This is a genomic window from Paralcaligenes ginsengisoli (assembly GCF_054781135.1).
The window spans coordinates 1-53,417 of the sequence record NZ_BAAGUZ010000022.1 but is presented as its reverse complement, the minus strand read 5'-3'; the positions used below and the strand labels follow the sequence as shown (position 1 = coordinate 53,417).

The window sequence follows — 53,417 nt, the reverse complement described above, 5'->3', positions numbered from 1 at the left end:
CAGCACCACGACCGCTGGACGTGCCGGACTGCACAGCACCGCCCACCCTGCGGCGTCTTTATAGAAAGACCCCCCCAGCCAACACGGCAAACACAACCCAAAGTCATAAGCTCAAGCCAAAACAACTCAAAAATAAAATGACTGAAAAGCGTCCAGTGCAGCAAACACTCGAAGCAAAAATGCGCTAACAGCGTGCTTTACCGCCGATCGGCCCCGGACACAAACCCCCGACGCTACGAAATAGCCTGACGAATTCAAATAGGGGGTTAAAATCCCCCGATGCGCATTGGTCCCTGGTCCCTTCCCAATACTGTTTTTGTTGCCCCCATGGCAGGGGTAACCGATCGCCCCTACCGGCAATTGTGTAAAAAATTGGGTGCCGGCTACGCCGTTTCGGAAATGGCCGCCAGCAACCCGCGCCTGTGGGAAAGCGTCAAAACATCGCGCCGCCTGAATCACGACGGTGAAATCGACCCCATTTCCGTGCAGATCGCCGGCTCCGATCCCGGCATGCTGGCCGAGGCAGCCCTGTTCAATATCGAGAAAGGCGCCTGCATCATCGATATCAATATGGGCTGCCCGGTCAAGAAAGTATGCAATGTCGCCTCCGGCTCGGCACTGCTGCGCGACGAAGATCTGGTCGCCCGCATTCTCGACAGCGTGGTCGGAGCCTGCTCGCCTCTGGGCGTGCCGGTTACGCTCAAGACCCGTACCGGTTGGGACCGCCAGAATCGCAATGCGCTACGCATCGCGGCTCTGGCCGAGCAGGCGGGCATCGCCGCCCTGACCCTGCACGGGCGCACCCGGTCCGATTTGTATCAGGGCCACGCCGAGTACGATACGATCAAGGAAGTGAAAAACGCAATCAAAATTCCCGTCATTGCAAATGGGGATATCGATACTCCCGAAAAAGCGCAATACGTACTACAGTACACCGGTGCCGATGCCGTCATGATCGGCAGAGCCGCACAAGGCCGTCCATGGATTTTCCGCGAAGTGGCGCATTATCTGGCAACCGGGTCGCGCCTGCCGCCCCCCAGTTACGGCGAACTGCGCTCATGCCTGCTGGATCATCTCGACGACCACTACCGGTTCTACGGAGAATTCACCGGCGTGCGTTCCGCGCGCAAGCATATCGGCTGGTATCTTGCCGACCTGCCCGATAGCGAAACACTGTTACGCAGCATTAACCAAATAGACAACACCCGCGATCAAACCTCTGCCCTCAAGCAATGGTTCGATCATCATCTTTCCGACGAGCTCGTTGCGCCCCTGCCGAATCAAGCCCTAGCCGCCTGAACCGCGAATGCCGCAACCTTATTTAATTATCCGCCATGAGTAACAAGAATCCCTTAGAACAATCGGTACGCGACCGCCTCGAACTTTACTTTTCCGACCTCGGCGACTCCGAGCCGCGCGACATACTGGCCATGGTTGTAAATTGCGTAGAAAGGCCTGTCCTGCAAGTCGCCCTCGAAAAATCCAAGGGCAATCAATCGAAAGCCGCCGAGATACTCGGCGTTACCCGCAGCACGCTGCGCAAGAAGCTGCTCGCCCACAATCTGCAACCTTAATTCCCTATTCCCGCCCCACACATGAAGATCCAGACAGCTTTACTCTCGGTTTCGGACAAAACCGGCATTGTTGAATTTGCCCAGACACTTGCCCAGCGCGGCGTGCGGCTGCTCTCGACCGGAGGCACGGCAAAACTGCTGGCGCAGGCCGGACTCGAAGTCACCGAAGTGGCCGCCCACACAGGCTCGCCTGAAATTCTCGACGGCCGGGTCAAGACCCTGCACCCCAAAATCCATGGCGGCCTGCTGGCGCGCCACGACAGCCAGGAACATCTGGATACACTCGCACAGCACAACATAGAGCGTATCGACCTGCTGGTCGTCAATCTGTATCCGTTTCGCGAAACCATCGCCAAACCCGATTGCTCCTTTGCCGATGCCGTCGAAAACATCGATATCGGCGGCCCCGCCATGCTGCGCGCCGCCGCCAAGAATCACGGCACGGCAGTGGGCGGAGTCACGGTAGTCATCGACCCGAGCGACTATGCGCGTGTGCTGTCCGAAATGGACAGCCCCGCGGGGCAAACGTCATACGGCCTGCGCCTCGAGCTCGCCACCAAAGCCTACGCCCATACCGCGGCCTACGATGGCGCGATCGCCGATTACCTGAGCAGCCTGGCCGTGGCCGAGCCCGAGCAGGAGCAGGCTCCCGCCCGCCATCCATGGCCGCGCACCCTTACCTTGCAAATGCAGCAGCAGCAAATCCTGCGCTACGGCGAAAATCCGCATCAGGCCGCCGCCTTCTATATCGACCCGCATCAGGGTGCCGGCCTGCTGGGCGGCTACCGGCAGTTGCAGGGCAAAGAACTGTCCTACAACAACATTGCCGACGCCGATGCGGCCTGGGAGTGCGTGCGCAGCTTCGACACCCCCGCCTGCGTCATAGTCAAGCATGCCAATCCGTGCGGCGTGGCCATTGCCGACGCCCCTCTGGCCGCCTATCAACAAGCCTTCAAGACCGACCCGACCTCGGCGTTCGGCGGCATTATTGCCTTCAACCGCCAGGTCGATGCCGCCACCGCCCAGGCAATCAGCACGCAGTTTGTCGAAGTTCTGCTGGCCCCCGGCTACGATGCCGACGCCCTGGCAATCTTCGCCGCCAAGAAAAATGTGCGGGTCCTGCAAGTGCCGCAAGGGCAGGCTCATAACGCTTTCGACGTCAAACGGATCGGCGGCGGCTGGCTGGTGCAAACTCCCGACAACTACCAGGTGGCCGCGGGCGACTTCAAGGTGGCCACGCGCAAGGCACCGACAGAACAGCAAATGAAAGACCTGATGTTCGCCTGGAAAGTCGCCAAATACGTCAAATCCAACGCCATCGTTTTCGTTGCCAATGGCATGACGGTCGGCGTGGGCGCAGGTCAGATGAGCCGCGTCGATTCGGCCCGTATCGCTTCGATCAAGGCGGCCAATGCCGGCCTGACTCTGGCCGGCTCGGCAGTGGCCTCCGATGCGTTCTTCCCGTTTCGAGACGGGCTGGACGTCGTCATCGATGCCGGTGCCAACTGCGTGATTCAACCGGGCGGCAGCATGCGCGACGATGAAGTCATCGCGGCGGCCAACGAGCGGGGCATCGCCATGGTGCTGACCGGTGCCCGTCACTTCCGCCACTGATGCGCATTCTCGGAATCGACCCGGGTTTGCGCCGCACGGGCTTCGGCGTTATCGAAGCCCAGGGCATGCGCCTGAGCTATATCACCAGCGGCACCATCGTCATTCCTGCCGATCAACCGCTGGCGCAGCGCCTGAAAGTCATACTCGACAATCTGCGCGAAATCGTACAGGCCAATCAGCCGACGGTTTCCGCCATGGAAAAAGTGTTCGTCAACACCAACCCCACATCCACGCTGCTGCTCGGACAGGCCCGCGGCGCCGCCATGTGCGCCCTGGCGGACAGCCAGCTGCTGGTTCACGAATACACTGCGCTACAGATCAAGAAAGCGGTGGTGGGCAACGGTCATGCCGCCAAAGAGCAAGTGCAAAAAATGGTGCAGCATTTGCTGAGCCTCGACGGCCTGCCCGCCGCCGACTCCGCCGATGCCCTGGCCTGCGCCATCTGCCATGCCCACGTCGGACCGCTTGCGCAGCGCCTGAAGCAGGCCGGCGATCTGACCGGCCATCAGGGCAGCCGCCTGCGCGGCGGACGCCTGATCGGTTAACCACTTACTGAGGACGCCCCGATGATCGGACGCATCACCGGCACATTGCTGGAAAAGACCCCCCCCATGGTTTGCATCGACGTGGGCGGCGTAGGCTATGAAATCGACGTGCCCATGAGCACCCTCTACGACCTGCCCGAAACCGGCGCGCGCGTCACGCTCTACACGCATCTGGCCGTGCGCGAAGATGCCCATACCCTGTACGGTTTTTCCACCGCCAGCCAGCGCTCGACATTCCGGGCGCTGATCAAAGTCACGGGCATCGGCGCGCGCACCGCGCTGGCAGTGCTATCGGGCATGACTGTCGAAGAACTGTCCAGCGCCATTACACGCCAGGAAACCACGCACCTTACGCGTGTTCCAGGCATAGGCAAGAAAACCGCCGAACGCCTGTTGCTGGAACTGCGCGGCAAGCTGGGCGCCGATCTGGGCCACGGCGCGGCAAGCATCCCCTCCAGCACGGACGACATCCTGAATGCCCTGCTTTCGCTGGGCTATTCCAATAGCGAATCGCTGGCCGCACTCAAAGGCCTGCCCGAGGGCATCGACGTTTCCGAAGGCATTCGGCAGGCGCTTAAATCGCTCGCCAAAAGGTAAATACGCTCCTGCGATCGAGTAGTGTACGATATCTATACTTGCCTTTCACCAAGACCATGGCCATTCATTCCGACTCGCTATCCAGCACGCCCCCCGCCGAACGCATCGTTGCGCCGCAGAGCACCTCGCCCAATGAAGAATCGGTCGAACGGGCCTTGCGGCCGCGCGCGCTCAGCGAATATGTCGGCCAGCAGCGCGTCTGCGAACAGCTCGATATCTTTATCACGGCCGCGAAAAACCGCGGCGAGGCGCTGGACCATGTCTTGCTGTTCGGGCCGCCCGGGCTGGGCAAGACGACACTGGCCCACATCGTGGCACACGAAATGGGGGTGCAGTTGCGGCAAACCTCCGGCCCGGTACTGGAGCGTGCCGGCGATCTTGCCGCCCTGCTGACCAATCTGGAAAAAAACGATGTGCTGTTCATCGACGAAATTCACCGGCTGTCGCCGGTGGTGGAAGAAATTCTCTATCCGGCCCTCGAAGATTTTCAAATCGACATCCTGATCGGCGAAGGGCCTTCGGCACGCAGCGTCAAGATCGATCTCCAACCCTTTACCCTGGTGGGCGCCACGACACGCGCCGGCATGCTGACCAATCCGCTGCGCGACCGCTTCGGCATCGTATCCCGCCTCGAGTTCTACAACACCGACGACCTGACCCACATCGTCACCCGCAGCGCCCGCCTGCTCAATGCCGGCCTGACCAGCGACGGCGCCATCGAAATCGCCAAACGCGCGCGCGGAACGCCCCGCATCGCCAATCGGCTACTGCGGCGCGTACGCGACTACGCCGAGGTCAAGTCCAATGGCAAGATAGACGCCGCCGTGGCCGGCGCGGCCCTTGCCATGCTCGAAGTCGATCCGCAAGGCCTCGACCTCATGGATCGCAAACTGCTCGAAGCGATCATCCATAAATTCGACGGCGGCCCGGTCGGAGTCGACAGCCTGGCCGCCGCCATAGGCGAAGAGCGCGATACCATCGAAGACGTCATCGAGCCCTACCTGATTCAGCATGGCTATCTGCAGCGCACACCGCGCGGCCGCATGGCCACCAAAACGACCTGGCAGCACCTGGGCCTGGCCCCACCCAAGGCCGCGGACAGCAACGAACTGTTTTCCTGAACAATATTCCCGTTTAGTCACGTGGACCTGCGATCGCACAAAAACCCTTAAACGCGAGCGGGGGTGGCGGCCCAGGCGGGGTGGGCGAGCTTGAGTCCGCCGCGGCCGCAGCCTGGATCGGACGATGCGAGCTCCACCCCGCCTGGGCCGCCACCCCCGCGTCTTAAGAACGAGGATAGTCGCCATAGACAGCCCCCCCAAGCTCCCCCCTACGGCGCCGCGCGCACGTTGCGCAGCAGTTCTTCACCGTACGCCTCGAGCTTGCGCAGGCCCACCCCACTGATATGACTGAGTTCATCCAGAGACGACGGTGACTGCACCGCGATTTCACGCAAAGTCGCATCATGGAAAATGACATAGGCCGGCACGCCATGGCTGCGGGCTACCTCGGCACGCCAGGCCCTCAAAGCCTCGAAACGCTGCTGCGCCTCGGCCGGCAGGACAATTTCCGCTTCTTTGCGGCGCGTACTTGTCGATCGGCCGGAGCGCGCCGTTTTTTCCGGCTCGCGCCTGAGCATGAGGGTCTTTTCCCCCTTAAGCACCTGGCGGCTCGCGTCGGTCAGGGCCAGGGTGCCATAGCCTTCCTGATCCACGGCCAACAGGCTTTGCGCGAGCAATTGACGAAAGACGCCACGCCATGCCTGCTCGGACAAATCCGAGCCAATTCCGAATACGCTCAGGCTTTGATGTTCGTACTGCTTGATGCGCTCAGTCAGCTTGCCGCGCAGAATGTCGATGAGATGCCCCGCGCCGAAGCGCTGGCCTCGCTCGCGCCAGAGACGATACACGGCCGACAGGATTTTCTGGGCGGCAACCGTGCCATCCCAGGCTTGCGGCGGCTCCAGGCAGGTATCGCAGTTCCCGCAAGGCTCGATGCGCTGATCGAAATAGGCCAGCAGGCGCTGGCGCCGGCACGATACGGTTTCGCACAAACCGAGCATCGCATCGAGCTGCGATCCGAGGCGCCGCCGGAACAGGTCCTCGCCCGGCGACTCGTCGATCATGCGGCGCTGCTGCACCACGTCCTGCAAGCCATATGCCAGCCAGGCCGTCGCCGGCAGGCCATCGCGGCCGGCCCGGCCGGTTTCCTGGTAATAGCCCTCGATCGACTTGGGCAGATCGATATGCGCCACAAAGCGTACATCGGGTTTGTCTATGCCCATGCCGAACGCGATCGTGGCCACAATGACCAGGCCGTCTTCGCGCAGGAAGCGCGACTGATTTCCAGCGCGCACGGCGGCGCTCAGGCCGGCATGGTACGGCAAGGCGGGAATGCCATGCTGGCACAGGAACTCGGCGGTATCCTCGACCCTGGCGCGCGACAGGCCGTAAACAATGCCGCAATCACCCTGATGCTCGGTCTGTATGAACTGCAGCAACTGGCGCTTGACCTCGGCCTTTTCGACAATACGATAGCGTATATTGGGCCGGTCGAAGCTGGAAACGAAGTGACGCGCCGCAGTCAGGTCCAGGCGCTGCGCGATCTCCCGGCGGGTCACGGTCGTGGCGGTGGCCGTCAACGCTATGCGCGGCACCGCAGGCCAGCGCTCGGACAAGATCGACAAGCCAAGGTATTCAGGGCGGAAATCGTGCCCCCACTGCGAAACACAGTGGGCCTCGTCAATGGCAAACAGGGCGATCTCCCCTCCGGCCAGCAGCTCCAGGCATCGCTCGGTCAGCAAACGCTCGGGTGCCACGTACAAAAGATCCAGCTCGCCCGTCAGGAAGGCTTGTTCCACCTCGCGAGCCGTGCGCCAGTCCTGCGTGGAGTTCAGGAAGGCGGCCCGCACGCCCAGCTCGGTCAGGGTATCGACCTGGTCCTGCATCAAGGCGATAAGCGGCGATACCACCACCCCTGTGCCGGACCTGACCAAGGCTGGAATCTGATAGCACAGCGATTTGCCGCCGCCGGTGGGCATCAGAACCAGGGCGTCCCCTCCGTCGACGAGATGCTCGATGATGGCCTGCTGATCGCCACGGAAAGACTCATAGCCAAACACGCGTTGCAGGGTATCGAGTATCGTTTTGTGGGAAGCAGACATTCAGCGGCAATAAGAAAGTGGGCGGCTCCGCTCCTTTGCCGGAGCGGATGCCAAAAAGGCATTTTAATCGTCCGGCGGATGGCGTCGACCCCGGCAAATACGCTGGCGACGCCGAAACGGCTATTTAATGGGTATGGAAAAGCGCAGGCCTACATCATAATCGCCACTGAGCCGATCGCGGTCGGCCTTGAGCGAAACCTGCAGATTCGGGCTTAGCCAGAATTGCTGGGCCACCCCGAGATATTCCCTGGACGGGCCAGCCGCCGTATCGATCGCTTCGTAAGAACCCGTCAGATCGCCCCAGCGGCCCAGAGGCAAGGTCGCCGACAAAAGATTGCGGGTGAGCCCCCCCGCGTCGGTGGAAAAGTTTTCGTAACGGCTCAAATCCGAAAAGCCGGCTGTGCGCTGCTCATTGGTCCATGACAGTTTCAGCGTATCCAGAATGCTGGTTTCGTATCCGATCTGGTAGCGCAGGCCCTCATGCATATCCCGGCTGGCCTTGGCCACACCCGCCTTCCATACCCCCCATTGATGCGTATCGTACTGTCCCCCCACACCCATATTCTTCATGTCGGGAGCCCATTCAAGCTGGGACTCCAGCGTCAGGCTGGAAGTCCAGCCATAACGCACGACGGTATTGCCAGCCGCCGGCCCATACAACAAGCCGCCCTCTGTCGCCGCCTTGGGAGAATAATCGAGCGCACCCGCCATGGCGGAGTATTGCCACTGATCGGCGGCAACGTTGCCATTGGACAAGGATTGAGAAAACCGAATGCCACCCATGCGAGCCGCATTGCCCCAGCCCGGCGCCGCCGCCAGGTCATTGCCGAGAGTCAGGCCTGTGCCATTGCCCCTGGTATAGCGCCAGTTATGGGTTCCCAGCGTCCAGCCTTCGCCCGCGGTGCGATCCGGCACCCATGTTCCTTCCTCGGTCAAGACCTCTCCCATGGGCATCCAGCCGCTCGGCGCATAATCCGGTGTGCGCCAGCCTTCTTCCAGCTCGCTTATCGATGGGCCGGCAGCATCGGCCTGCGCATCGGTGGACGGCACGGATTCATCTGCCGCATCGGCGGGTGGCAAACCCTGGGGAGGCTCCACAGAAACCTCCGGCACTGAATACAGGTGTACGGGAGCAAGATCGCCCAGCGAGGGGCCGCTATCGGCGAGGATGTTCCGCGCCAGACCCACTACCGGCAATTCCGCGGCTTGCGCCTGCGCGATAAATTGAGGGCCGGCCCAGTTTCCTGCATCGGCTTTTGCCGGAACGTGGACCTGGACGCATCCGGCATACAGGCCCACCGCCAGCGCCATTCGCAAACCATTCTTCAAACAAAAAACTTTTATTGCCATAACTGCCCACACCACATCGGCACACCATGCCGCGCCACAATCTTCAAACACTCGAATTAATGGTAACGCAGCCTTGGGGCCGGCGTATACCCGGAAGTCATCTGGCGCGCCTGGCACGAACGTCGAGCATGACTTCGCCGCTGGCATCCATGGATTTTTTAAGCGCGCAATATTTTTCAAGCAAAGAAGACTTATACACCACGCCCAACAACCGAGGATGCTGCTCGCGGCTCACAACCGGCAGACGCTCGCCGGTAAAGTTCACAAAATACTCCTGCGCGTCGTCCAGCGTCATATCGGGATGCAGCGGCTTCACAAAATCGAGGCGCAATACCTCGCCAGCCAGTCGGTCCTGGGCATCCCTCTGATTGAGCAGCAAGCTGGTCAGGTCCTGCTGCGCGATCACGCCCTGATATATATTGTTTTCATCGACCACATACAAGTACTTGACGGGATAATCCAGAAACATCTGCAAGGCCGCCTTGACCGGAGCAGTGGTCGCCACGACCGTGACCGCCGGCTTGATCATTTCATTCAGTTCGGTATGGCGCAGCTGGTGGCGCAACAATACGTCGCGCTCGCGCACCAGCGTGACCTCGTACATGGCCACCTCGGCAATGGCCCGCGATACAAAATAGGCGATTACGCAAGCCAGCATCAGGGGCAACACAATCTGATAACTCAAGGTCATTTCAAAAATCATCAAAATGGCCATGAGCGGCGCGCTGGTTGCCGCACCCAGAAAAGCCCCCATCCCCACCAATGTAAACAGATACGGCTCGGCGGACATGCCGGGCCAGAACATGGCCACGATCTGCCCAAACAGGGTGCCAAACACGGCACCCACAAAGATGGAGGGTGTGAATACACCGCCGACCGCCCCGGACCCCACCGTGAGCGCCGTGGCAAGCACCTTGCACACCAGGATGAGCAGGACGGCATACCAGGTCCAGTTCGTATGCAACAGGGAATACACCACGCTATAGCCGTTGCCTGCAACCATGGGCATGAAAATCGACAGAAGTCCCAGCAAGGCCCCCCCCAGGCCCAGGCGGGCCGGCAGCGGCAGTTTGGTGCCTTTGAAGGTTTTCTTTGAAAAATCGAGAAATTTGAGGAATTGAGGGGCGGCCACTCCTGCCAGAACCCCCAGCACAATGAACGGCAGAATCTCGACGCCGCCAATCTGCGGGATATTCGTCATCTGATAGGTGGTCTGGTAATGGCCCGCCATGCGCATGACGATATTTGCCGTGGCCGCGGCAATCAGCAAGGGGCCGAAGCTTTGCATGGCCATGGTGCCCAGAACGATTTCGGCCACGAACAAGGCACCGGCAATCGGCGCCCCATAAGCGGCGGCCACGCCGGCGGCCGCACCGCAAGCCACCAGCAGCCGCAGGCGCGCGGTATTGAAGGAAGTAAAGCGGCCGATGGCCGAAGCGCTCAGGGAGGCCAGATGCACCATTGCGCCCTCGCGCCCTATCGAACCGCCCGAAGCCACCGTGCACAGGGAGGACAGCGATCGCAACAGGCCTTGCCGGATCGACAGGCGGCCGTCGCCTATGGCAACCGCCTCCATGTAGTCCGAATTGGCGCCAGCCTTGATTTTGGCGGCCCACCACAACAGGGCTCCGGCCACCACCCCCCCGGCCATCGGAAAAAGCAGGCGACCATACCAGGGCAGGCCTTGCGTTACCTGGACGATGGAGCCGCTATGCCCGGTCACCCAGTGCTGGACCAGGTGCATACCTTCGTGGAAAGCGATGGTGGTCAGCGCACCCAGAACGCCAACGACCGCGGCCCAACAGAGCATGGCGGGCAAATCGGAAAGCCAGGCATAGCCTTCCAGGCGTTTGCGCATCGAGGAAACCAAATCAGCCATCATGCAGAATCAGTATAAAAAACCGGAAAACAGGCCGGCGACGCCGAGTTACCCGAACGACACTATCGGCCAGGACGGGCCTGGAGTCACGGCAGGCCTGTAATCATAGACGCGAATGGCTTCGTTTGCTGCAAAAGGATGCATCCACGGCACCCGATATTCTTGGGGTGTTCCGCCGACGCGACACGAAAAACACGGCAGCCAGGTATTTCAATTCATTTCCAAGCCTTGCCAGCCGGCCGGCGAATCGGCACACTGCCGGCTATGGATACCCCTTTAGTCAAAATTCTGGTCGTCGACGACGATCCGGCATTGCGCCAGTTGCTGGCCGATTACCTGAATCGCCACGGCTACGATACATTGCTGGCCGCCGACGGCAGCGATCTGGTTCAGCGCATACAACGTTATTCCCCCGACCTCGTCGTACTCGATCGCATGATGCCCGATGGCGACGGCGCCGAAGCCTGTCGCCGACTGCGGCAGCAGGGCGAGGACATTCCCGTCATTCTGCTGACGGGGCGCGACGAAACCGTGGACCGCGTCGTCGGCCTCGAGGCCGGCGCCGACGACTACGTCGGCAAACCCTTCGACCCCCGCGAACTTCTTGCCCGCATCGAAGCCGTTCTGCGCCGGAAGAAAGGCGCTTCGGCACTCACCAAAGAGCAACCCGTCGCATTCGGGCCGTTCGTGTTCGATCCGAGCACACGCCAGCTTTACAAAAACCAGGCCGTGGTCAAGCTGACCGGCGGCGAGGTCAACCTGCTGGAAGCATTGGTCAAGAACCCCGGCAAGCCGCTGTCGCGCGATCGCTTGCTGGCCCTGGCCCGCGACGACGACGAAGGCGAGCGCAACGACCGTGCCATCGACATCGCTGTCCTGCGCCTGCGCCGCTCCATCGAAGACGACCCGAAACAGCCGCGCTGGATACAGACCGTCTGGGGCGTGGGCTACCGTTTTGCCCCCTGAGCAGCCATGAAATGGCACCGGCTCATACCCAGGTCCCTGCGCGTACGCATGATCCTGCTCACGCTGGGTACGGTTTTGCTGGCGCAGGCGGCCACAGTAGCCACCATCACGTATTACCGCAAGAAATTCACCGAAGAGGTGGCGGTTCAATATACCGCGACAACCATCAGCACCTTGCGCGCCGCGCTGGCTAAAATTCCTGCCGACGAACGTGCCGATTTCGTACGCACGGCGTCGCAGAACGAATGGCATTTATGGTCGCGCAGCCTGCCTTCGGAGGCCCGCATCAACGAGCGCCCCAGGCTGCCGCCGGAGCTGCGGCGCGACAGGCGGCACGGCCCTCCCCCCTTGCCCCACGACATGCGGCGCGATCTGCGCCTCTTTGTCCAATCTCTCAACATTCGCCTGAACGACGGCACCCGCGTGGCGCTCTCGAAAGGGCCCCGGCCTCGGCTGTATATCTCGCTTATGCCCAATCTGGGCGACGACGAGGCGCCGCAGAACCGGGAATGGCTGGTCATTCCGCTCGACCATATTTCGCCGCCCGTGACAACGCCGGCGATTTTCTTCTGGCTCGGCGGCATGGGGCTGTTCCTGCTGATTTCCGCGATTTTTTCGTGGCACATCACGCGCCCCCTGACGCGCCTGGCCAGCGCCGCCGACCAGTTGGCGGCCGGACAGCCACAACGCGTCACGCCTTCGGGTCCCACGGAAACACGCATACTGGGCGAGCGCTTCAATGCCATGCTCGACGCCCTGGCGGAGTCGGGAGCCGTCAGACGCACCTTGCTGGCCGGCCTGCCCCACGACCTGAAGGGCCCTTTGTCGCGCATGTGGCTGCGCATTGAAATGGTCGACGATTCGACTTTCAAAGACGGCATGCGCAAAGACATCCAGGACATGCAGCGCATGGTCAACCAGTTTATCGGCTTCGTACGCGGCACCGACCCGGGCACCTACCACTTCACACCGCTGGCGCTCAATGGCTGGCTGGAAGAACAGACCTCGGCCTGGGAGAGCGCCGGCAGCGCCGTGCGCCTGACCGAATTATGGGCAAAGCCCCTTACGCTCAATGCCGATCGCATTGCCTTGGGGCGCCTGCTCGACAATCTGGTTACCAACGCCCTCAATCATGGCAAGCCTCCTGTCGAAGTTGCGCTGACCGCCGACGATCACTGGGCCATCATGACTATTTCAGACTACGGGCCCGGTATCGCACCCGAGCGGCGCGGCGAAGCGCTACGGCCTTTTTCGCGGCTGGACGACGCCCGCACCCTGACCGGATCGGTGGGCCTGGGGCTGGCATTGGCCGACGCCATCGCCAAGGCTCACGGCGGCACCCTGACACTGGGCCAGGCCCCTTCGGGAGGCCTGCGGGTAACCGTAAAACTGCCTTTGCTGGCTACTGCCGACGCCTGAGCGGACGCCACGCATCAGGCCTTGAACACGGGGGGCGTCGGCGCCTTCGACAAACCAAACATGCGCCAATACACCCAAATATTGAAAATGAGCGCAACCGGCAAGGCGATGACCGCTGCGGACAGAATCAGGCGCAGGGACGCCACCGAGGCGGCCGCATCCCAGATCGTGATGTCATCCAGCACCAGATACGGGAAAAAGCTGTAACCCAGGCCACCCAGAGTGACCAGGAAAATCAGCAATGTCATGGTGAAGGGAAAGGCGGTCGTCCGATAGCTGCGATTGATCATGCGTTGCAGGCACATTTCAATCGATACAAAGCCAATCAGCATGAACCCCCACAGGCCAACCACGACAGGCCATTGAGGGCCGTCGCTCCATTTGAGAAAAACACCTGTGTTGGCAAAGGCCAGCACCACCGATACCCCAACCGAGCCGGCTGCCGCCCAGCGCACCGCGCGCCTGCCCCACATGACGGCCCGAACACGCAGTTCGCCGCCTTCGCGCATAATCAGCCAGGCGGCGCCCAATAGGCAGTAGGCCGCCAGCGCGCACAAGCCGACAAACAAGGAAAACCACAAATAGCCCGCTCCGGTCTGATACGTCACCACCAGTTGCCCCAGCAAGAAACCGTGGGCCAACGCCGTAATCAGCGAGCCCAGGCTGAATCCGGCCAGCCAGCGGGACTGCATCTCGATCGGCGCGCGCAAACGGAACTCGAACGATACCGAACGCAGCATGACCCCCAGCGCCAGTACGCACAAGGGCAGATAAAGCTCGCCCATGACACTGCCCCAGGCATTGGGAAATGCCGCCACAAACAGGCCCATGCCCAGGAAAAGCCAGAATTCGTTGGCGTCCCGCCAGGGACTGAGCAGCGACAGCATGCGCGGACGCAAGTCGGGGGGAGCGAACAAGGCCAGGCAGCCGACGCCGATATCGAAGCCATCGAGAATAGTGCCGGCCACAATGACCGTGAACAGAATGCCCATGAAGGCAAGCGGCATCCAGAATGCGGGATCCTGCGGATTCATCCCCAGGGAAAGCGCCAGGGAAACAATCATGCGCGCCCCCGTCTGCGGGCAACCGGCACCACGCCATAGCGGGCGATGTGTCGCAGCAACTGCAGGAAGCCCAGCATCAGCACGCCGTAAAACACCAGATAGGCGACCCCTGCCCCTGCCAGAACATTACTTGGGGTGGAGCTCGCAATTTCACTTAGCGTCACGGTGCCGTTCACGGCATAGGGATAGAGGCCGAACAAGGCATAGCACAGTCCCGCCAGGCTTGCGCCCCATCCGGAAAACATCATGAGACGCAAGAATCGGCGCCATCTCTCAGACAAGACGCTTGGGTCGTACTGCTTCTTGCGCAAACGAAAAAAGGTCACCCAGGCGGCCAGAGCCATTAACAGCCCAATCAGCAGCATAAGCCGGAAAGACCAGAAAACCAGGGCAACCGGAGGGCTCATGCCCGAGAAATGGTCAAGCCCGACAAACTGCCCCTTGTCATCCTGCCCCAGCCAGCGCCCGCCGGCATGATGCCATTCCCAGGCGGCCAGATTGCTGCCGTCGGCCTGATCCGGCCAGGCCGTCAGCACCAGCACCGGCTGCGTGCCGGATTGCCAATACGCCGCTGTGGCCGCCGCCTTGGCCGGCTGATGCTGGGCGATCATCATGCCGGTCCCGGCTCCTGCCGCCGCCTGCAGCACGACGCCGACCATGGCGACGCTCAAGGAAGTCCTGAACACCAGGCGCTCGCTGTCGTCCAGGGGACGCCGCAAAGTCTGGCCCGCCGTGACGCCCAGCATCAGAAAGGCCACGGTCAGGGCGGAACTCAGGACCAGCAAGGCGGCATGCCAGCCTACGGACGGATTGAACAGCACATCGAACCAGTTGACGACATGGTATTGACCGTCGATCAGGTTCGCCCCGGCAGGCGTCTGCATCCAGGACATCAGGACCACCATCCACAACGCGGCCAGAGTCACTCCCAGCGCCGTCATGAATACCATGGCTGTATGCACGGAGTCCGAAAAACGGCGCTGCCCGAAAAGCATTGCACCCAAAAAACAGGATTTGAAGATAAATGTGGTCAAAATGGCCGCGGTCAGCAAAGGGCCGGCAATTTCGCCGATTTTGTCCATCAAACGGGGCCACAGGCTGCCGAACTGGATCAGAACCGGCATGCTGGACGCAAATGTGAGCACAAACGCCAGAGCGAAAACACGCACCCAGAACCGATATGCAACCGTCCAGCCCGCTTCCCCGGACAGGCGGCCGCGAATTTTGAAAAACAGCAACAGCCAGGCAAGGCCAAGCTCTATCGCCAGAAACAGCGATAAAAAACCCAGGCTGATAAAAAACTGGATCTGCGATAGCCAGAGAGCGGAGTTCGTCATAATGTGCGCTAGTGTAGAGCCTCTGCGGCCATCATGACTACCGCCTGCAAGCAAATTGGACGGAACGTGGCAAAATGCTTACTTTGCAAGACACCACACACTGCTTTCCGTATGACCTCCGCTCTGACTCCGCCACCTTCGAATTTCCTGCGCACCATTATCGACAACGATCTGGCGGGCGCCCGCTACGCCGACAAGCTCTGGGCGGGAAAGCCCGGCCCAGCCGCCATCCAGGCGCGGGGAACACACGATCCGGCCAGGATCCGCACCCGCTTTCCGCCCGAGCCCAACGGCTATCTGCACATAGGTCATGCGAAAAGCATCTGCCTGAACTTCGGGCTGGCACGCGACTATAACGGCGCCTGCCATCTGCGATTCGACGACACCAACCCCGAAAAAGAAGAAGACGAGTACGTCAGGACCATTATCGACGCGGTGTCGTGGCTGGGCTTCAGTTGGGAGAACCAGGGCGAGACAAACTGTTACTTCGCCAGCGATTACTTTGGGTATTTATACCAATTCGCCGAAGCGCTGATCGAGGCCGGAGACGCCTATGTCGACGAGCAAAACGCTGAACAAATGCGCGCCAGTCGTGGCACGCTGACCCAAAAAGGCACGAACTCCCCGTGGCGCGACCGGCCCGCCGCCGAGTCCCTGACGCTGCTTCGTGAAATGCGGGACGGCAAACACCCCGATGGCAGTCTGGCCCTGCGCGCCAAGATCGACATGGCCTCGCCCAATATCAATCTGCGCGACCCGGTGCTTTACCGCATCCGGCACGCGGCCCACCACCGAACCGGCAACGATTGGTGCATTTACCCCATGTACGCCTGGGCGCATCCCGTTGAAGACGCGCTGGAAGGCATCACGCACAGCATCTGCACGCTCGAGTTCGAAGATCAGCGGCCCTTTTACGACTGGATACTGAACAGGCTGGCCGATCTGGGGCAGCTCCTGCGCCCCTTGCCGCGCCAGTACGAATTTGCGCGCCTCAATCTCACCTATGTCGTCACCAGCAAGCGCAAGCTCCTGCAACTGGTGCGCGAGGGACACGTCAAGGGCTGGGACGACCCCCGCATGCCGACCCTGGTCGGGCTGCGGCGACGCGGCTATACGCCCAGATCCATACGCCTGTTCTGCGAACGCCTGGGCGTCTCCAAGGCAGACTCGCGTATCGACTACAGCCTGCTCGAGCAGGCCCTGCGCGACGACCTCGACCCGCAAGCCAGCCGCCGGATTGCGGTACTTGATCCAATCAAGCTGATCATTACCAACTACCCGGAAGGCCAGTCCGAACTGTGCCATGCGCCGCACAACCCTCATCAGCCGGAAGCCGGGGTACGCGAATTTCCATTTTCGCGCGAGCTCTGGATTGAACGCGACGACTTCCGCGAAGAGCCTCCAAAGAAATACTTCCGGCTCTTCCCCGGCAATACCGTGCGCTTGAAGTACGGCTATATCGTGACCTGCACGGGTTTCGTCAAAGACGAACACGGCAACATCAGCGAAGTGCATGCCGAATACCTGCCGGACACCAAAAGCGGGACACCGGGCTCGGAATCGGTCAAAGTCAAAGGCACCATCACCTGGGTCAGCGCCAGCCACGCGGTCGCCGCCGAGGTACGCCTCTACGACCGCCTGTTCTCCGACCCGCACCCCGATTCCGGCGACAAGGATTTCCTGCAGGCCATCAACCCGCATTCCTGCCGGATCGTTCAAGGCTGGCTCGAACCGGGCACACGGGCCGAGCCGGGCACCCTCTGGCAGTTCGAACGTTTGGGGTATTTTGTTGCCGACCAGCTTGATTCAACCCCGGAACAGCCCGTCATCAACCGGGCGGTCACGCTGCGGGACTCGTGGGCGTAGCCCGCGTCGAACGCGAGCAGCGCTGAAGCAAATCACGACGCCATTTAAAATAAAGCCATTTCTAATTGCAAAAGACAATCTGTGAACGACTCTTCTTCAAACCGTGAAAGTCAATTGGCACTGGATTTCAAAAGCGCCACCCTCTATGCCGTACGCGTGGTCCTGCACAGCTCCCGCTTGCCTGAGCTGATCTCCGCTCTCGAACAGCGCATGAGCGATGCCGGATCTTTCTTCGAGAACGAGCCTGTCGTCATTGACGCCTCGGCCATCGAAGAAACCATAGACTGGGCCGCCCTGACCGAGGCGCTGCGCAAGCACGACCTGTACCCGATAGGCGTCATGGCGCAGGACGGCAATCTGGAAGCCGCCCGGGCTCAGGGCCTGACCAGCGTCGATCTGGCAAATCCGGTACCCCGCCCGGTCGCCACCCCGGCGCCCGACAAGGAAGTCCCCGTTGTCGCCCCACCCGCGGCAAAAGCGGCCCCGTCCGGCAGCGAATCCGTCGCGCCGGCGGCTGCGCCCTCCGAAACAGCCGCAGCCGCAGCCGCAGCCGCGGCATTGCCGGCCATCGCGCCGGCAGCCATGGTCATCAATCGCCCGCTGCGCTCCGGACAACGCATTTACGCCCGCAACACCGACCTGATCGTCATCGGCGTCGTCAGCCAGGGGGCCGAAGTCATTGCCGACGGCAACATCCACGTTTACGGGCCGCTGCGCGGCAAGGCCATGGCGGGGGCGCGCGGCGACACCAGCGCGCGCATCTTCACGACCCAGCTCGATCCCGAATTGCTCGCGATCGCCGGCGTTTATCGAGTGATCGAAACCAGGCTGGACCCAAGCCTGCACAATCAGCCTACCATTGTGCAACTGGAAGGCGAAGCCTTGCGCATCATCGGGCTGGGAACACCGGGTTAAGTTTTGTTGCCAACAGATTATCAAATAACTTCAAGTTAAGCTCAAAAACTGCATTTTTGCATTACGATTACGTGATTTATCAATAACAAAGGAATTTTATCGTCATGGCGCGAATTGTTGTGGTGACGTCCGGCAAAGGCGGCGTGGGTAAAACTACCACGAGTGCCAGCTTCTCTTCTGGCTTGGCCATGCGCGGTCACAAGACCGCAGTGATCGATTTCGACGTCGGTTTACGCAACCTGGATCTGATCATGGGCTGCGAACGTCGTGTCGTGTACGACTTCGTCAATGTAATTCAAGGCGAAGCCACCCTCAACCAGGCCCTCATCCGCGACAAGCAACTGGAAAACCTGTTCATATTGCCTGCGTCCCAAACGCGCGATAAAGATGCCTTGTCGCAAGATGGCGTCGAAAAAGTGCTCAACGATCTCAAGGACATGGGTTTCGAGTACATAGTCTGCGACTCGCCTGCCGGCATAGAAACCGGGGCGCTGATGGCCTCTTATTTCGCCGACGACGCATTGGTCGTCACCAATCCCGAGGTTTCGTCGGTGCGCGACTCCGACCGGATCCTGGGTATTTTGTCCGCCAAATCGTTTCGCGCCGTCAAAGGCGAAGAACCCATCAAAGAATTCCTGCTGCTGACTCGCTACAATCCGAAGCGTGTGGCCGACGGCGAAATGCTGTCGCTCAAAGACATCGAAGACATCCTGCGCATCAAGTTGATAGGCGTGATTCCCGAGTCCGAATCAGTACTGCAGGCCTCCAACCAGGGGGTTCCGGCCATTCATATCCGCGACAGCGACGTTTCCACCGCCTACCAAGACGTGGTGGCTCGCTATCTGGGAGAAGAAAAAAAGCTGCGCTTTGTCGACTACGAAAAACCCGGCCTGTTCAAGCGCCTGTTCGGAGGGAAATAAAATGTCCTTTCTTTCTTTCCTGCTCGGGCAAAAAAAGACCTCCGCCAGTGTCGCCAAAGATCGCCTGCAACTCATCCTCATCAACGAACGCGGCGGCAGCCGCGCTCCCGACTTCCTGCCCCAGTTGCAGCAGGAACTGGTGGCGGTTATTTCCAAATACGTCAAGATCAACCCGGAAGACATCAAAGTGAATCTTGATCGCCAGGATTCCCTGGAAATTCTTGAAGTCAAGATCGAGATGCCCCAGGCCGAGGCGGCCAGCAGCTGACGCCACAAAGCACATGGCCTGGCAAAGGGGAAAAGTAGCTCCCTTTTGCCAGGCCATGTGCCTGTGCCGCCCGTCAGGCGAAGGTCAGTGTTTGCCGACCTGATCGCCAATAATCCCGCCGATGGCGGCGCCACCAACCGTACCAAGCACGCCTCCGCCGGTAATCACGGCACCCGCCACGCCGCCGATACCGGCACCGGTTACCGTGCTTTTTTGACGACGGCTCATGCTATCCCAGGACGAGCAGCCCGCAGTAGCTGCCACCAGCACCGCTACTACCGCGAATTTGCAGATTGAGTTTAATTTCACTTTTTTTCCTCCAATACTAGATACTATTTAATAGCTTGAATTTACTATACCTGACGAGCCGTCAGCATCGCAAACTTCAGGCCCACACGCTGTGAGTGGACGAAAAATATGTATCAAGGCCCTTCAGGCATCGGCCTTGTATTGCACGACTTGATCAGGGCCAGCACTTCCTTGAAGCGAGGGTGATGCGCCGACTCCAGCCACTCGAACATAGCCATTTCGGCGCTCACCACCTCGATACCATAGTGCGCTGCCCGGGCAAGCGCAATGTGGCGATCGGACTGACGCCTGGACCCAATGCAGTCGGCGACCAATACCGGGCATAAACCCAGGTCCATCAGGCCCAATGCAGTTTGTAACACACATACATGCGCTTCCGTGCCGATTAACAACACACGCGATCGTTTCCCAGGCAATTGTTCAACGAAACCAGGCTCACTAGCCGCATTAAAATGCATTTTATGCACAATATGATGCAGGAATGGACGCAGATCTGTCGCAGTGGGACCGATTTTCGCTGCGCAATGCTCGGTGGCAATCACAGGGATATCCAGCAAGCGCGCCGCGCCGGCCAGAGCCTGGGCCCGGGCCAGCAATTGCATGCAGTCATGTATGGCCGGCAGCAAACGGGTTTGCATGTCGACCACCACCAGAACGGAATCCTCGGCGCGCAATTGCCTCATGGCGACGGCTTATTTCAGGGCCTTGTAGCGCAGGCGTTTGGGCTTGGCCCCTTCCTCGCCCAGGCGACGCCTCTTGTCGGCCTCATACTCCTGGTAGTTGCCGTCGAAAAACACGACTTGCGAATCGCCCTCGAAAGCCAGGATATGCGTGGCGATACGATCCAGGAACCAGCGGTCATGACTGATGACCAGCACGCAGCCCGCAAATTCCAGCAAGGCATCTTCGAGCGCCCGCAGGGTTTCGACGTCCAGATCGTTCGACGGTTCATCCAGCAGCAATACATTGCCGCCCGTGAGTAGCGTCTTGGCCAGATGCAGGCGGCCGCGCTCGCCTCCGGACAGCTTGCCGACGAGCTTGTTCTGATCGGCCCCCTTGAAATTGAAGCGCCCCAGGTAGGCGCGCGAGGCCATTTCGAACTTGCCCACCGTCAGCAGATCGGCCCCATCGGAAACGGCATCAAACACCGTTTTATCGTCGGGCAACGACTCGCGCGACTGATCCACAAAAGCCACCTGCACGGTTTTGCCGATCCTGACCTCGCCCGAATCGGCCTGTTCCTTGCCCGCCATCATGCGAAACAGCGTGGATTTACCCGCACCGTTGGCACCGATAATGCCCACGATCGCTCCGGCCGGAATCCTGAAACTGAGCTTGTCGATCAACAGGCGATCGCCATAGCCCTTGCAGACGTTATCGAATTCGATGACTTCATTGCCCAGGCGCTCGGCAACGGGAATAAAAATCTCTTGTGTCTCGTTACGCTTCTGGTATTCGTGCGACGACAATTCCTCGAAACGCGCCAAGCGCGCCTTGGCCTTGGCCTGGCGTCCCTTGGGACTCTGACGCACCCACTCGAGCTCTTTCTTGATGGTTTTCTGGCGAGACGATTCGGACGCTTCTTCTTTCTCGAGGCGGGCTTCTTTCTGCTCGAGCCAGGAGCTGTAGTTGCCTTTCCAGGGAATGCCATAGCCGCGATCCAGCTCCAGGATCCATTCAGCCGCATTGTCGAGAAAATAGCGATCGTGTGTCACTCCGACCACAGTGCCCGGAAATTTGTGCAGGAACTGTTCCAGCCATTCGACGCTTTCAGCATCCAGGTGGTTGGTCGGCTCATCGAGCAAGAGCATATCGGGCTTGGACAGCAGCAGGCGGCACAAGGCTACCCGGCGTTTTTCGCCGCCCGACAGCTGGCCTATGGTCGCGTCCCACGGAGGCAGCCGCAGCGCGTCGGCCGCAATCTCCATTTGATGCTCGATGTCGTCGGCGCCGCTGGATGCCGCCGCCGCGATGACCGCTTCGAGCTCGGCCTGTTCGCTGGCCAGTTTGTCAAAATCGGCATCGGGCTCGGAGTAAGCGGCATAAACCTCGTCAAGCCGCTTGCGCGCCGTGAAGATCTCGCCCAGGCCCGCTTCAACCGACTCGCGCACGGAATGCTCGGGATCCAGTTGAGGCTCCTGAGGCAGATAGCCAATTTTGATGCCGGGCATGGGAACGGCTTCGCCTTCGATCTCTTGATCGATGCCGGCCATGATTTTAAGCAGCGTGGACTTGCCCGAGCCGTTCAGGCCCAGAACGCCGATTTTCGCGCCGGGAAAAAAAGACAGGGAAATGTCGCGCAGGATCTGCCGCTTGGGCGGCACGATTTTGCCCACCCGATTCATCGTGTATACGTATTGAGCCATGTCTGGAAAATAGGAGGAAATCAGAAAGCTTCGATTGTAGGCTGTATGCGGAAATAAAGCCGCTCGCGGCAACAGCCTGTCAAGGAGGCCATGCGTTCGAACGGCCATGCTTTAAAATACCGGGATTATTTCCCCACCCAGTGCCACCAATGTCGTCCATCCCAGACTCCAAACCCTGTTTTACCGCCGAAGAACTCGACCTCCTCGGCCGCACGGCCGACGCCCTGAGCGCCTATATGGGCAAGCCAGTGCTGGCTGAAGTCATGGACGCCGAGGAAACCGGCTTTGAATGGGTCTTGTTCGCTGTGCCTCTGGGAACAGAAGACACTGTTGGCGACGATCAAACCATTGTGCAGGTCGGAGGGGCCGGCGCCAGGCTTCTGGGCAACAGGGGGGGCCTGGATATCGACGACGGTTTCTTCGATTGCGAATATCTATGGGCTATCCAGCTGTCCACGCTGGAAGGCGTACGCTTCATCAAGATCGACCAAGGCGGCGATGAAATCGCCTGGACCGACAATCTGCGCGAAATACTGCCCTTCAATCTGATTGACGAAGCCTTGCCGGATGATGACGAAGATGACGAAGACGACGATGAAGACGTCGATGACGATGACGACGCCGAGGATCAAGCGCCCGGCTCGCCACGTCACCTGCACTGAATCTGCGGTGCGGGCTTAGCGGCGAAAGCGGTCGCGGCCATACAGCAGTGCGCCCACAGGCCACATGGCCACGACCAGCAGGCGCGAGCCCAGCCCTGCAAGAGGACGATCGGCCGGCAGGGCCTGCCCGGTCCGCCGGATATGCAGGGCGAAGCGTGTGTAGCGGGCCGCCGCAACGAAGAAAGCCTGCGGCTGATAGCGAAACCAGGGCAGGCACTTGACCACCGTATCGTGCGCCAGCAGCCAGAGCCCCAAAGCGTGCTGCTGACTGTTGCGGCCCTGCATCGACAGCGAATCAGGGCTGTCGTAATAAACCCGAAAAACCTGGTTGACAAAACGAGTCTGGAATCCGGCCCGCGCCATCGCGCGCCACACCAGGCTTTCGGGGACAAAGCCGGGAATCTCGTCGGGAAACGGAAACTGGCGCAGCACCTCGGTGCGCATGCAGCCGAACTTTTCACCCCGGACGCGGTACTTGAATGTCATATCGAGCACGCTTGCATCCAACACGTCCTCGGGGAATCTATCGCCCACAATGCCGCCGTCTGGCCTGGCGCACAAACCCGTAACCGCCACAAAGCGGGGACGATCCTGAGGCGATATCCCGGACCAGGCCCGCGCCATGGCATCGAGCGCATCGGCGTCCAGGCTGTCGTCGCTATCCAGGGCGACGATCAATTCGCCCTGGGCTTCGCGCACACCATGATTGAATGCGGTTTTCTTGTGCTGGTTGGGCTGCCAGGCATAGCGAACCGGAAAACGCGCCTCTTGCTGCCACTGCAGAACCCGCGCCCGGGTATTGTCGGTCGAGCCGTCGTCCACGACCAGCCACTCGAAATCCTGAAACGACTGCCCGCACAATGAGGCATACACGCGCCCAAGCGTATCCGCCCGGTTGTAGCTGGGAGTCAAAACGGTAAAAAGATGACGCCAGGTGCTGGGCATGATTATTTTGCCTAATGGTGCATACGCAAAATAATAGGCGAAAAAAAACCACAAACGTGAAAGCTTGCGGTTTCTTTGCCTTGATTACATCAAGACACACACTGCCGAACCGGAATTCAGGCGCGTTTTACTTTTTCGAGCATTTTGAATACGCCCTTGGGAGCCTTGACGAAAAGGCGCTTGAAAGCCTTGCCCAAGCAACGGCGCTCAAGGGTATTGCGACGGGTACGTTTGATTTCTGCCATGATGATCTCCGATCTTTACACGGCGGGGTATGACTAAACACGTGCCCGCCAAAACTGACTAAACGCTCCTAAAATAGAGCGCCAATTGATAATTAACCCACCATTCTACTCCAAAATCAGTTTTTCGCCCAAAAACCCGCTTGCTGGGGTCCCTGGACAAAGAACAGCTACCATATCGGTATGAGCTCACAAATCCGCATTATTGGCGCGCGCCAAAACAACCTGAAAAACCTTGATGTGTCGATCAATACCGGGGAACTTCTGGTTCTGACCGGAGTATCCGGTTCGGGCAAAAGCTCCCTGGCCTTCGACACGCTGTATGCCGAAGGCCAGCGGCGCTACGTAGAGACTTTTTCCCCCTACGCGCGCCAGTTCCTGGACCGCATGGATAAGCCGCAGGTGGAACGCATCGAAGGCATCTTGCCCGCTATTGCCATCGACCAGGTCAACCCGGTGCGCAACTCGCGCAGCACCGTGGGCACCATGACCGAGCTCAACGATCATTTGAAGCTGATGTATGCGCGCATGAGCCGCCTGTACTGCCAGTGTTGCGCGGCCGAGGTTCAGCGCGACAGCGCCGAATCCATCCAGCGCCACCTGGCCCTGCGCAGCGACTTGCACCAGGCACGCATGGTCGTCACCTTCCCCGTCGTTATTCCGGCGAACTTCACCGAAGAAGAAGTACGCGGTTTTCTCGAACAGCAAGGCTATACGCGCATCCATCACGAAGAAACCATTACGCGCACCGTACCTGCCACCGCGAAAGGCAAAGGAAAGGGACGCCGTTCGGACAAGACCGAAAAGCTGCGGGTGCTGCATGTCACGCAGGACCGGTTCCGCTATGCCAACGCCGAAACAGCGCGTGTCATGGAAGCCCTGGATGCAGCACTCAAGCAAGGCGACGGGCATCTGGCAATCCACACCACAAACGACGGCAGCGAGGATGAAACCGTCCTGCGCTTCAGCAACCGCCTGCACTGCGCCCACTGCAATATCGAATACTCCCCTACTTTGCCGAGCACGTTTTCGTTCAACTCGCCGCTGGGCGCCTGCGAATCGTGCCGCGGTTTCGGCCGGGTCATGGGCATAGACTACGGCCTGGTCGTGCCGGACGAAAAAAAGACGCTTAACGAAGGAGCGGTCAAGCCCTGGCAAACCGCCAGCTACAAAGAATGCCAGCTCGAAATGGAGCGTTATGCGCCCGCCGCCGGCGTGCGCCTGAGCGTGCCCTGGAAAGACCTGCGGGAAGACGAAAAAAACTGGGTCATCAACGGCACCGCCGACTGGAAAGGCGGCCAGAATGCCTGGAAAACGCAGTGGTACGGCGCGCAGCGGTTTTTCGACTGGCTGGAGTCGCGCGCCTACAAAATGCATGTGCGCGTGCTGCTCTCGAAATACCGCAGCTACACACCCTGCCCGGCCTGCGGCGGCTCGCGCCTGAAGCCCGATGCGACGCTCTGGCGTCTGGGCGATGCCAAAGGCCGCGCCGACGATCCTTACCCGCGCTTCATGCCGGTGCATGCGCAATGGACCCGCGAACAGCTCAACGCCCTGCCGGGCCTGGGCATCCACGACCTGATGCGCCTGCCCATCGCCCAGGTCCAGCAGTTTTTCGCCGATATTCATTTTGGCACAGCGCTCGACGCTGCCGTCGACCTGCTCCTCGGCGAGGTTCGAACCCGCCTGAAATTCCTGTGCGACGTGGGCCTGGGCTATCTGTCGCTGGATCGCCAGAGCCGAACTCTTTCGGGTGGAGAAGTGCAGCGCATCAACCTGACGACCGCCCTGGGCACTTCACTGGTCAATACCCTGTTCGTGCTGGACGAACCCTCCATCGGCCTGCACCCGCGCGATATGCACAGGGTCGTGGAAGTCATGCATCGCCTGCGCGCCAACGGCAATACCCTGGTGGTCGTCGAACACGATCCGCAAGTCATGATTGCCGCCGACCGCATCCTCGACATAGGCCCAGGGCCCGGCGAACGCGGCGGCCAGATTGTCTTCGACGGCACGCCCGATCAATTGCGCAACGCGGACACGCTCACCGGAAACTATCTGGGAAGCCGCCTGCGTGTCGAAGCGCCTCGCCCCATGCCCGTCGCCGCCAACACGCCCAGGCTGGTGCTCGATGGCGTAAACGCCAACAATCTCAAGCAGGTAACGATCGAAATCCCGCTGGGCCGGCTGGTCTGCGTCACCGGAGTGTCGGGCTCGGGCAAATCGACTCTGATCCAGGATGTGCTGTACCCCGCCATCCTCAAGCACATGGGCAAGCCGACCGAGCCGCCCGGCGCTTACGCCCACCTGCTCGGCGTCGAGCAAATCGCCGACGTCGTCATGGTCAATCAAACACCCATAGGCAAGACGGCACGATCGAATCCGGCCAGCTACGTGGGTGCCTTCGACGCCATACGCAAGCTGTTCGCCCAGGCCGCCGTGTCCAAAGAGCGCGGCTACACGCCCGGCACCTTCAGCTTCAACAGCGGCGACGGGCGCTGCCCCACTTGCGGCGGCACCGGCTTCGAACATGTGGAAATGCAGTTCCTCTCCGACGTCTACCTGCGCTGTCCCGACTGCGACGGCAAGCGGTTTCGCCCGGAAATCCTGGAAGTGCGCGTCGAACACCTCGGCCGCAGCGCTTCCATCGACCAGGTGCTCGAAATGACCGTGCACGAAGCACTGGAGTTTTTCAGCGGCCTGCGCGATGTGCAAACGGGGCTGGCGCCGCTGGCCGATGTGGGCCTGGAATATGTGCGCCTGGGCCAGCCGGTTCCCACCCTGTCGGGCGGAGAGGCCCAACGGCTCAAGCTGGCGGGCCACCTGGCGGCTGCCGCACGCAGTGGAATCTCCTCGGCCAAGGTGGCCAAGAAAGGCAGCCTGTTCCTGTTCGACGAACCCACTACCGGCCTGCACTTCGACGATGTCGCGCGGCTCATGCGGGCGTTCCGCAAGCTCCTGGCGGCCGGGCATTCGCTGCTGGTCATCGAGCACAACCTGGACGTCATCCGGGCCGCGGACTGGCTGATCGACCTGGGTCCCGAAGGCGGCGATGCCGGCGGCCAGGTCGTGGGGTTCGGAACTCCCGGCGATTTGACGGGCAATGCGCTGTCGCACACCGGCCGGGCCCTGCTGGCCTACACCAGCGCCATTGTGTACGAGGAAGAATCGCAGCGCGCCAAGGCGCTTGCCGAGCCGCAAGCCGCCTATGGCGACGGCAAGGGTACTCCGCTGCAAAGCCTGGTCGGCCGGCGCGGACGACGCAGCATCGATATCCTGAACGCGCGCGAACATAATCTGAAAGGAATCAATGTCTCGATCCCGCACGACACCTTCACCGTGATCACGGGCGTATCGGGCTCCGGCAAATCCACATTGGCCTTCGACATTCTGTTCAACGAAGGGCAGCGACGCTATCTGGAATCCCTCAATGCCTATGCCCGGGCCATAGTCCAGCCGGCCGGCAAGCCGGATGTCGACGCCATCTACGGTATTCCGCCCACAGTCGCCATAGAACAGCGCACCAGCCGCGGAGGCCGCAAATCGACCGTGGCGACCATGACGGAAATCCATCATTTCCTGCGCCTGCTCTACGTCAAGCTGGGCACACAGATGTGCCCGACCTGCCACGTTCCGGTCGAACCGCAAAAGCCCGAGCAAATCGTGGCCCAGTTGCTGCGCGACCACAAAGGCCAGCACCTGGGCATACTGGCGCCCCTGGTCGTGGCGCGCAAAGGCTATTACACCGAGTTGGCCAAATGGGCGTCCGGCAAAGGGCATTCCCACTTGCGTGTCGATGGCGAATTCATACCCGTCGCGCCCTGGCCGCGCCTGGACCGCTACAAGGAACACACCATCGAGCTGCCGGTTGCCGACCTGCTGATCGACCCGGCCCAGGAGCCGGCGCTGCGCGAAGCCATACGCAGTGCGCTCGAGCATGGACATGGCAGCCTGAGCGTGCTGCTCGATCTCACCCGGGATACGCCCGCGCCGCTTGCCGACCGCCGCGCGGCGGGCCTGAACGGCGGCGGCAGCCAATTGCATTTTTCGGTCAAGCGCGCCTGCCCGAGCTGCGGCACCAGCTACCCCGAGCCCGACCCCCGCCTGTTCTCCTACAATTCCAAGCACGGATGGTGCACTGGCTGCTTCGGCACCGGGTTGCAACTGAGCGGCTTCGACGCCGAGCAGACGGGCGAGGAAACCGCCTGGAACGCCTGGTACGAAGGCGAAACCGAAACCTGCCAAAGCTGCAATGGCGAGCGCCTCAATCCACTGGCGCGGGCCTTCCGCTGGCACGACCGCTCCATCGCCGAACTGGCCGCGCTGCCGGTCTCCGACGCCCAGACCTTTTTCACCGGCCTGGTCAGTCACGGACGCGAAGCCGAGATCGCACGCGATATCCTTACCGAAATCCGCGGACGGCTCAATTTCATGCAGGAAGTCGGGCTGGGCTATCTGGCGCTGGATCGCGCCGCGCCCACCCTCTCGGGCGGAGAAGCGCAACGCATCCGCCTGGCCGCGCAACTGGGCTCCAATCTGCAGGGCGTATGCTATGTGCTGGACGAGCCGACCATAGGCCTGCATTCGCGCGACAACCAGATCCTGCTGAACGCCCTGGCCAGGCTGGAGGGCAACGGCAATACTCTGGTGGTCGTCGAACATGATGAAGACACCATACGCCGCGCCTCGCACATCATCGACATCGGACCCGGCGCGGGCGTCCGCGGCGGCAGGGTCGTGGCGCAAGGCACCGCACAAGACCTGATCGACAATCCCGATTCGATCACCGGCCGATACCTGAAGCACCCTCTGCATCATCCGCTGCAGGCCCGGCGGGCGGTGGACAGGCAGACACCCATGCTGGAGATCGTCGGCGCCCACCTGCACAATCTGCATAATGTGCGGGCCCGCATCCCGGTGGGCCGTTTGAGTGCAATCACCGGCGTATCCGGGTCAGGCAAATCCACCCTGGCGCGCGAGGTGCTGCTCGAGAATCTTGCCCACGCCGTGTCCCTGCGCAAAGCGCCGACGTGGCAAGGCTGCACCGGCATCACCGGCTGGGAGCAGATCGACCGGGTGCTTGAAGTCGACCAGACTCCTATAGGGAAGACACCGCGCTCGTGCCCGGCCACTTACGTCGGCTTCTGGAACGATGTGCGCAAACTATTTGCCGATACGCGCGAGGCGCGCATACGCGGCTGGAGCACAGCTCGTTTTTCCTTCAATACCGGTGAAGGACGCTGCCCGATCTGCGAGGGTCAAGGCCTGCGGACCCTGGAAATGAGCTTCCTGCCCGATGTCAAGGTACCTTGCGATGCCTGCGGCGGCGAGCGATTCAATCGCGATACGCTCAATGTCACGCTACGCGAGAAAAGCGCCGGAGAAGTCCTCAAGCTCGAAGTCGACGAAGCGATCGGCTATTTTGCGGCTCACCCCAAAATCGCGCGCCCCTTGCAATTGATGCAGGACGTCGGGCTGGGCTACCTGACGCTGGGCCAGCCCTCGCCTACCCTGTCGGGCGGAGAGGCTCAGCGCATCAAGCTGGTGACCGAACTCGTCAAGGCGCATCTTACCGAAGGCGTCATCAAGACCGGGCGCGCCTCGCGGATTCCGCACACGCTGTATGTGCTGGACGAACCGACGGTGGGCCTGTCCATGGCAGATGTGGAAAAGCTCATACACGTGCTGCACCGGCTGGTCGACGCCGGCAACACAGTCGTCGTGATCGAACACAACCTGGATGTAATCGCCGAAGCCGACTGGGTACTGGATATGGGCCCCGAGGGTGGAAACGGCGGAGGCCGTGTCGTGGCGGAAGGCTCGCCGGAACAGGTCATTGCACGCAAACAGACGTCACACACTGGCGCCGTGCTCGACACATTCATGGAAGCCGCCCGCTGATGCTTTGCCGTTTTGAAGACCGCCTGTCTGGGCAGGCAATTGAACTGGCGGGCTTCTGTGAACGCATCACTGCCCGCTCGGCAGCCAGCCTGCATACGGCCTTCGAACGCATTGCGGCGGCCCGGCAAAAGGGATATTGGGTGGCCCTGCTGCTGGACTACGAACTGGGAGAGTGGCTGGAGCCAAGCTTGTCGCCAAGCCTTTCAACCCAGGCCGGCCCGCCAGCGGGCGAAGATTGCGACAAGCCGCGCCTGACCGCGCTGGTCTACCGGCAAGCCAGACACGAGCCTGTATGGGGCAAGCCCGGCCAAGACTTGGCCGGGCTTGATATCCGCCCCCTGACCGCCAGGGCACACTATCTGGATAGCATACGCATCCTGCAAACCGGCATACGGCGCGGCGAGCTTTATCAGGCCAACTACACCTTTCCGATAGAAGTCAAAACCTCTGCCGCACCGCGCGCGGTGTACCAAAGCATTGCCGCCCGGCACCCGGCCGCGCATGCCGCCTACATCGAAGACGGTTCGCGCATCATCCTGTCGTTTTCGCCCGAACTGTTCGTGGCCGGCAAGGGCGCAACCCTGACAGTACGCCCCATGAAAGGGACCGCACCACGCCATGCCGATCCTGTCCTGGATAGGCACGCGGCGCAGGAACTGCTGCAAAGCGAAAAGAATCGCGCCGAAAACCTGATGATCGTCGACCTGTTGAGAAACGACCTGGGGCGGATCGCCACGCCGGGCTCGGTCAAGGTGGAAGCACTTTTTTCCCTTGAAGGCTATCCCTCGGTCTGGACTCTCACCTCGACCATTACCGCGCAGGCCCCTGGAAGAAGCCTGGAAGAACTGCTTCGCGCCCTCTTTCCCTGCGGGTCCATTACCGGCGCTCCAAAAATCGCCGCCATGAAAAAAATAAAAGAGCTCGAAAACACGCCTCGCGGAATTTACTGCGGCAGCCTGGGCTGGCTCGCGCCGGATGGCGATTTTTCCCTGAATGTCGCCATCCGCACCATCGAGATCAATGATGCGGGCGCCGGTACGTTTGGCGTGGGCGGCGGTATCGTCCACGATTCAGAACCCGAGCTCGAATGGGAAGAATGCCTCTGGAAAGCGCGAGTGCTGCAAATCGGCGCACCAGGTGGCGCCATCGCCGACTCGACGTTGCGCAGTGGAATCGAGACCGCCGCAGAGCCAGACGCACGCGGCTGCCAGGCGGCTTTATTGGCCAACGCGCAGCCGCGATCCAGCTTGCCGACCCGCCAATGACCGCGTCCTCCGTCCAGCTTATTGAAACCATGCGCGTTGAGCCCGGGCGCATCATCCCCTTGTTGTCCGGGCATAGCCGGCGCCTGCGGGCATCTTGCGCGGCCCTGGGTCACGCCTGGCCCGGCGAGCCGCTGTTCCAAGCCATAGGACATCATGTGGCGGGGCTCGATGCCGCTCACAGCTACCGTTTGCGCCTGCTGCTGGACCCGAACGGGCATTATTCGCTGGAATCGACCGTTTTGGCCATTACACTCCCGCCGGTTCGGCTGCATCTCAGCCCGATGGCCCTGGAGGCCGACGCATTCTGGCTGCAACACAAAACCACGCACCGCCCCTGGTACGCCGGCGCCCAGGACTGGCTGGCGCAAAACCCGCAGTTTTTCGATGTGGTGTTTTGCAACCGGAATGATGAAGTCTGCGAAGGCAGCCGCAGCAATCTGTACATTCAGAATGCCGCGGGCGCCTGGCTGACGCCGCCGCTGGCGTGCGGGCTGTTGCCCGGAGTGCAGCGTCAGGCGCTACTCGATGACGGCCTTGTCCGGGAGGCCAGGATCACCCGTCGCGACTTGCTTGCTGCCAAGGCGATCCGCATCTCCAACGCACTGCGCGGCTGGCTGGACGCGACGCTGTAATTCACGCCGGAAAGCGTCCCTCGATCACATAGTGCATGGCCTCGCTGGCCGCGGCCAGACCCATGGCAGCCGTCACGGTTACCAGGGAGCCATAACCGGCGCACGACAAACCCTGCAGCCCTTGTCCAGATACCTCGGAGCCTGAGGGCATACCGGCAGTCAACGCCGGCGCGTTTTCTGCCGCCACACTCCGCTCCCGGTCCTGCCATGCGTCGGGCAAGCGCGCGGCCTGATCGAACCATAGAGTCCTGATACCCATTTTCGGCACTCGCTTGCGCGGTTTGCCCGCCTGATCCGACGCCTTGGGATAGCCATGCTGGCGCCGCAGGCTGTTGCGCAGCTTGGACAACAGGGCATCGTTCAGGGATTGCGCCAGGTCGCTCGCGCGCAAACTCAGTGGATTGGTCTTGCCTCCCGCCCCGCCGCACACCACAATCGGCATGCGCCGGGTCCGGGCCTCGAGAATCATGGCGATCTTGGCACTGGCTTGATCGGTGCAGTCGACCAACAGGCTCAGATCCTGCGGCAAGACTCCATGCACGTTCTCCGGGGTCACGAAATCGTCCACCAGATTCACGCGACATCCCGGATTGATCCCGTATACGCGGCGCGCCATGGCCTCGATCTTGGATACCCCCAGGGTTTCGGTCAAGGCATGCAACTGGCGATTGATATTCGATTCGGCGATATGGTCCAGGTCGATCAGAGTCAGTGCCCCCACACCCGAGCGCGCCAGCGCCTCGACGCACCAGGACCCAACTCCACCGATCCCGGCCACGGCAATATGCGTGCCCGCCAGCCTCTCTTGCGCAGGCCGGCCGTACAGTCGTTCAAGGCCGCCAAAGCGGCGGTCTGTGTCGATAAAAGAAGTTTCGGACATTGCGGGCACGTAAAAAAACTGGACGACTCGGGCAGGCAATATCCATGACCGACATTGCCGACAAGCGCCAGTGTACACGCCGGCCGGCGGCGCTCCCGCGCGCCGGGCCCGGAGTGCTTTAAAATAGGGCAACGTCGCTCGCGACCCGTCCGATCATCACAAAGTGAATAGTCCAGCCGTTCTCAATCCCGCTCCTGTACGCAGAAGCTTCCGCCTGCTTACCGACGCCGAGCGCCAGGCCTCGCTGGACCATAGCCTGAGTCATTGGGCGCCCAGCCAGGACATCTGGGTATTCGGCTACGGCTCGCTGGTCTGGCGCCCCGAATTCGACTTTATCGAACGCCGCCTGGCTCTTCTCAATGGCTATCATCGTGCTTTATGCCTATGGTCGCGGGTCAACCGCGGCACGCCCGAGCAGCCGGGGCTGGTGTTCGGCCTGGACAAGGGCGGATCCTGCAAAGGCATGGCATTCCGGATCGCCGCAAACACCGTTCCGGCCACGCTGAAGGAACTCTGGAAGCGAGAAATGCCCAGCGGGGCCTATATTCCGAAATGGCTCAACTGCCGTACCCGGCAAGGCACCATCCAGGCCCTGGCCTTTACCATGGATCGCGCCACCGATGCCTACGTCACCAATCTGTCCAAAGACCAGCTTATCGCCATCGTGCAAAGGGCCCACGGGCATTACGGTCCCTGCACCGAATATGTGCTTGAAACAGCGCAAGCACTCAGGCTTGCGGGCATTCGCGACAAAAAACTCGAGGCGGTCGCCTTGCACCTGCAAAGCAGTGTGGCCCGGAACGGGTAAACTCACACTCTGACCTCCTCTTTTTTACACCTATGTCTGTCGCCGATATACGTCAAAGTTACGAAAAAAATGTGCTGCTCGAAGCGTCGCTGGCATCCACGCCCTTCGACCAGTTTGCCTTGTGGTTCGATGAAGCCCTCAAGGCCAAGGTCGTCGAACCCAACGCCATGACGCTGGCAACCAGCACCCTGAGCGGCCGTCCATCGGCCCGTACGGTGCTGTTAAAAGGCTTCGACGAGCGCGGGTTCGTCTTTTTCACCAACTACGAATCCCGCAAAGGCGAAGAGCTCGCACAAAACCCCTGCGCCAGCTTGCTGTTTTTCTGGCCGGCGCTGGAGCGCCAAGTCAGGCTGGAAGGGTCGATCGAGAAAATTTCAGCCCAAGACTCCGATGAGTACTACAACAGCCGCCCCCTGGGATCGCGCATAGGCGCCTGGGTGTCCCCGCAAAGCCGCCCCATCAGCCTGCAAGAGCTCGAAGCACGCACGCACGCCCTGACCGAGTCACTGGGCGCGCATCCCGCACGGCCGCCGCACTGGGGCGGTTATCGGCTCAGGCCAGACTATGCCGAATTCTGGCAAGGCCGGCCCTCGCGCCTGCACGACCGCCTGGTATTTCAATTAAACGATCAGAACCAGTGGGTCAGCACCCGGCTGGCTCCCTGACAACTGTATTCCTGGCCCGCGTTGTCAATGGTTGCTCAACTGCCCGATTTCGACTCACGATTCTTCCGCTCCGCCCTGGGCCGTTTCGCCACCGGGGTGACTGTCGTGACGGCAGAAACACGCGAGGAGCATACGCCCCTGGGCCTGACCATCAGCTCTTTCAATTCGGTCTCGCTGAATCCGCCGCTGGTGCTCTGGACCTTATCCAAAGCGGCTTCTTCATTGACTCACTTCCAGCAAATCGACCGCTACGTGATCCATGTCCTGGCGGCCCAGCAACTGCACCTGGCCAGGCAATTCTCCAAGGGCAGCCAGACGGACCGCTTCGAGGGAGTCTCGCTGACACGCGCGCCGCACGGTACCCTCATGCTGGACGACCCGCATTGCACAGCCTGGTTCGAATGCCACAATCAAAGCCAGGTCGAGGCCGGCGACCATTTCATTTTTATCGGCCAGGTTGAACGCTGCCACCGCAGCTTCGGCCAGCCGCTGGTATATCATGCGGGCGACTTCGACCTGACTCCATCGAAAACCCCACTCTCGAACGCCTGACCGCGCGGGCTCATTCGCAATCATGAGGACGTATGAATAAATGGCTGTAGATATAGATTGTGTCGTACTGGGTGCGGGCGTCGTGGGCCTGGCCGTGGCCCGCGAACTGGCGCTTGCCGGACGCGAGGTGCTGCTTGTCGAAGCCGCGGAAGCCATCGGAACCGGCACGAGTTCACGCAACTCGGAAGTCATCCACGCCGGAATCTACTATCCGCAAAACAGCCTCAAGGCCAGATTATGCGTGGCGGGCAAGCACAAGCTCTATGCTTATTGCGCCGAACGCGGCATACCGCACCGGCGCCTGGGCAAGCTCATTGTTGCGGGCGACCCGCAGCAAACCCAAAGGCTGGCCCAGATCGCCGAACGGGCCGCGCTCAACGGCGTCGACGACCTGTACCAGATCAGCGGCGTCCAGGCCCGGGAACTGGAACCGGCACTGTGCTGCGATGCGGCCCTGGTATCGCCATCCACCGGCATCATCGACAGTCATGCGCTGATGCTGACGCTGCAAGGCGACGCTGAAAACCACGGCACCCAGTGCGTTTTCCATACACGATTCAGCAGCGGCCGGATCCTGGATTCAGGCGAATTCCTGCTGCGCTTCGAGGGAGCCGAGGCCATGGAAATCACGGCACACAGCGTTGTCAATGCCTGCGGCCTGTCGGCCCCCGCAATGGCGCGCAAACTTGTGGGCCAGCCGGCCGAACAGATACCGGACGCTTATTTCTGCAGGGGCAACTACTTCACCCTGGCGGGCAAGGCGCCGTTTTCACGGCTTATCTATCCCATGCCCGATCATGCCGGCCTGGGCGTGCACCTGACGCTGGACCTGGGCGGCCAGGCCAAATTCGGTCCCGACACCGAATGGATAGAAAACGAAGACTACACGCTGGACGCGCGACGCGGCGATTCATTCTATGCCGCAGTCAGGCGCTATTGGCCGGATCTGCCCGATGGGGCGCTAAATCCGGGATATACAGGCATACGGCCCAAGATTTCAGGCCCTCATTCACCAGCGGCCGATTTCGTGATTGCCGGCCCGGCAATCCACGGCGTACGCAATCTGGTCAACCTGTTCGGCATTGAATCGCCCGGCCTGACAGCCTGCCTCGCGATTGCCGAAGCGACCCGCGCGGCCCTGGGCGATCCCGCTACATCTGATCAAACACCATGACACGCTACGACTACATACTGACCCTCTCCTGCCCCGATCGCATCGGCATCGTCCACAGCGTCTCGGGCTGGCTGCTCAATCTGCACGGCAATATCATCGATGCGCAGCAGTTCGGCGACACTGAAACCCAGTGCTTCTTCCTGCGCGTGCACTTTACCTTGCCCCAAGCCATCGGCATAGGGGAACTGGAGCAGCGCTTCGCCCCCCTGGCCGAAAAATTCGACATGCAGGCCCAGCTCTACGACGCACAACGCAAGGCACGCCTGCTGATACTCGTCAGCCGCCAGGGGCATTGCCTGAACGATTTGCTGTTTCGCACCCACAGTGGGCAACTGCCGGTGGAAATAGCCGGCATCGTCTCGAATCACAACGATTACGCGCCGTTGGCCGATTCATACAAGGTGCCTTTTTTCCATCTGCCGGTCAGCCCCGAAACCAAGCCGGTCCAGGAACAGCAAATTCTGCAACTGGTTGAACGCGAACGCATCGACCTGGTAGTGCTGGCTCGATACATGCAGATTCTGTCCCAGGATCTGTGCAAAGCACTGTCCGGCCGGGCCATCAATATCCACCACAGTTTCCTGCCCAGCTTCAAGGGTGCGCGCCCCTATCACCAGGCCCATGCGCGCGGCGTGAAGATCATTGGCGCCACGGCACACTACGTGACGGCCGATCTCGACGAAGGTCCGATCATCGAACAGGATATAGAGCGTGTCGACCACGCGATGAGCGCAAACGACCTGGCTCAGGTCGGCAGCGATGTCGAGTCGCTGGTGCTGGCACGCGCAGTGCGCGGCCATGTGGAACATCGCATTTTGCTCAACGGCCGCCGCACCGTCGTATTCCGCTAAGCTGCGGGCGGGCGCAAAGGGCGCCCCTTGTGGTCGCCCGCCGTGTAGTCATCCGCCCATCGCCACACCTTCACGGCGCGGGTCTGCGCCGCCCTCCAGACCCTGCGGCGTAAACACCACGCCCTGCAGGCCGCTGGGAAACTCGACTTCGCGCACCTCGTGGCCCATGGCGCGCAAGCCCGGCGCCAGGCTATGCAGGCTGGTATTTTTTTCCAGCTCGGTAAAGCGGTTGCGGCTGCCCAGATTGGGCAAATCGATGGCCTGCTGGATATTCAGGCCGCGATCCAGCACTGCGCGTATGGTCTTGGCCACGTAGTTGATGATGGCGCTGCCGCCCGGCGATCCGATCGCCATGTAGGGCTTGCCGTCCTTCAGGATAATCATGGGCGACATGGAGCTGCGCGGCCGTTTCAGGGCTTCGACGCGATTGGCAACGGGCTTGCCCTGGGCATCGACATCCGACAGGGAAAAATCAGTGAGCTGGTTGTTGAGCAAAAAGCCCCGCACGAAAATCTTGCTGCCAAACGCCGATTCGATGGTGCTGGTCATCGAAACCACATTCGATGCCGCATCGACCGCCACGATATGCGTGGTGGACGGAATTTCAGGCGAGTCGTCGCGACCGCGCACCGCCCGCATATGCGCCGGATCGCCAGGAGGCGCCACGCCTATCGTGCGATTGGCCTTGATCAGCCCGGCGCGCAAGGCCAGATACTTGGGATCGAGCATGGCATGCACTGGAACATCCACGAAATCCGGATCGGCCACGTAGAAATCCCGATCGGCATAGGCCAGCTTTCCGGCCTCGGAAAAATAATGCACGGCTTCGAGCGAATCGACCGGAAACGTGTCAATCGGCGTATGCGACAGAATGGCCAACATTTGCATAACCGTTATCGGCCCCGAACTGGGGGGCGGCATGCCGCACAATTTATAAGCCTCGTAAGGCGCGCACACAGGCGCCCGTTCCTGGGCGTAATAACCCGACAAATCGGCCAGAGTCATGTCGCCCGGCACGGAATGATGCGCAATGGCATGAACGATATCGCGGGCAATCTGGCCGCTGTAGAACGCCTTGGCGCCCTGCTGCGCAACCTGCCGGAATACCTGGGCCAGGGCGGGATTGCGCAATCGATGGCCAACGGGCCAGGCATGCCCTTGCGCATCGTAAAAATAAGCCGCGGCGGCAAGTTGTTCGCGCAGGGCCTTGTTCTGTTCCAGCAAGGCGTGCAGGCGCGGAGAAACCGGAAAACCCTGTTCGGCGATTCGAATGGCCGGCTGAAACAGGACTTTCCAGGGCAGATGCCCCTGCTGATCATGCAGCAGTTCCAGGACACGCAAGAGCCCGGGTGTACCCACGGAACGGCCACTGTTGACGGCATCCCAAAAAGGGATGGCATGATGATCGCGCATGAAGCGGTCGCTGCGCGCCGCCGCCGGCGCGGTTTCGCGGCCATCGTAGGTACGTACGCGATGCCCCGCGGCATCGTAAGTCGCGATGAACGCGCCGCCGCCTATGCCGGACGATTGCGGCTCAACCAGGTTCAGGACCAGTTGCGTGGCAATGACGGCATCGGCCGCATTTCCTCCGCGCCGGATCATCTCGACCCCGGCCCGGCTGGCCAGCGGATTGGCGCTGGTCACCATGAAATGCCTGGCCCGCACCACCTGGCGCTCGACCCGCCCCGTTCCCGCCTCCGGATTGAGATCCTCGGCAACCATTGCTTTCCGGATCGGCTCGGGCAGATTCCTGGCCGATGCCGAACCGACGCCCAGCAGCAGCACCAAACCCACAACAATCAGATTGGAAAATATCCGCTCTTGCTTCATGCTGTATCTCCCGCTATGGATTCAAATCGACCTGTCCCGACAACCAGGATTCAAATGCCTGCAAGGCCTCGGATCGCTCGTTATGGTCGGGGTAGCCAAAATAATAGGCCTCGCTCACTGTCAGCCCTCCTCCAAAAGAACTTGCCAGGCGGCCGGCCCGCAGATCATCCTGCACGACGAACTGCGGCGCCAGCGCCACACCCATGCCGGCCTGAACCGCCGCCATCGTCATGGTGAACAGCTCATAACGCGGGCCGCCGCTCATGGAAGGCATGTATTCCCTGTGATGCTGCCGATACCACTGGCGCCAGGAGTCGGGCCGCGAGATCATGTGCAGGTGCGTCAGCGCCGCCAGCCCATCCCGCTCCGCCTGCCGTGCGAGCTCAGGAAGGCAGACCGGCAACAGTTCGCCCTCATCGAACAGCTTGATTCCCCGGGTGTGCGGCCACATCTGCCCGGCATGGTAGATAGCCGCGTCGAAAGGATGGTCATTGAACTGAAACGGCAAAGTCCTGACCGACAGGCTTACCGCAATGTCGCCATGTATTTTCTTGAAATCCGGCAAGCGCGGAATCAACCAGTTGGTGGCCAGCGTGGGCAGGACGGCAATGTGCAGGCTGCGGCCCATGCCGGAACGCGACACCAGGCCAAAAGTGTCTTTTTCAAGCTGCTCCAGATGATGCCGAACCCGTGCCGCATATTCCGCCCCCGCATCCGTCAGCGCGACCCGGCGCCGGATTCTGGTAAAAAGCTGTACTCCGAGACGATCTTCCAGGCCCGCCACCTGTCGGTATACGGCACTATGCGTCAGCGCCAGTTCTTCGGCCGCGCGGGAAAACGAACCCAGGCGCGCAGTGGCCTCAAATGCCTGCAAGGCGCCTAAATTGGGTATGCCGTTTCTCATTAGAATGACTTATAGATCCAGGTGGGCGGTAGAATCGGACTCTTAAACCGTAACGGTGTCTTGCATAATACGCAAGACATTGTGCAATTTTATCAATTGCCTTGTGCATATAACGCACATTATTCTGGACAAACTATGAAACCCAGCCCATCCCCCGTCCTCACCCCTCGCTTAGGCGGCCATATCCTGGTCGACCAACTGATTGCTCATGGCGTAGAACATGTTTTCTGCGTACCCGGAGAAAGCTACCTGGCGGTGCTCGACGGCCTGCACGACGCGGCCATCAAGGTCACGGTCTGCCGTCAGGAAGGCGGTGCGGCGATTATGGCCGACGCGTACGGCAAGCTGACAAACCAGCCGGGAATCTGCATGGTAACCCGCGGGCCGGGCGCATCCAACGCCATGGCCGGCGTGCATATCGCACACCAGGATTCCACCCCGATGATTCTGTTTGTGGGGCAGATCGATCGGGCCATGCGCGAACGCGACGCCTTTCAAGAGATGGATTACCGGGCCGTATTCGGTACCCAGGCCAAGTGGGTCACTGAAATCGACCAGATCGAACGCATACCGGAAATCGTTTCGCGCGCCTTTCATATCGCAACCTCGGGACGCCCGGGGCCGGTAGTGATCGCCTTGCCGGAAGACATGCTGACCGAACAGGCCAGTGTCGCCGACGCCCCGCGCTACGAAGTCGTGGAAACCGCGCCGACCGGGCAACAGATGACCGAGCTCGGCCAGCAACTTGCACGGGCCAAAAAGCCCATAGCCATACTGGGAGGCTCGCGCTGGAGCGAACAGGCAAGCCAACAATTCGCCGAATTCGCCGAGCGCTACCAGCTTCCGGTCGCGGTGCAGTTCAGGCGGCAAATGCTGTGCTCGACCGATCACCCGACTTTCGTTGGCGACGTGGGCCTGGGCAGCAATCCCGAACTGATGCAGTACATCAGGGATGCCGATCTGATCCTGCTGGTCGGCGGCCGCATGTCCGAAATCGCCAGCCAGAGCTATACGCTGCTCGACATACCCGTACCCGCGCAATACCTGATCCATATTCATCCCGACGGCAGCGAACTGAATCGCGTCTATCGCGCCGACCTGGCCATTAATGTATCGCCCGTTTCCTTTGCCAACGCCGTGGCGCAACTGCAGCCCGCCCAGGCCCCGGCCTGGTCAGGCCTGACGCAGGCGTTGCGCGCCAGCCACATTGCCTGGCGCAATCCCGACAAGATCCAGAACCCGGGTGCATTGCAAATGGGCCAGGTCATGCACTACCTGGAAGCCACGCTGCCGGACGACGCCATCATGTGCAACGGCGCCGGCAACTACGCCACCTGGCTGCACCGCTTCCACCAGTTCAAGCGTTACGGCACGCAGCTTGCCCCCACATCGGGGTCGATGGGTTACGGCCTGCCCGCCGCTGTCGGCGCCAAGCGTATCGAGCCCGATAGAACCGTGGTCTGCTTTGCCGGCGACGGCTGTTTCATGATGCACGGGCAGGAATTCGCCACGGCGGTGCAATACCAGTTGCCCATTGTCGTGATCCTGATCGACAACGGTATGTACGGCACGATCCGCATGCACCAGGAACGCCATTATCCCGAACGGATTTCCGCCACCGCATTGCAGAATCCGGATTTTTCCGCCTATGCCCAGGCCTTCGGCGGCCATGGCGAGCGGGTCGAGACAACAGAACAGTTCGGCCCCGCCTTCGAGCGCGCCATGGCCAGCGGAAAGCCGGCAATCCTGCACTGCATCATCGATCCCGAAACCATCACGCCCACCACGACACTGCAGAAAATTCGCCAGCAGGCACTCGCATCGAAGGCTTGAGGCCCTTATAAGCGCTGTGTTTTTTGCAAAAATACTTTAAACTTAAAATTATTTATATCGAATCCGGAGTCCCCCATGTCCTCAGCCCCCTCTTTCCATTGGCAAGATCCATTATTGCTGGACACCCAGCTCACTGAAGAAGAGCGCATGGTGCGCGATGCGGCACATGCTTATGCGCAGGACAAGCTGGCGCCGCGCGTACTCGAGGCTTTTCGAAACGAAAAAACCGATCCGGCCATTTTTGCCGAAATGGGCGAATTGGGCTTGTTGGGTGCCATGATTCCAGTCGAATACGGCGGCGCCGGCCTGAACTATGTCAGCTACGGCTTGATCGCCCGCGAGGTCGAACGCGTCGATTCCGGCTATCGCTCCATGATGAGCGTGCAGTCTTCGCTGGTCATGGTGCCTATCAATGAGTTCGGCAGCGAGGCACAAAAACAGAAATACCTGCCCAAGCTGGCCCGCGGCGAATGGATAGGCTGTTTCGGCCTGACCGAGCCCAACCACGGCTCCGACCCAGGCAGCATGGATACGCGCGCGGTCAAAACAGCCAACGGCTACAAGCTCACCGGCAATAAAATGTGGATCACCAATTCGCCGATCGCCGATGTTTTCGTGGTTTGGGCCAACTGCTCCGGCGGCCCATATGACGGCAAGATCCGCGGCTTCATCCTTGAAAAGGGCATGAAAGGCCTGTCGGCACCCGCCATTCATGGCAAAGTGGGGCTGCGCGCCTCGATTACCGGCGAAATCGTCATGGACGAGGTTGAAGTCGCCGAAGAGCAGATGCTGCCGGGCGTCAGCGGCCTCAAGGGCCCCTTTACGTGCCTGAATTCGGCGCGCTTCGGCATTGCCTGGGGGGCGCTTGGTGCCGCGGAATTCTGCTGGCACACGGCGCGCCAGTACACCCTGGACCGCAAGCAGTTCGGCCGCCCCCTGGCGGCTACACAATTGATCCAGAAAAAACTGGCCGACATGCAAACCGAAATCACGCTGGCGCTGCAGGGTTGCCTGCGCCTGGGGCGCATGAAAGACGAAGGCACGGCCGCCGTCGAGATCACTTCGATCATGAAACGCAATTCTTGCGGCAAATCGCTGGACATCGCGCGCATGGCCCGCGATATGCTGGGGGGCAACGGCATTTCCGATGAGTTCGGGGTGGCCCGCCATCTGGTCAATCTTGAAGTCGTGAACACTTACGAAGGCACGCACGATGTGCACGCCTTGATCCTGGGTCGCGCTCAAACCGGCATCCAGGCGTTTTTCTAAGACGGCTTGCAAGAAGGGGCAGCCTAGAGCATTTTTGGTTCGAGTGTTTGCCGCGCTGAATGCGTTTCTGTGACTTTCGTTTTGAGCCGTTTTTAGGCTTGGGGTGTGAATTTGGGCTGCCTGTACTGGCTTGAGCGATGGCTTTGGGCTGTGCATTGGTGTGTGGGCGGCGGTTAATTCTATAAAGACGCCGCAGGGTGGGCGGTGCTGTGTAGTCCGGCACGTCCAGCGGTCGTGGTGCTACGCACCCCGACTGCCCGGGTCTGCCTCGTCCAGGCGGGCGTCGGGCGAACTCGCCCGGCCTCGCGAGGCCGGGCTCAGACAGCGCCCGCCGACACCCCCCGCCTTCCCTTCGTCAGCACCCGGCGCTGGACTACCGCCGGACTACACAGCACCGCCCACCCTGCGGCTTGCGTTGAGGAAATGCAGCGAGAGAAGCGTTGGAGTCATGCATCGAGGTATACGTTGGGGCTGTGGGCATTTAGTCAGTCGAGTCATCAATCTCGGTAGATGTAGCCACGTGATAAAGGTACGGGTGCACGCACGTTACCGGTTTTATTGATGCAGGCCCATTAACAGTAAGTGCAAGCACATTGATTCCAGGCATGCCCTAACGTGAGCCGTCTATCGGGGCTTGGGGTCAGGACCGGCGTAAGGCGTGCGCCGGATGCTACCGTAGGGAAGGCGGGGGCCTTCGGCGGGCCCTGTTTGAGCGCAGCCGCGCCAGCGGCGTAGCGAGTTTGGCCCGACGCCCGCCTGGACGAGGTAGATCCGGATCAAGCACGCCGTGCCGGCCCTGACCCCAAGCCCCGATAGACGGCGTCTTTAAATACCAAAGCTACCACAACATCAAATCCCGCAAACAACCCAAACCAAAAACGACCTAGTAACCGCCTGTCATCCAAATTCTTCAGATACGGAAGCGGCAACCCGCCAAAACCCGCGAATTCTTCTTATCAGGGAGACCCAGGCAAGATATACTGCCGAAAAAACACGCAGGAGGTGAAAGCATGAAAGGTTCTATTCTGGATATCAATGCCGGCTCTGGACTCATCGCCGGCGACGACGGTAAACGCTACTCCTTTGCATCCACGGAATGGCGCGGCCAGGTGCCCGGCCAGGCGGGCCAGAAGGTCGATTTTGAAGCGCAGGGCGACACGGCAACCGCCATCTACCCCGACAAAAGCACCGACGATTCCTCCAAAAGAATCCTCGCCGGCATTCTGGCAATATTGCTGGGCGGCCTGGGCATACACAAGTTTTATCTGGGCTACACCAAGGAAGGCGTGATCATGCTGGTGGTGTTCGTCCTGGGCTTCATCCTGTTCAGCCTGCCCTCCATCGTCATAGGCATCATCGCCTTTATCGAAGGGATAATCTACCTGACCAAATCGAATGCCGACTTCGAACGCATCTACGTAACCGGGCGAAAACCCTGGTTCTAGGCGGCATTGCCCGGTGCAACAACCGGAGCCCACAAGGGATACCCCTACGAAACGGATAGCTCATGTCCCTGCGCATGAGCCCCTGCAAACGCATTCCTATTTGCCGTTATCCAGTTCGAACAGGCTCGTGGCCTCGACCTCGAGCACTTGTTCTTTACGCTGATTGAATACCCGCCAGGTCCAGCGCATGATGCCCAGGTCGTCGCGGCTTGATGAAATACGCACCGAATCCACCGTTGCCTCCAGGTGGATCGCGTCGTCGGGACGCACCGGCAGCAGCCAGCGCAGCTTTTCCAGGCCAGGCGAACCAAAAGACTCGGAGTCATGCAGGGCCGCATCGACAGCCATGCGCATGGCCAGGCTACAGGTCAGCCAGCCGCTGGCGATCAGGCCTTCCCACCGCCCCTGCTCGGCGCGTTTGACGTCGGTATGAAACCATTGCGGATCGTAAGCCTTGGCAAAACTCAGCATTTCCTCCTGTCTGACGACCACAGGAGGATGTGTAACCACCATCCCGGCTTTGAATTCGCTGAATTTCATGGCAAAACCTCTAAAAGCAATGATAGATAATGCGCTCCATGTCGCCTGAACCGCTCGACGGCCGGCCAGGCATAATGGACCGCAGGTAGCCTTGAAGTTTAACCGCCCGGAGCAGGAATGGCATTCGCGCCTATCCAGACAGGCCGGACAAGCCGGCCCGCCCTCTATTCGAGAACAGCGCGCCCGACGCTTTAATATGTCTCGAAATGCAGGCGCCCCTGGGATTTAAGCTGGCTATGAACGTCCAGCCAATGCCTGCCCGCCCCTGACACCACATCCTGCAGGGCATCGATCACTCCGGCTTCCATGCCTTTCAGGCCGCATACGTAGATGCAGGTCTTGTCGCTTTCCAGCAGTGCCGCTACTTCGCCGGCGCGTTCGCGTATCAGGTCTTGCACGTAGCGCTTGGGCTGATCGGTCGATCGCGACAAGGCCAGATTGATATCGATGAAATCCTTGGGCAGATTCATAAGAGGCCCGAAGTATGGAAGCTCGCGCTGCGTGCGTGCGCCGAAAAACAGCATGAGCTTGCCACTGAAACCTTTGTCTTTCACCAGGCGCCGACAACGCTCGGTCATGGCGCGCATAGGTGCCGAGCCGGTACCGGTGCAAATCATGATCAGATTGGAGTCTTCCTGATTGGGCATCAGGAACGTATTGCCAAACGGCCCGATAACCTGCACGGTGTCGTTCTTTTTCAGATCGCACAAATAGTTCGAACACACGCCCAGAATGGGTTTGCCATCGTAGCCGGCTGTCACGCGCTTGACCGTCAGCGACAGATTGTTGTAGCGCGGGCGCTCGCCGTCGCGCGGGCTGGCTATGGAATACTGGCGGGCATGATAGGCGCGGCCGGCGCTATCGGCGCCCGGCGGAAAAACCGCAATCGACTGCCCTTCCAGAACGGGAAAAGGCGCATCGCCGAAATCCAGCACGATATGGTGAATATCGCTCTCGGTGTCCTCGTCGGTTACCCGGTAATTGCCCACTACCGTGGCCATCACTGGATTCTTGTGCGTGTACAGATTGACGTAGGGGTGCGCAGCCGACCACGGCGGAATGCTGGCGCCGGCCGAGGTCGAAGGCATGCCCTGCAGATCGTTTGCCGGATCGTCTCCAGAGTCGATCGAAACCGTAATCACCGCGGCCGGCGCAACGGCGGGCGTCTCGTCCAGGGCCTGCTCGGCGGGCAATTCGTTCCAGCCGAACTGCGCGTCCATACCATAGGCCTGATCCGACAGCACCTTGAGCCAATTATCGATGGCGCCCGTGGGGCACGGCGGCACACAGGCCATGCAGCTATTGCAGATTTCGGGGTTCACCACATAATTGTTCGAATCATGGGTAATGGCATCGATCGGACAGGTTTCCTCGCACGTATTGCAGCGTATGCAAATTTCGGGATCGATCAGGTGCTGCTTGATGACGTGAGTTGGTATCGGTGCTGTCATGATTGAACTCCTCATTGCCGGAACGACCGCCCGTCTGGGCTGCAACCCCGAAAATGCAGGCTTCGCACAGGAAGCCTTGTTCTTGAATGTTAATTGAAACGAACGTATTCGAAATTAATGGGCTGGCGGTTGACGCCGATCACCGGAGGCGCAATCCAATTGGCGAACTTGCCGGGTTCAACCACGCGCCCCATCAATGAAGCAACAAAGGCACGATCTTCGGCCGTCGGCAGCCAGCTGTTTTCGTGGTTTTTCCATTGCTCGTCGCTCAACACTTCGCCTTCGGGCGAAACACGTATGCCCGCCAACGTACCGATCTTGCGATTGAATGCCTTGTGCGGTACCCGCAGGCGGAAGGCAATGCCGTTTTTCTCCATGACCTTGTTCCAGCGGCCGATGCCGGCCATCGAGTCGCGGATGAAATCGTCGCGCAAAACCTCGTTCAGGGCATTGAGCATAGGCACTTCGATTTCCCGCAACTGGCCATTGGCGACTTCCAGTACGCGATAGGTGTCGTTCTTGAGCTGATGATCGTCGGTGCGCTTGCTCTCTTCATAGCGGCCTTTCAGGCCGGAGCTATAAAAGATGGCGGCGTTGGAAGATTGATCGGCGCCGAACAGGTCGATGGTCACGCTGTAATGAAAATTCAGATAGCGCTGCACGGTGGGCAAATCGATGACGCCGGCCGCGCGCAGCGCCGCCGGATCGTCGGTCTTGAGCTGGTTCATGACTTCGCAGGTGCGCTGCAAGACTCGCGAGACACCTGACTCCCCGACAAACATGTGGTGAGCCTCTTCAGTCAGCATGAATTTGGTGGTTCGCGCCAGCGGATCGAAGCTGGATTCGGCCAGAGCGCACAATTGGAACTTGCCATCGCGATCGGTGAAATACGTGAACATGTAAAAGGCCAGCCAATCGGGAGTCTTCTCGTTGAAGGCGCCAAGAATACGCGGGCTGTCCTGGTCGCCGGAGTTGCGCTGCAGCAAGGCATCGGCTTCTTCGCGCCCATCGCGGCCAAAGTAGCGGTGCAGCAAATACACCATGGCCCACAAATGACGTCCTTCCTCGACGTTGACCTGGAAGAGATTGCGCAAATCGTATTGCGAAGGCGCGGTCAACCCCAGGTGGCGCTGCTGCTCCACCGAAGCCGGCTCGGTGTCGCCCTGAGTGACGATGATGCGGCGCAAATTGGCCCTATGCTCGCCCGGCGCCTCCTGCCACACATCGCGGCCGATATGCTCGCCGAAATGAGCCTTGCGATTGCCGTCTTGCGGGGCCAGAAAAATACCCCAGCGGTAATCCGGCATTTTGACGTGGTCGAAATTCGCCCAGCCGTCGGGCTGCACGCTCACGGCCGTACGCAGATACACGTCGAAATTCTGGGCGCCTTCGGGGCCCATTTCCTGCCACCACTGCAGGTAATTGGGTTGCCAGTGTTCGAGTGCGCGCTGCAGTGCGCGATCGCCCGACAAGTTCACATTGTTGGGGATTTTTTCTGAATAATTGATACCGGACATGTCTGGAACTCCTTGAGGATAGTCTATATAGTCGCGCAGCCTTCAAGGCCCCGCTTACACGCGATTCCAATCGAAACTGGCCTGCTCGCCCTTGCCATACAACTTGAGTGCGCCCTTTTCGCCCGATGCATTGGGGCGATTGAAAATCCAGTTCTGCCAGGCGGTCAGGCGCCCGAACACCCGGGTTTCCATGGTTTCCTTGCCACCGAAACGCAGATTGGCCTCCAGCCCCGTCAGCGCGTCGGGCGACAAGGCCCGGCGCTCTTCCAGCACCAGGCGGATCTCATCTTCCCAATCGAGGCTGTCGGGCGCAAGGGTAATCAGCCCCAACGCCTCGGCTTCCCGGGCCGACAAGGCGCGCCCCAGCGTGGCACGCACGGCATCGATCGCCGGAGCCTCTTCGTAGAAGCGCCGCTCGATGCGGCTTTGCCCGTTGACCATGGGGTAGTGGCCGAAATTCAATTCGTCGACTACGATTTCGGCGGGATGTTCGGCTTCGGCATCATCCAGCATGTACGACCGATCGCAGGCCAGGGCAAGCTCGAGCAGAGTGCCCACAAAACACGAACCGATTTCAATCTGGGCATACAGCGAGCGCGAGGTCACATCGAGACGCGCCAGGGTGCGCCGCAACATGCCCAGGGTTTCCCGCACAAACCAGTGCCCGGCAAATTTCAAAAGGCTGGCATCGGCCGCCAGCACATAAGAGGCATCACCGGCAGTCTTGAACACCCAGGTACCGATATCGAGTTCATTGGTGCGAAAATGAAGAATGGCGTCATCGAGCTCGCGCGCCATTTGCAGGGGCCACCAGGCGGCACCCTGGGCCTCTATGCCGGCAATGTCTTCTGGCACAGCCCCCTCAGGGGCACGCACCGTCCAGGTGGCCAAGCGTTTTTCACGATCGATCTGCACATCGACATATTTGTAGGAAACGCCGGTTTCGGTGTCCAGGCGCTGCAAGGGCGTGAGCTCCACGCCCTTGCGATCGGCCGGCCTGTCGCTGCCGGCGGCCAGCTCCAGAGCCCGGCTCTTGATTCCATGGGCGAACTGGGCGGGTTTGATCAAATCATCGACCAGGCGCCAGTCCTTGGCGCGCTGGCCCCGTACACCCTCGACCAACGTACAGAAAATATCGGCATGATCATGGCGCACCTTGCGCTTGTCGGTAACCCGGGTCAAACCGCCCGTGCCGGGCAGCACGCCCAGCAAAGGCACTTCCGGCAGGGACACCGCCGAAGAGCGGTCATCGATGAGCAAAATCTCGTCGCAAGCCAGAGCCAGTTCATAGCCTCCGCCCGCGCAGGCGCCGTTCAGGGCCGCCACGAATTTCAGGCCGCTATGGCGGCTGGAATCTTCGATGCCATTGCGGGTTTCATTGGTGAACTTGCAAAAATTGACTTTCCAGGCGTGCGTCGACAGGCCCAGCATGAAGATATTGGCGCCGGAACAGAAGATCCGGTCTTTGAGACTTGTGACCACGACCGTGCGCACTTCCGGATGCTCGAAACGGATACGCTGCAGGGCGTCATGCAGCTCGATATCCACGCCCAGATCGTAGGAATTGAGCTTGAGCTTGTAACCGGGCCGCAAGCCGGCATCTTCGGCGACATCCATGGCCAGCGTCGCGACGGCGCCGTCGAAAGACAATGCCCAGTGCTTATATAGCCCGGGGTGGGTGCGAAAATCGACCTGGGTAGCGGTATCGCTCATGAACAGCTCCTGACTTGATAAATGAATAATAATTCATAGTCTTGAATTTTAATGCATCATATTGCACTTAAATTCACAAGTCAAGAAATCATGCATAAAAATGCATTTTTATGATTTATACAGCCGCACTCATCATCTGGCGCATATGCGACAGCAGGCTTTCGTATGCTTCGGCCAGGCTCTGGTGGCTGGTCGAGCAGACAAAATCAGCCTTGGAATAAAAAGCCTCGCGGCTCGCCAAAATTCGTTTCAAATCGGCCATGGCTTCATTATTGCCGGCCATGGGCCGGAAATCGCCCTGGGCCATGACACGCGACATGTGATCCTCGGGCGTCGCCTTGACCCAGACGGTATAGCAATGGGAAAGCATCAGGTTCATGGCGGCCGGTTCAGAGACCATGCCGCCGGGGGTGGCCAGCACCATGTCGGGGTACAACTGCAGCGCTTCTTCGAGCGCCCGCTTTTCATAACGACGGTACGCGCTGGGGCCATACAGGCTGTGAATTTCAAGAATCCCGCAGCCGGCGATCCGCTCGATTTCCGCACTGAGCTCGACAAAGGAATAGCCCAGATCTTCAGCCAGCATGCGGCCCAGCGTCGATTTTCCGGCGCCCCGCAAACCGATCAGGGCAATCTGCCGCAGTTTATTTTTCTGCCGTGCCGCCGGCTGTTCGCCGAACAAGCCCGTCAGCGCTTCGCGCGCCTGCTGCAATTCCTTTTCCGAGCGGTTTTCAAGCAGCTCGCGTATCAGCAGCCACTCGGGATTCGAGGTAGTTACATCCCCGACCAGTTCGGCAAGAACGCAATTGAACGCCTGCGCAATCTGCAGCAGCACCAGGATCGACACATTGCCGATCCCGCCTTCCAGATTGGCCAAATGACGCTCCGAAACACCGGCCCCCTGCGCCAGCGCCTTGCGGGTCATGCCGCGCATGGCCCGCAAGCGCCGAACCCGTTCGCCCAGCGCAAGCAGATAGGCATCCTTGCCGGTTTCGGGATTGGCGGCAACCAGCGCCAGGTCTTGATCGAATGCTTTATTTTTCACCCAGAATAACCCTAAGGAATCGGATAACATGCATTATAGTGCTTGACACTTCTTTCGAAAAGCCCTAATTTGCATCCATAACCTACGATTTTTTTGAAAAAAGGAGTTGCCGCGATGAGCAGCGTGCAGGAATTTCAGGACGTCATCAAGACAGTCACCGATGCAATCGGGTCGCGCATTCCCGATAACGCTCTACAGACCGATCTTAATGCACGTTTTCCCGCGCACGGCCCGATCTACGAAAAAATTTTCCAATCCTGCAAGAACGGCATTGATCAAGGCTGGATGTGCAAGTACGAGCAAGGCGGCGTTCGTTATGGACGGGTCATCAAGCCGGCCGCGGATCTTGGCGGATATTCAGTGGATGTCGTACAGATGCAGGACCTTGTCGGCCCTCATCATCGTCACCCGAATGGCGAAATCGATCTCATCATGCCCCTGAGTCCCACGGCAAAATTCGACCAAAATCCGGCAGGCTGGCTGGTATATGGCCCGGGCAGCGCTCACAGCCCCACCGTCAGCGACGGCGCGGCCCTGGTCCTTTACCTGCTGCCGCAAGGCGCCATCGAATTCAGCCGCTAAACCCATGCCGCGACGCGGCGGCAGCATCGGCGCTCCGGGTGCCGCAAACGGCATGCACACACATAATCCAGCGAGACAAATATGAACACCTGCCCAAGCGAATTGAATTATGCTCAATATCTCGGTGACATCAACGCCACTCGAACCGGCAAGACCGCATACATAGACGGCCGGCGCACGCTCAGCTATGGCCAATTGGCCGAACGCAGCGCCCGTTTCGCCGGGCTGTTGCAAAAGCTTGGCCTGCGGCGCGAAGAACGCGCCCTGCTGCTGATGCACGATACCGTAGACTGGCCTATTGCCTTTCTGGGTGCTCTCCACGCCGGGGTCGTGCCCGTTGCGGTCAATACCCTGCTGACTCCGGACGACTATGCCTACATGCTCACGCACAGCCGTGCCCAGGCCGTATTCGTATCGGCGGCGCTGCTTCACACACTGGAAGAAGCGATGGCGCGCTGCAATCATGAGGTCAGGCACATTATCGTTGCCGAGCCCGGCCAGCCCCTGTCCGCCCCCTGTATAGACTTCGAAAGCTACACCGGCGCCGCGGCCATACCGGCTGTCAAGACGCGCGCCGACGAGATCGCCTTCTGGTTGTATTCATCCGGCTCCACCGGCCAGCCCAAAGGGGTCGTGCACAGCCACGGCAATCTCTGGCATACCGTCGAGCTGTACGGCAAGCCTATCCTCGGAATCCGTGAAGACGACATCGTGTTTTCGGCCGCCAAACTTTTTTTTGCCTACGGCCTGGGCAATGCCCTGACCTTTCCGCTGTCGGTCGGCGCCACCGTCGTACTCATGGACGAACGCCCCACTGCGCAAGCCGTTTTCAAACGCCTGACAGAATTCCAGCCCACCGTTTTCTGCGGCGTGCCCACTCTGTACGCCAGCATGCTGGCCGCGAAAGAACTGCCGGATCGATCCCAGGTATCGATGCGGGTATGCGCCTCGGCCGGCGAAGCGTTGCCCAAGGACCTGGGAGACCGCTTCACCGAACATTTCGGCTGCTACATCCTGGACGGCATAGGCTCGACCGAGATGCTGCACATTTTTCTGTCCAACCGTGCGGACCAATTGCGCTACGGCACAACGGGCAAGCCGGTGCCCGGCTACGAAGTCGAACTGCGCGACGAACTGGGCGCCCGCGTTCCTCCAGGCGCCATCGGCGACTTGTTCATCAAGGGCCCCAGCGCTGCGCTCATGTATTGGAACAATCAGCGGAAAACACGCGACACCTTCCTCGGGGATTGGCTCAAAAGCGGCGACAAATACATTTGCGACAAGGACGGCTACTACACCTACGCCGGACGCAGCGACGATATGATCAAAGTCAGCGGCCAGTATGTGTCTCCCATCGAAGTCGAAAATATCCTGAGCCGGCATGATATGGTGCTGGAAGCCGCCGTCATCGGCGTACCCGACGCCGAAGGCCTGATCAAGACCATGGCCTTCGTGGTGCTGCGCCCCGGGCATGAGCCCAGCGACGAAATCAAGACAGCATTGCAGAGTTATGTTAAAGAGCATCTTGCGCCTTTTAAATATCCGCGCCAGATCCACTTTACCGAAGAACTCCCGAAAACAGCCACAGGCAAGATACAGCGCTTTCGCCTGCGCCAGATGGAAACCCATACATGACTATGCCCGCCCCGCCCGTCAATCAAGCAAGGCATGTGCAGATCCGGCTCCCGGAGCGCGAACTGACTATCGAATATCTGTTGCTCAACCCCGAAAAAACCTCCGCGCCGCTGCTGGTTTTCCTGCATGAAGGCCTGGGCTCGGTGGCCATGTGGAAAGACTGGCCTGCGCAGGCATGCGCCGCCACCGGCTGCCGTGGGCTGGTGTTTTCGCGCTACGGCTACGGGTCGAGCACACCGCGGCCGCAGGCAGAACATTGGCCGGTCACGTATATGCATACGCAGGCCAAAGAGGTTCTACCCGCGCTGTTCCAGGCGCTGGGTCTGCAAGATGAAAAGCCGATTCTGTTCGGGCACAGCGATGGAGGATCTATCGCCCTGCTTTACGCCGCGATGTATCCCGACGCCGCGCGGGCCGTCGTGGTCGCCGCGCCGCATATTTTCGTCGAAGACATTTCCATTTCCAGCATCGAGGGCGCGCGACAGGCGTATCTCGACACCGACCTGCCGGCCAGGCTGAAACGCTATCACCAGGATCCCGATTCGGCCTTCTGGGGCTGGAACAATGTGTGGCTGAATCCGGAGTTCCGCGACTGGAACATCGAGGAGTATCTGGGTAGCATACGCTGCCCGATACTCGCCATACAGGGCGAAGACGACGAGTACGGTTCGCTGGAACAAATCCGCGGTATCCAGCGTCACGCCGCGCAGACCCGCCTGTGCATTCTCCCCGATTGCCGCCATTCACCGCACAAAGACCAGCCCGAACGCGTCATCAAGGTTATGGATGAATTCATTCGAGCTTCGTGTTTGTAGGGTGAACCTTTGTGGCCATCCGGCATTTGTGTTCTTGAGTGTTCTTAAGCGTTCTTAAGACGCGGGGGTGGCGGCCCAGGCGGGGTGGTGCTCGCATCGTCCGGTCCTG

At 60.4% G+C, this 53,417-nt stretch carries 46 protein-coding genes; 28 read left to right on the top strand and 18 right to left on the bottom strand.

Features of this window, described 5'->3' with window-relative positions:
- The 7 genes from ACYVIS_RS11860 to ruvB form a co-directional block, all read left to right on the top strand.
- The coding region (locus ACYVIS_RS11860) for a hypothetical protein (RefSeq protein WP_460874045.1) at positions 1-188 on the top strand (188 nt) is incomplete at its 5' end.
- Positions 189-279: 91 nt separating this feature from the next.
- Positions 280-1,299, top strand: a complete 1,020-nt coding sequence (gene dusB / locus ACYVIS_RS11855; protein WP_232740874.1) for a tRNA dihydrouridine synthase DusB — start codon at positions 280-282, stop codon at positions 1,297-1,299.
- Positions 1,300-1,334: 35 nt separating this feature from the next.
- Positions 1,335-1,574 (top strand): helix-turn-helix domain-containing protein, encoded by a 240-nt coding sequence (locus ACYVIS_RS11850; RefSeq protein WP_232740875.1) that lies wholly within the window; start codon positions 1,335-1,337, stop codon positions 1,572-1,574.
- A 21-nt stretch (positions 1,575-1,595) separates the two neighbouring features.
- Positions 1,596-3,188 carry a bifunctional phosphoribosylaminoimidazolecarboxamide formyltransferase/IMP cyclohydrolase gene (gene purH / locus ACYVIS_RS11845; RefSeq protein ID WP_232740876.1) on the top strand — a complete coding sequence of 531 codons (1,593 nt, stop codon included), beginning with the start codon at positions 1,596-1,598 and terminating at the stop codon, positions 3,186-3,188.
- Positions 3,188-3,733, top strand: coding sequence for a crossover junction endodeoxyribonuclease RuvC (gene ruvC / locus ACYVIS_RS11840; protein ID WP_232740877.1), 546 nt, complete (start codon positions 3,188-3,190; stop codon positions 3,731-3,733). Before purH ends, ruvC begins: the two co-directional genes overlap by 1 nt.
- A gap of 21 nt (positions 3,734-3,754) precedes the next feature.
- Complete coding sequence (gene ruvA, locus ACYVIS_RS11835; RefSeq protein WP_232740878.1) at positions 3,755-4,330, top strand: Holliday junction branch migration protein RuvA; 576 nt, start codon at positions 3,755-3,757, stop codon at positions 4,328-4,330.
- 56 nt (positions 4,331-4,386) lie between these two features.
- Positions 4,387-5,451: a Holliday junction branch migration DNA helicase RuvB gene (gene ruvB, locus ACYVIS_RS11830; RefSeq protein ID WP_232744645.1), complete on the top strand. Its 1,065-nt coding sequence runs from the start codon at positions 4,387-4,389 to the stop codon at positions 5,449-5,451.
- A gap of 209 nt (positions 5,452-5,660) precedes the next feature.
- Here ruvB and recQ read toward each other — a convergent pair whose 3' ends face one another.
- The 3 genes from recQ to ACYVIS_RS11815 form a co-directional block, all read right to left on the bottom strand.
- Complete coding sequence (recQ, locus tag ACYVIS_RS11825) at positions 5,661-7,493, bottom strand: DNA helicase RecQ (protein ID WP_460874044.1); 1,833 nt, start codon at positions 7,491-7,493, stop codon at positions 5,661-5,663.
- Between the two features lie 120 nt (positions 7,494-7,613).
- A complete protein-coding gene (locus tag ACYVIS_RS11820) occupies positions 7,614-8,843 on the bottom strand; it encodes a hypothetical protein (RefSeq protein WP_460874043.1) in 1,230 nt (409 codons plus the stop codon).
- Positions 8,844-8,940: 97 nt separating this feature from the next.
- A complete protein-coding gene (locus ACYVIS_RS11815; protein ID WP_370636006.1) occupies positions 8,941-10,722 on the bottom strand; it encodes a ClcB-like voltage-gated chloride channel protein in 1,782 nt (593 codons plus the stop codon).
- A 264-nt stretch (positions 10,723-10,986) separates the two neighbouring features.
- Here ACYVIS_RS11815 and ACYVIS_RS11810 point away from each other — a divergent pair, with 264 nt between their 5' ends.
- Both ACYVIS_RS11810 and ACYVIS_RS11805 read left to right on the top strand, forming a co-directional pair.
- Positions 10,987-11,688, top strand: coding sequence for a response regulator (locus ACYVIS_RS11810; protein WP_232740882.1), 702 nt, complete (start codon positions 10,987-10,989; stop codon positions 11,686-11,688).
- Between the two features lie 6 nt (positions 11,689-11,694).
- On the top strand, positions 11,695-13,107 hold the full coding sequence (locus tag ACYVIS_RS11805; RefSeq protein WP_232740883.1) for an ATP-binding protein: 1,413 nt from the start codon (positions 11,695-11,697) through the stop codon (positions 13,105-13,107).
- 14 nt (positions 13,108-13,121) lie between these two features.
- On the opposite strand, the gene ACYVIS_RS11800 is transcribed toward ACYVIS_RS11805, so the two are convergent.
- Positions 13,122-14,171: a cytochrome d ubiquinol oxidase subunit II gene (locus ACYVIS_RS11800; protein ID WP_232740884.1), complete on the bottom strand. Its 1,050-nt coding sequence runs from the start codon at positions 14,169-14,171 to the stop codon at positions 13,122-13,124.
- Entirely contained in the window at positions 14,168-15,508 is a 1,341-nt protein-coding gene (locus ACYVIS_RS11795; RefSeq protein WP_232740885.1) for a cytochrome ubiquinol oxidase subunit I, read from the bottom strand. The genes ACYVIS_RS11800 and ACYVIS_RS11795 overlap by 4 nt, the downstream gene beginning before the upstream one ends.
- A 111-nt stretch (positions 15,509-15,619) precedes the next feature.
- Here ACYVIS_RS11795 and ACYVIS_RS11790 point away from each other — a divergent pair, with 111 nt between their 5' ends.
- The 4 genes from ACYVIS_RS11790 to minE all read left to right on the top strand — a co-directional run bounded on the left by ACYVIS_RS11790 (position 15,620) and on the right by minE (position 19,477).
- Positions 15,620-17,374 (top strand): glutamine--tRNA ligase/YqeY domain fusion protein, encoded by a 1,755-nt coding sequence (locus ACYVIS_RS11790; RefSeq protein ID WP_232740886.1) that lies wholly within the window; start codon positions 15,620-15,622, stop codon positions 17,372-17,374.
- An 81-nt stretch (positions 17,375-17,455) separates the two neighbouring features.
- Positions 17,456-18,289 (top strand): septum site-determining protein MinC, encoded by an 834-nt coding sequence (gene minC / locus ACYVIS_RS11785; protein ID WP_460874042.1) that lies wholly within the window; start codon positions 17,456-17,458, stop codon positions 18,287-18,289.
- A gap of 104 nt (positions 18,290-18,393) precedes the next feature.
- Positions 18,394-19,209 (top strand): septum site-determining protein MinD, encoded by an 816-nt coding sequence (gene minD, locus ACYVIS_RS11780; RefSeq protein ID WP_232740888.1) that lies wholly within the window; start codon positions 18,394-18,396, stop codon positions 19,207-19,209.
- A 1-nt stretch (position 19,210) separates the two neighbouring features.
- Positions 19,211-19,477, top strand: coding sequence for a cell division topological specificity factor MinE (gene minE / locus ACYVIS_RS11775; protein WP_232740889.1), 267 nt, complete (start codon positions 19,211-19,213; stop codon positions 19,475-19,477).
- A gap of 84 nt (positions 19,478-19,561) precedes the next feature.
- On the opposite strand, the gene ACYVIS_RS11770 is transcribed toward minE, so the two are convergent.
- The 3 genes from ACYVIS_RS11770 to ettA all read right to left on the bottom strand — a co-directional run bounded on the left by ACYVIS_RS11770 (position 19,562) and on the right by ettA (position 22,152).
- A complete protein-coding gene (locus ACYVIS_RS11770; protein ID WP_232740890.1) occupies positions 19,562-19,786 on the bottom strand; it encodes a glycine zipper 2TM domain-containing protein in 225 nt (74 codons plus the stop codon).
- A 113-nt stretch (positions 19,787-19,899) separates the two neighbouring features.
- Positions 19,900-20,469, bottom strand: coding sequence for an isochorismatase family protein (locus tag ACYVIS_RS11765; protein WP_232740891.1), 570 nt, complete (start codon positions 20,467-20,469; stop codon positions 19,900-19,902).
- Positions 20,470-20,478: 9 nt separating this feature from the next.
- A complete protein-coding gene (ettA, locus tag ACYVIS_RS11760) occupies positions 20,479-22,152 on the bottom strand; it encodes an energy-dependent translational throttle protein EttA (protein WP_232740892.1) in 1,674 nt (557 codons plus the stop codon).
- A 149-nt stretch (positions 22,153-22,301) separates the two neighbouring features.
- Between ettA and ACYVIS_RS11755 the strand changes: the two genes are divergently transcribed.
- Positions 22,302-22,814 carry a hypothetical protein gene (locus ACYVIS_RS11755; protein WP_460874041.1) on the top strand — a complete coding sequence of 171 codons (513 nt, stop codon included), beginning with the start codon at positions 22,302-22,304 and terminating at the stop codon, positions 22,812-22,814.
- 15 nt (positions 22,815-22,829) lie between these two features.
- Here ACYVIS_RS11755 and ACYVIS_RS11750 read toward each other — a convergent pair whose 3' ends face one another.
- Together ACYVIS_RS11750 and ACYVIS_RS11745 are read right to left on the bottom strand one after the other, a co-directional pair.
- Entirely contained in the window at positions 22,830-23,759 is a 930-nt protein-coding gene (locus tag ACYVIS_RS11750) for a glycosyltransferase family 2 protein (RefSeq protein WP_460874040.1), read from the bottom strand.
- A 116-nt stretch (positions 23,760-23,875) separates the two neighbouring features.
- Entirely contained in the window at positions 23,876-24,004 is a 129-nt protein-coding gene (locus ACYVIS_RS11745; RefSeq protein ID WP_255696545.1) for a hypothetical protein, read from the bottom strand.
- Between the two features lie 180 nt (positions 24,005-24,184).
- On the opposite strand from ACYVIS_RS11745, the gene uvrA reads away from it, so the two are divergent.
- The 3 genes from uvrA to ACYVIS_RS11730 are packed head-to-tail and all read left to right on the top strand — an operon-like array spanning position 24,185 to position 31,799.
- On the top strand, positions 24,185-29,902 hold the full coding sequence (gene uvrA / locus ACYVIS_RS11740; protein ID WP_460874039.1) for an excinuclease ABC subunit UvrA: 5,718 nt from the start codon (positions 24,185-24,187) through the stop codon (positions 29,900-29,902).
- Positions 29,902-31,167 carry an aminodeoxychorismate synthase component I gene (locus tag ACYVIS_RS11735; protein WP_460874037.1) on the top strand — a complete coding sequence of 422 codons (1,266 nt, stop codon included), beginning with the start codon at positions 29,902-29,904 and terminating at the stop codon, positions 31,165-31,167. The genes uvrA and ACYVIS_RS11735 overlap by 1 nt, the downstream gene beginning before the upstream one ends.
- Positions 31,164-31,799 carry an aminotransferase class IV gene (locus ACYVIS_RS11730; RefSeq protein ID WP_460874036.1) on the top strand — a complete coding sequence of 212 codons (636 nt, stop codon included), beginning with the start codon at positions 31,164-31,166 and terminating at the stop codon, positions 31,797-31,799. Before ACYVIS_RS11735 ends, ACYVIS_RS11730 begins: the two co-directional genes overlap by 4 nt.
- 1 nt (position 31,800) lies before the next feature.
- Here the strand turns inward: ACYVIS_RS11730 and ACYVIS_RS11725 are convergent, their stop codons facing one another.
- A complete protein-coding gene (locus tag ACYVIS_RS11725; protein WP_232740897.1) occupies positions 31,801-32,679 on the bottom strand; it encodes a tRNA threonylcarbamoyladenosine dehydratase in 879 nt (292 codons plus the stop codon).
- Positions 32,680-32,842: 163 nt separating this feature from the next.
- On the opposite strand from ACYVIS_RS11725, the gene ACYVIS_RS11720 reads away from it, so the two are divergent.
- The 5 genes from ACYVIS_RS11720 to purU are packed head-to-tail and all read left to right on the top strand — an operon-like array spanning position 32,843 to position 36,729.
- The gene (locus ACYVIS_RS11720; protein ID WP_232740898.1) at positions 32,843-33,487 is read left to right on the top strand and encodes a gamma-glutamylcyclotransferase; all 645 of its coding nucleotides are present in this window, start codon (positions 32,843-32,845) and stop codon (positions 33,485-33,487) included.
- Between the two features lie 32 nt (positions 33,488-33,519).
- A complete protein-coding gene (pdxH, locus tag ACYVIS_RS11715) occupies positions 33,520-34,152 on the top strand; it encodes a pyridoxamine 5'-phosphate oxidase (protein ID WP_460874035.1) in 633 nt (210 codons plus the stop codon).
- 27 nt (positions 34,153-34,179) lie between these two features.
- The gene (locus ACYVIS_RS11710) at positions 34,180-34,704 is read left to right on the top strand and encodes a flavin reductase family protein (protein WP_232740900.1); all 525 of its coding nucleotides are present in this window, start codon (positions 34,180-34,182) and stop codon (positions 34,702-34,704) included.
- Between the two features lie 40 nt (positions 34,705-34,744).
- On the top strand, positions 34,745-35,878 hold the full coding sequence (locus ACYVIS_RS11705) for an NAD(P)/FAD-dependent oxidoreductase (RefSeq protein ID WP_460874034.1): 1,134 nt from the start codon (positions 34,745-34,747) through the stop codon (positions 35,876-35,878).
- Entirely contained in the window at positions 35,875-36,729 is an 855-nt protein-coding gene (gene purU, locus ACYVIS_RS11700; protein ID WP_460874033.1) for a formyltetrahydrofolate deformylase, read from the top strand. The genes ACYVIS_RS11705 and purU overlap by 4 nt, the downstream gene beginning before the upstream one ends.
- Positions 36,730-36,777: 48 nt before the next feature.
- On the opposite strand, the gene ggt is transcribed toward purU, so the two are convergent.
- Both ggt and ACYVIS_RS11690 read right to left on the bottom strand, forming a co-directional pair.
- Complete coding sequence (ggt, locus tag ACYVIS_RS11695) at positions 36,778-38,559, bottom strand: gamma-glutamyltransferase (protein WP_460874032.1); 1,782 nt, start codon at positions 38,557-38,559, stop codon at positions 36,778-36,780.
- 13 nt (positions 38,560-38,572) lie between these two features.
- Entirely contained in the window at positions 38,573-39,463 is an 891-nt protein-coding gene (locus tag ACYVIS_RS11690) for a LysR substrate-binding domain-containing protein (RefSeq protein WP_232740903.1), read from the bottom strand.
- Between the two features lie 135 nt (positions 39,464-39,598).
- Here ACYVIS_RS11690 and ACYVIS_RS11685 point away from each other — a divergent pair, with 135 nt between their 5' ends.
- From ACYVIS_RS11685 to ACYVIS_RS11675, 3 genes are all read left to right on the top strand, one after another.
- The gene (locus ACYVIS_RS11685; protein WP_460874031.1) at positions 39,599-41,296 is read left to right on the top strand and encodes a thiamine pyrophosphate-binding protein; all 1,698 of its coding nucleotides are present in this window, start codon (positions 39,599-39,601) and stop codon (positions 41,294-41,296) included.
- A gap of 75 nt (positions 41,297-41,371) precedes the next feature.
- Positions 41,372-42,565: an acyl-CoA dehydrogenase gene (locus tag ACYVIS_RS11680; protein WP_232740905.1), complete on the top strand. Its 1,194-nt coding sequence runs from the start codon at positions 41,372-41,374 to the stop codon at positions 42,563-42,565.
- A 1,010-nt stretch (positions 42,566-43,575) separates the two neighbouring features.
- Positions 43,576-44,010 (top strand): TM2 domain-containing protein, encoded by a 435-nt coding sequence (locus tag ACYVIS_RS11675; protein ID WP_232740906.1) that lies wholly within the window; start codon positions 43,576-43,578, stop codon positions 44,008-44,010.
- A gap of 96 nt (positions 44,011-44,106) precedes the next feature.
- On the opposite strand, the gene ACYVIS_RS11670 is transcribed toward ACYVIS_RS11675, so the two are convergent.
- The 5 genes from ACYVIS_RS11670 to ACYVIS_RS11650 all read right to left on the bottom strand — a co-directional run bounded on the left by ACYVIS_RS11670 (position 44,107) and on the right by ACYVIS_RS11650 (position 50,249).
- The gene (locus ACYVIS_RS11670; protein ID WP_460874030.1) at positions 44,107-44,550 is read right to left on the bottom strand and encodes a MaoC family dehydratase; all 444 of its coding nucleotides are present in this window, start codon (positions 44,548-44,550) and stop codon (positions 44,107-44,109) included.
- A gap of 191 nt (positions 44,551-44,741) precedes the next feature.
- Positions 44,742-46,001: a benzoyl-CoA 2,3-epoxidase subunit BoxA gene (boxA, locus tag ACYVIS_RS11665; protein WP_232740908.1), complete on the bottom strand. Its 1,260-nt coding sequence runs from the start codon at positions 45,999-46,001 to the stop codon at positions 44,742-44,744.
- A gap of 89 nt (positions 46,002-46,090) precedes the next feature.
- Positions 46,091-47,518, bottom strand: a complete 1,428-nt coding sequence (gene boxB, locus ACYVIS_RS11660; protein ID WP_232740909.1) for a benzoyl-CoA 2,3-epoxidase subunit BoxB — start codon at positions 47,516-47,518, stop codon at positions 46,091-46,093.
- Between the two features lie 54 nt (positions 47,519-47,572).
- Positions 47,573-49,231, bottom strand: a complete 1,659-nt coding sequence (gene boxC / locus ACYVIS_RS11655; protein WP_460874029.1) for a 2,3-epoxybenzoyl-CoA dihydrolase — start codon at positions 49,229-49,231, stop codon at positions 47,573-47,575.
- 115 nt (positions 49,232-49,346) lie between these two features.
- Positions 49,347-50,249 carry a helix-turn-helix transcriptional regulator gene (locus ACYVIS_RS11650; protein WP_460874046.1) on the bottom strand — a complete coding sequence of 301 codons (903 nt, stop codon included), beginning with the start codon at positions 50,247-50,249 and terminating at the stop codon, positions 49,347-49,349.
- A gap of 141 nt (positions 50,250-50,390) precedes the next feature.
- Between ACYVIS_RS11650 and ACYVIS_RS11645 the strand changes: the two genes are divergently transcribed.
- The 3 genes from ACYVIS_RS11645 to ACYVIS_RS11635 all read left to right on the top strand — a co-directional run bounded on the left by ACYVIS_RS11645 (position 50,391) and on the right by ACYVIS_RS11635 (position 53,308).
- Positions 50,391-50,858 (top strand): 4-hydroxylaminobenzoate lyase, encoded by a 468-nt coding sequence (locus ACYVIS_RS11645; RefSeq protein WP_460874028.1) that lies wholly within the window; start codon positions 50,391-50,393, stop codon positions 50,856-50,858.
- Positions 50,859-50,939: 81 nt separating this feature from the next.
- Complete coding sequence (locus ACYVIS_RS11640; RefSeq protein ID WP_460874027.1) at positions 50,940-52,493, top strand: benzoate-CoA ligase family protein; 1,554 nt, start codon at positions 50,940-50,942, stop codon at positions 52,491-52,493.
- The gene (locus ACYVIS_RS11635; protein ID WP_460874026.1) at positions 52,490-53,308 is read left to right on the top strand and encodes an alpha/beta fold hydrolase; all 819 of its coding nucleotides are present in this window, start codon (positions 52,490-52,492) and stop codon (positions 53,306-53,308) included. The genes ACYVIS_RS11640 and ACYVIS_RS11635 overlap by 4 nt, the downstream gene beginning before the upstream one ends.
- Positions 53,309-53,417: the final 109 nt, after the last annotated feature.

Bases quoted from the DNA above. Each gene is read 5' to 3' on its own strand.
- ruvC (WP_232740877.1), top strand. From the start codon at position 3,188: ATGCGCATTCTCGGAATCGACCCGGGTTTGCGCCGCACGGGCTTCGGC.
- ACYVIS_RS11850 (WP_232740875.1), top strand. From the start codon at position 1,335: ATGAGTAACAAGAATCCCTTAGAACAATCGGTACGCGACCGCCTCGAA.
- ACYVIS_RS11810 (WP_232740882.1), top strand. From the start codon at position 10,987: ATGGATACCCCTTTAGTCAAAATTCTGGTCGTCGACGACGATCCGGCA.
- ruvB (WP_232744645.1), top strand. From the start codon at position 4,387: ATGGCCATTCATTCCGACTCGCTATCCAGCACGCCCCCCGCCGAACGC.
- ACYVIS_RS11815 (WP_370636006.1), bottom strand. From the start codon at position 10,722: ATGGCTGATTTGGTTTCCTCGATGCGCAAACGCCTGGAAGGCTATGCC.
- ACYVIS_RS11790 (WP_232740886.1), top strand. From the start codon at position 15,620: ATGACCTCCGCTCTGACTCCGCCACCTTCGAATTTCCTGCGCACCATT.
- ACYVIS_RS11800 (WP_232740884.1), bottom strand. From the start codon at position 14,171: ATGATTGTTTCCCTGGCGCTTTCCCTGGGGATGAATCCGCAGGATCCC.
- uvrA (WP_460874039.1), top strand. From the start codon at position 24,185: ATGAGCTCACAAATCCGCATTATTGGCGCGCGCCAAAACAACCTGAAA.
- ACYVIS_RS11765 (WP_232740891.1), bottom strand. From the start codon at position 20,469: ATGAGGCAATTGCGCGCCGAGGATTCCGTTCTGGTGGTGGTCGACATG.
- ACYVIS_RS11705 (WP_460874034.1), top strand. From the start codon at position 34,745: ATGGCTGTAGATATAGATTGTGTCGTACTGGGTGCGGGCGTCGTGGGC.
- minD (WP_232740888.1), top strand. From the start codon at position 18,394: ATGGCGCGAATTGTTGTGGTGACGTCCGGCAAAGGCGGCGTGGGTAAA.
- purH (WP_232740876.1), top strand. From the start codon at position 1,596: ATGAAGATCCAGACAGCTTTACTCTCGGTTTCGGACAAAACCGGCATT.
- ettA (WP_232740892.1), bottom strand. From the start codon at position 22,152: ATGGCTCAATACGTATACACGATGAATCGGGTGGGCAAAATCGTGCCG.
- ACYVIS_RS11745 (WP_255696545.1), bottom strand. From the start codon at position 24,004: ATGGCAGAAATCAAACGTACCCGTCGCAATACCCTTGAGCGCCGTTGC.
- ACYVIS_RS11640 (WP_460874027.1), top strand. From the start codon at position 50,940: ATGAACACCTGCCCAAGCGAATTGAATTATGCTCAATATCTCGGTGAC.
- ACYVIS_RS11710 (WP_232740900.1), top strand. From the start codon at position 34,180: ATGGTTGCTCAACTGCCCGATTTCGACTCACGATTCTTCCGCTCCGCC.
- dusB (WP_232740874.1), top strand. From the start codon at position 280: ATGCGCATTGGTCCCTGGTCCCTTCCCAATACTGTTTTTGTTGCCCCC.
- ACYVIS_RS11635 (WP_460874026.1), top strand. From the start codon at position 52,490: ATGACTATGCCCGCCCCGCCCGTCAATCAAGCAAGGCATGTGCAGATC.
- ACYVIS_RS11795 (WP_232740885.1), bottom strand. From the start codon at position 15,508: ATGACGAACTCCGCTCTCTGGCTATCGCAGATCCAGTTTTTTATCAGC.
- ACYVIS_RS11755 (WP_460874041.1), top strand. From the start codon at position 22,302: ATGTCGTCCATCCCAGACTCCAAACCCTGTTTTACCGCCGAAGAACTC.
- ACYVIS_RS11685 (WP_460874031.1), top strand. From the start codon at position 39,599: ATGAAACCCAGCCCATCCCCCGTCCTCACCCCTCGCTTAGGCGGCCAT.
- ACYVIS_RS11725 (WP_232740897.1), bottom strand. From the start codon at position 32,679: ATGTCCGAAACTTCTTTTATCGACACAGACCGCCGCTTTGGCGGCCTT.
- ggt (WP_460874032.1), bottom strand. From the start codon at position 38,559: ATGAAGCAAGAGCGGATATTTTCCAATCTGATTGTTGTGGGTTTGGTG.
- minE (WP_232740889.1), top strand. From the start codon at position 19,211: ATGTCCTTTCTTTCTTTCCTGCTCGGGCAAAAAAAGACCTCCGCCAGT.
- boxA (WP_232740908.1), bottom strand. From the start codon at position 46,001: ATGACAGCACCGATACCAACTCACGTCATCAAGCAGCACCTGATCGAT.
- ACYVIS_RS11730 (WP_460874036.1), top strand. From the start codon at position 31,164: ATGACCGCGTCCTCCGTCCAGCTTATTGAAACCATGCGCGTTGAGCCC.
- ACYVIS_RS11820 (WP_460874043.1), bottom strand. From the start codon at position 8,843: ATGGCAATAAAAGTTTTTTGTTTGAAGAATGGTTTGCGAATGGCGCTG.
- ACYVIS_RS11690 (WP_232740903.1), bottom strand. From the start codon at position 39,463: ATGAGAAACGGCATACCCAATTTAGGCGCCTTGCAGGCATTTGAGGCC.
- ACYVIS_RS11750 (WP_460874040.1), bottom strand. From the start codon at position 23,759: ATGCCCAGCACCTGGCGTCATCTTTTTACCGTTTTGACTCCCAGCTAC.
- ACYVIS_RS11680 (WP_232740905.1), top strand. From the start codon at position 41,372: ATGTCCTCAGCCCCCTCTTTCCATTGGCAAGATCCATTATTGCTGGAC.
- ACYVIS_RS11670 (WP_460874030.1), bottom strand. From the start codon at position 44,550: ATGAAATTCAGCGAATTCAAAGCCGGGATGGTGGTTACACATCCTCCT.
- pdxH (WP_460874035.1), top strand. From the start codon at position 33,520: ATGTCTGTCGCCGATATACGTCAAAGTTACGAAAAAAATGTGCTGCTC.
- ruvA (WP_232740878.1), top strand. From the start codon at position 3,755: ATGATCGGACGCATCACCGGCACATTGCTGGAAAAGACCCCCCCCATG.
- recQ (WP_460874044.1), bottom strand. From the start codon at position 7,493: ATGTCTGCTTCCCACAAAACGATACTCGATACCCTGCAACGCGTGTTT.
- ACYVIS_RS11735 (WP_460874037.1), top strand. From the start codon at position 29,902: ATGCTTTGCCGTTTTGAAGACCGCCTGTCTGGGCAGGCAATTGAACTG.
- ACYVIS_RS11675 (WP_232740906.1), top strand. From the start codon at position 43,576: ATGAAAGGTTCTATTCTGGATATCAATGCCGGCTCTGGACTCATCGCC.
- purU (WP_460874033.1), top strand. From the start codon at position 35,875: ATGACACGCTACGACTACATACTGACCCTCTCCTGCCCCGATCGCATC.
- ACYVIS_RS11645 (WP_460874028.1), top strand. From the start codon at position 50,391: ATGAGCAGCGTGCAGGAATTTCAGGACGTCATCAAGACAGTCACCGAT.
- ACYVIS_RS11805 (WP_232740883.1), top strand. From the start codon at position 11,695: ATGAAATGGCACCGGCTCATACCCAGGTCCCTGCGCGTACGCATGATC.
- boxC (WP_460874029.1), bottom strand. From the start codon at position 49,231: ATGAGCGATACCGCTACCCAGGTCGATTTTCGCACCCACCCCGGGCTA.
- boxB (WP_232740909.1), bottom strand. From the start codon at position 47,518: ATGTCCGGTATCAATTATTCAGAAAAAATCCCCAACAATGTGAACTTG.